Raw genomic sequence first — 56,896 nt, forward strand, 5'->3', positions numbered from 1 at the left:
AAACACTCATCCTTCCCTCTCCCCAGCGAATCAGGTAACAATGGCCTCCGGTTCCCCGACCTCGAACTTCATGCCGCTGCAACCTTGTAATGCGAAGTCCGACTTGTCGGCTTCTCGATACTCTTCGTAGTGGGCAATGAGGCGGGGGGCCTCTCTACATACAAGGTCAGGGGCAATCCCTGCCTTCAGGAGCGATCGGCCTCCCCGGAAGTGTTTCTTCAGCCAGACGAGCATAACCTCTCTCGCCAGGCCAGACACAACATACAAGGAGCGGGCTTGCCCCGCGAAGCAGGCGGCGCGGTGTATGGCACCGGCTGCGCCGGTGTTCGCGGGGCAAGCCCGCTCCTACAGGGGGATCGCGGCGAGCCCTTGGCGCTGATGCTCATTGACCTGCGCTATCATGCGGCCAGTTGTTTTCAGGTTGAATTAAGGACCGCTGGTTAATCTCGAACCTGTAGACAACTTGAACGACGCTTGCTGGAGAGCTCACATGAAAACCTTGACTGCCCTGTTCACCGCCACTGTTCTCGCCCTGGGCGCCAATGCTGCACTGGCCAAGGACGTCCAGCCTGACGAAGTGGTCAAGCTGGTGAACGCCAAAACCATCAAGTCGCTGGACGAGCTCAAGGCCACCGCCGTGGCCAAGCACCCAGGGGCTACCGTCAAAGACTCCGAACTCGAAAACGAATACGGCCGCTACATCTACAAGGTCGAGCTGCGCGACACCCAGAACGTCGAGTGGGATGTCGACCTCGATGCCAAGACCGGTGAAGTGCTCAAGGACGAACGGGACAACTGATGATCCACCTGCCCCGGCCAGCGCGCTACCTGGCGTTGTCGCTGCTGGCCGTCTGCTCCCTGGCTGCGGCCCGTGACCTGGACCAGGACGAAGCCCTGAAGCTGCGCCAGAAGGGCATCATCCTGCCGCTTGAGCAACTGCTGGAAGCCGCCCTGGGGCGTTACCCCGGGGCGCGCCTGCTGGAGGCCGAGCTGGAAGAGGACGATGACCGCTACGAATACGAGGTCGAGCTGCTGACCGCGGACGGCGTGGTGCGCGAGATCAAGCTCGATGCCAGCAGCGGTGCCCTGCTCAAAGACGAGGAAGACGACTGACATGCGCCTGTTGCTTGCCGAAGACAACGTGCCCCTGGCCGATGAACTGACCACCGGCCTGCAGCGCCAGGGGTACGCCGTGGACTGGCTGGCCGATGGCCGCGATGCCGTGTACCAAGGCCAGAGCGAGCCCTATGACCTGATTATCCTCGACCTTGGCCTGCCCGGTTTGCCGGGGCTTGAGGTGCTGGCGCAGTGGCGTGCCAGCGGGCTGGTGACGCCGGTGCTGATCCTCACCGCACGCGGGTCATGGGCTGAACGTATCGAAGGGCTGAAGGCCGGTGCCGACGATTACCTGAGCAAGCCGTTCCACCCCGAGGAGCTGCAACTGCGCATCCAGGCCCTGTTGCGCCGCGCCCGGGGCCTGGCCAACCAACCGACGCTGGAGGCAGCCGGCCTGCACCTGGATGAAAGCCGCCAGTGCGTGAACCGCGATGGCCTGGACATCCAGCTCACCGCCGCCGAATTCCGCCTGCTGCGTTACTTCATGCTGCACCCGCAACAAATCCTGTCCAAGAGCCACCTGGCCGAGCACCTGTACGACGGTGAAACCGAGCGCGATTCCAACGTGCTGGAAGTGCACGTCAATCACCTGCGCCGCAAGCTTGGCCGCAGCGTCATCGAAACACGCCGCGGCCAGGGCTACCTGTACGCCGGGAGTGCTGGGTGAAGTCGATCCAGGCTCGCCTGAGCCTGGGCCTGATCGCCGTGCTGGTGGTGGTGGGCGTGGTGCTCGCGCAGTTGACCTTGTGGCTGTTCGAGGCAGGCCTGCAGCGTTACCTGGAAAACGGCCTGCGCAAGGAAAGCGAGAACCTGTTGGTGGCCCTGGTGCGCGGCCCATCGGGCTTGCAGCTGGATGAGCGGCGCGTTTCCGCAGCCTACCAACGGCCGTTCTCGGGCTATTACTTCCGCATCGATTTCGACCAGGGCACCTGGCGTTCCCGTTCGCTGTGGGACCTGGACATGCCCAAGCCGTCGGCGCCGGGGTTGTCCGACAGCCATGAGCTGGGGCCCGAAGGCCAGCAACTGCTGGCCCTGCGTGCCGACTACCGGCGCCTGGGCCAGGACATCTCGATCAGCGTGGCGCAGGACTACTCACCGGTGCGCGAGGGCTTTCGCCGCCTGCAGCAGATTGGCCTGGGCATGGGCCTGGTGGCGCTGATCATCGTGCTGGTGCTGCAGCGCATCACCGTCACCCGCTCGCTGCGCCCGCTGGAGCGCGCTCGCCAGCAGATCGCCCAGCTGCAGCAGGGCCAGCGCTCGCAGCTCGATGCCCAGGTGCCCAGCGAGCTGGCGCCCTTGGTGGGCCAGATCAACCACCTGCTCAGCCATACCGAAGACAGCCTGCGCCGCTCGCGTAATGCCTTGGGCAACCTTGGACACGCGCTGAAGACGCCATTGGCGGTGTTGTTGAGCTTGGCCGCCAGCGAGCGCTTGAAGGGCCTGCCCGAGGTGCGCGTGCAGTTGCGCGAACAGCTGGAGCAGATTCAGCAGCGCCTGGCCCGCGAACTGAACCGTGCGCGCCTGGCCGGTGATGCCTTGCCGGGGGCGCAGTTCGACTGTGATGCCGAGCTGCCTGGGTTGTTCGAAACCCTGGGCATGATCCATGGCGAAGGCCTGTCGCTAACGCGCGAGGTGCCGCCGGGCTTGCACCTGCCGTGGGACCGTGAAGATGTCCTGGAATTGTTGGGCAACCTGCTGGACAACGCCTGCAAGTGGGCCGACAGCGAAGTGTGCCTGGGGATCGCGCCGATGGCCGACGGTTATCAGGTATGGGTTGATGACGACGGCCCGGGGATTCCTGAGGGCCAGCGTCTGCAAGTGCTTGAGCGTGGCCAACGGCTGGATGAACAGGTGGATGGGCATGGCCTGGGCCTGGGCATCGTGCGCGATATCGTCGAGGCCTGGGGCGGGCAGTTGGCGTTGCTGGAAAGCCCACTGGGCGGGCTACGTGTGAGCATCGAATTGCCGCGCAAATTTTGAAGCCTGCGCTGTACCTAAAGGCAATCACCCACCCCTGCGCTTGCCTGTAGGCGCGGGCTTGCCCCGCGAACACCGGCAAAGCCGGTGCCATGCACCGCGTCGCTTGCTTCGCGGGGCAAGCCTGCTCCTACAGGCGAATGGGGCGCCCCAGCATCTCAGCAATGCAAAAAAATTGCAGTACAGGCGCATTTTTTTGAATTAGCCCTATCCCGGAACCCCCGGCACAATCCCCCTCACGAAACCCTGCGGTTTCCATCTCTCCACGGACGGAGCCCCTTTGCGCTATTGCACTGGCAATACGAGGCCCAGGCCAACCCGGCTGGGCTTTCTTTTTAACTAGAAAAACGACAGATTCCCGATTACCCCCATGCCTGCCTCACGTTCCGAAAGCCGCCTGCAGCGTCTGCTGCCAGCGTCGCTGAATATCCCCCCCAAACAATGGCTGCGTGCCGGAATCGGCGCCTTGCTTGGCCTGTTCCTCGCCGGTTGGCTGACCAGCCTGGCCTATGGCCCCGGCATTGCCCTGCACCTGCTCGGCCCGCTGGCCGCCTCGGCGGTGCTGGTGTTCGCCGTGCATTCCGGGCCACTGGCGCAACCGTGGCCGGTACTGGGCAGCTACGCGCTGGCCGGCGCGCTTGGCCTGGCCATGCGCCAGGGCTTTGGCGCCGAGCTGTGGGTGGCAGCGGCTGCCCTGGGCCTGTCCATCCTGGTGATGTGCCTGTTGCGCTGCCTGCACCCGCCAGGCGGTGGCGTGGCGGTGAGCGTGGTACTGGCCGACCCTGGGCTGACGGCACTGGGCGATCACCTGCTGGAGCCGGTGCTGCTCAATGCGCTGATTCTGGTGGGGGTGGCCATCGCCTACAACCGCCTGACCGGCGTGCGCTACCCCAAGGGTGCCCCGCCACGCAAAGACCTGCACCACACCCACGACCCGCTGCCCAGCGAGCGCGTTGGCGTCAATGCCGCCGACCTGGACCAGGCACTGGAAGAACTGGGCGAATTCGTCGACGTCACCCGCGACGAGCTCGAACGCATCATCCTCGCCACCGAACAACACGCCCTGCAGCGCAGCCTCGGCGGCATCACCGCGGCCTCGTTGATGTCCCGCGACGTGCAGTTCGCCTCGCCTGACACCAGCCTGGAGCAGGCCTGGAAGCTGCTCGCCAACCATCACCTGAAAACCCTGCCGGTGTTGCAGGCAGGCAAGCTGGTGGGCATCGTCAGCCTCAGCGACCTGGTCGGCCCGGCCATGCAGCGCGGGCGTTTCAGCTGGCGCAACCTGTTCGGCGGCAACGCCGTGCGCATGGCCCAGGTGATGCAGCGGCAGGTGGTCAGCGTCAGCAGCCAGCACCCGCTGGAGCGGCTGCTGCCACTGCTGTGCGAGCAGGGCCTGCATTGCCTGCCGGTGCTAGACGGCGAGCAACTGGTGGGGGTAATCACCCAGACCGACCTGATTGCCGGGCTCAAGCGCCAGTTGCTGAGCGCGGCGGGCAGCGCTTCAGATCACCGGGTCCCAGCGTTGTGACCAGTCACTGGCGCCGGCTGCCACCAGCTGGCGCAACACCGTGAAGGCCTGCTGCAGGGCTTCACTGTCGCGTTTGCGCGGGTACACCAAGTAGGTGGGGTAGGTGAACTCCGGGGCCTGTGGCACCCGTTCGAACACGCCGCTGTCCAGGTAGGCCTGGACCACGCGGGTGCGGAAATAGCCGCTTCCGCCCTGGTCGAGAATGAACTGCAGCGCCAGTGGCCCCAGGTTGAAACTCAGGGCGGCCCGCGCGTGGTCGGGCAGGGCGGCATCGTGCTGGCGGCGGAAGGCCTCGCCCCAGTCGATGTAGATGTAGGGCTCGGGCCGATCGACACGGCGCACGCGGATCAGCTTCTCTTCCATCAGTTGCTCCACCTGCAGGCCTGGGCCGTAGGTGGGCTGATACACCAGCGCGGCATCCAGCAGGCCCATTTCCACCTTGCGCAGCAACGACTCCCCGTCGCTCACCTCACTGCGGATGGCATGGCTCGGCAGCGCGTGGTACAGGGCGCTGACCCAGTCGAGCAGCATCGGGTTGCCCAGGCTTACCTCTGCCCCTACATGCAACAGCTGTTGGCAGCCCTCGGGCAGCGGCAGGTCGCGGCGCGCCGCTTCCCAGGTTTGCACCAGCTGGTTGGCATAACTGACGAAGGCTTCACCGTCGCTGGTCAAGCTGGCGCCATTGCGGCTGCGCACGAACAACTGGCAACCCAGTTGCTGCTCCAGGCGCTGCACCCGCGCGGTGATCGCGGTTTGTGACACGAACAGGCGTTCGGCGGCGGCGACCAGGCTGCCGCACCGCACGATTTCCAGGAAGGTCCGGGCCTGTTCGATATCCATGGTCTGCTCTGTTTCGTAGCGGGAAGGGTTGCCTATTCTAAAGGCCTTTGCGCGGTTCTTGGCAGGGCGCGCAGGGCGGTTCTGCACAGTGTGCAAATTTGCAGGTCGGTTGTGACGTTAGTCCCATGGCGAGCCCGGTGTGGCGGGCCATACTCAGGGTTCGCCCTTCAATAACAACAAGATCGACACGAGTGAGCTCGATCTTCCGACCGACAACCGACAACCCTATAAATCAGTTACTTACACCCACCCACCAAATGTCGTTTTTTTTCATTTACGATTGACACGCGACCCGCTGCGGTTCTGCCAAACCTCTGCAACCAGCTTCCTAGAGGCCTCCGCGCCCTTCGCAACCTGCTGAGAACGGCACCCGCCTCAACTGAAAAAACCAAACGAAGCCCCGGCCAGTTTTCACATTGAGAGCTGAGGCTTTTGTGATTCCCCACTATCGATTCCACGTCTGCAAGACCAAAGCACCTCTAGAATTTCCCCTCGGCCTGGCCCATATTCACGCAGCCCATATCTGGAAAGTGCCCCGAAGCCACAACACAGCCCGAGAACGTAAGGAAACGATGCCGTGCCCAATCCCGAGAAAGTCAGGACGCTTTCCATTCGGTTATTGCGAGATGATCACTGGGTCGACGATGCACTGAAAGAGGAGTACGCGCCAGGAGGCCAGCGCAGTCGTTTGAGGCGTGTTGACTGGCCAGCCGTGGAGGGGGCCGAGCTATTCATCGGCCAGATCTACACCAGCAGGCCGAGCTGGATCTCCTTCGTTGAGGAGCAGGCGGGTGAGCAACCAGACAACCTTATCGCCAGTGGGGCGGGCGCGGTTCTGTTCCTTCCGGTTGATGACCGGTTGTTCGCTATCTGCTTTGGCCATATTCACATTGCTCTGGTAGAGGAAGCATTCGAGCACCAGTTTGGCTTGAAGGTCACGCTCAACTCAGTGCCTCGGGATGGCCTTCGCACCCTCGACCTTGCAACCCCGGATGCCGTGACCTTCCAAAAGCGCGTTCAAGCCAGCCAGGACAGTGACCTGCAGGACTTCGGCGTGGACGTGCTCCGAGATCTCGCGAGAGTGGCCGGTGGCACGCCTAGTGATGCTGATTTCGCCAAGTTCGTCGCAGGGCGTGACAGCCTTTCCATCACCTGCAAAATGACCTCCGACGACCTGCTGGACAAGTGCGACCAGGTGCTACAGGTCTACCGAAGCAACACCTACAAACAGCGCTTCCCATGGGTCGACAACATGCAGGTCGTCCGGGATAGAGCGACCCTGACAACGTTAGATCGTAAGCTTTTCACAGCCTTGAACACACTGAGAAAAGGGAAGGGGAGCGAGCTACACATGGCCCCGCCCGAGGTCGTCGATTACCAGGAGGGCAGTTTGCTGCACTACAACGGCTTCGGCAGCGCGGGCACTAATTTCCACAGCCTCTCGATCGAAGACTATGTCGCTGAACTCAATCGATGCGAGTTTGCCGGCACCATCGATGACATCCGCGACCGGCACTACATCAGAGCAAAGTCGGCTGACTCAGAGGTGTTTAAAGCTCAGTGGCGCGTTTATCAGTGCTTTACGTTCGAAGCTGAAATTCGCAAGGCGGGAGCGGTGGATAGCTACGTCTTGTTTTCCGGGCAGTGGTACCGCATCGAACGCAACTTCAAGCGCCAGGTAGAAGCGCGTTTCAAGTCGATCCCCAGGGTTCAGATCATCGGAGCGACGCATTGCCGAAATGAGCGCGAGCTCATCGCCCACCTTGAAGAGAATCGTGTGGATCTGCTGCGCCTGGATCAGGTCAAAATCAACCCTCAAGGCGTGCGTTATGCCAATATTGAACCCTGCGACTTCCTGTCCAGCAACAAGCAGTTCATTCACCTGAAGGACGGCCATTCTTCAGGCCCTATCAGCCACCTTTGGGCCCAGGGTGTGGTCAGTGCAGAAGCGCTTGTGAGTGATGCCGATTTTCGGAAAAAGCTGCGCGCCGTGGTTAACAAGCGCCGGCGCACGTTTCTGGCCTTGTTGCCTGCAATCAATGCTCGGGTTGTGCGGGCTGACTACACAGTGGTCTATGGGGTGATGCGCAAACCCTACCGCAATGGCGACCTCGACCTGCCATTCTTTAGCAAGGTCAGCTTGCAAGCCGCTGTGGATCGCATTGAGCAGCTCGACATCCCAGTGGCTCTGGAGATCATCGCCAAGCCGGCCAATGATCAGGAAGGCGCAGGTGATGAAGAGCAGGCGGAGCAAAATGAGCAACAGCAAGCCAATCACGGAGAAGAGGAGTAGCCGAAAAACAAGCCACAAAGCTAAAGCATTCAGCGATCCCGCTGGAACAGATCATCAATATCTGCAAGCTCCATGCTGGCTTGGCTTCGTTGTTGAGGTATATATTCTTCCTCATCCTCGACAGTGAAATAAGCCTCCATTCTGCCCTCCAGATCATAGCCATTCGTGATCTCGGATATCATGGCTTGGTCAGATTGCACGCCCCACTCCAATAATTTTTCGGCGATAAGGGTATTAAACGTTCGTTGGGCCAAGATGAGGTCGTGGCCATGGGTGAAAATATCGCTATCATCAATTCGGATATCGAGACTGTCCATCATCATTTCTTGGATACTTTCAACGAAACTCTCTGAGGCGTCACTATGGCCATGGAGCTCTAGGAGATTGAACGCCTCTCCAAGCAGCTGCAACTCCGTTTCGTTTGCGGCATTCAAGTTTAACTCGCTCAAAACTTCAGTCAGTCTTTCTAAACAAATGGTTTCGGCGCGGGCTGCCACAATCAATAGCTTCAAGCAGCTTGAGTAGGCCGCTGGGAGACGCTTGCTCATGATGGCAGGGATTGCTACTTTAATCCTTTCGAAATTCTCTAGGTTTGACGTTCTTCCGGAAAGCTCCAAGCACAGTCGTGCTATATATTCTGAGTTGCTTTCCTCAAAGTTTAAGGCCTCTTCGTGCGCGAATAACGATTTTAATAGTTGGGTGGCTGTGGTTTCGTTGATGTGTTTGTCATGAGTCATGTTGATTACCAGACCGACAACGGCTTCGGCCCGGATACATTTCAGAATGGTTTCGAGTGCTAGAGGCTGCTTGGCGTATCGGTGAATGAGGAAGTCATTCAGTGACGGGTTGAACGTCTCAAAGCTTACACGGTTTCGAATGATTTGACGGTTAAGCAATGAATTGCTCAGATGGCGTATCGCAACATGAAAATCACGCTTGCCTGTCATGCTTGCATGAGCCGGGAGTGCAATGGCGCGCGCGTAGATCTGAGCCAGTTCGACTTCCGATACGTTGGATTTGCCAAATGCGACCAACGCAACAAGCAGTCTCCCATAGTCATCAAGCTGAGAGTCAAACGGGTGCTCCCAGATTTTTTCTGGGTTTTCCAGCATGTCGTTAATGTACGCCCAGTATTCAAGATGGGGGACTTTATCCAAGCGTTGGGGATCGGTGATAAATTGAATGATGCGCGGGTTGAAATTGCCGTGCTCGATGATGTCACGGTAGCGCTTGTTTTCGTGCAGCTCCTCGATGTGATCGGGGCTGAGTTCCGAGTGCCAGATGTGGTTGTAGAGGATATGAGCTTTGTCGAGCCGAGACAGCGAGCTCAACTTTATTTCCATCTCGTTGCGATCAATGTGATGATTTTCGAAGGCGTCGTTGAGGATGCGGCCTTGGTTCAGGATGGTAGAGCGTGACGTAAGAATAAATTTCTTGAAGGTTTTGTGGCGTGTGATGCGCTTGATAAAGGTGACGATCTGGCTGCCCTCATGACCCGAGAGTGCCTCAAGGTAGTTTTTACCTAGAAAGTCGTCGAAGTAGAAAACCTGAGGCTGCTCAGGGTGATAAGCTTGCTCCGCTTCCCCTATATTCTCGCTGATGCAGGCCAACTGAAATCCTTTGCTCACGTAGTCCAGGATTAGCTGTTCTGCCAGGGTTGTTTTTCCAATCCCGGCTTGCCCGGTGATGATGACAGTGCCGAGCTGCTCAAGGATCGCTGCCGCTGCTTCGACGTTGGGAGTGCGCACGTAGATTTTAGACTTATCGACGATGTCATCCATCATGGCGCGGCTTCGACCGCAAATCGCGTTGTTCAAGAGGCCATACAGTACGCCTGCGCTGTTGATCCAGAGCTTGAAAAAATTGAGTTCAATATCCTTGTGGGTGGCCAGCCATTGATTGAGGTCTTCACGGCCAAAGACCTCCACCTGGCAGCTCGCGGAGCTGTTAAAAATTGCGCAGATCTTCTCTTTGTCCGCTCTGGAGAGAGGGTGTGACAGGACAAGGAGGTAGCGTTCCGGGTTGAGCTTCGCGACCTTTGCGGCCTCGACTTTTTTCAGGTGGCTGATGAGCTGAGGCAATGGGGTGGTGACCCAGTGCTTGGCCTGAATGATCCATTCTCGTCCGGACGGTGCGAAATAGCGACCATCGACCCCGTTATCCCGGCCAGGCTTGAAACGCTCAAAATGCACGCCTAACTTGGCGCTGAGGAGGCTTGTGCAAAGCGCCTCGAATTCTTTGTCGTGCAGACGCGCAAAATCGTACTCGTTCACGTGATTACCTGCTCCATGACCACCAGTAACATAGCATTTTGCCGCTACCGTGAGGACGGACAAGTGCCGGCGTGAAGCAAATTCTGCGAGCTCGTCAGGCTTTCAGCCGCCCCGTCGCGGTCGAAGTCAGCATTGTTAACTACCTTTGGTCTTGCCTTACTGTTCTGCTCTCCATCTGGATGAATGGCCAGCGTGCGCGCTGGTTGATTATGCTAGGCACCGTCTTGGGCGTGTTCGGTATCTTGTGGGTGGTGGCAGGTGACGGCCTTTCGCTTGGGCGTTTGAGAGCGAGCGTTGAGTCAAACCAGTTTTGGCATGATGCCCTTCTAGTGACCGTCGGCTCGTTGCTGTGTTGGCAAGCGACTCGGGAATCTCCTTCTCGTACTGAGCTTGAAACTGTCCAACCCTAGGCAGTAGTAGAATGCATTCTAGCGTGGTGCTTTAGGTGCGCTGCGCTAGCATCATCTTCAAAACTTTCCCGCCGCCAACTGCGCTGCCTGCGAGGTAGCGGCTCTCAAAGTAGCATGTATCCTATATAATGTCGCTTTGATATCGCGCACGGCGGGTTGGCATGGAATTCGAAGAAAGGCAAATCCACCTCGATATTTATATTGAGGAATGTCTCAGGCTAAAGAAAAGTACTGCTAATTACCTTGAGGATGAAGTTTATTTTGCCTTAGTAGCTTGCCATCTTGCAGGGGAGGCGGGGTCAATCGTACAAGGGCTGCAAGGTTCCCGTATCTTGGCAGAGGTTAATGAGTTAAGGACGGACATTGATATAGCGCGATTTGATATTTTTTCTATTCGAGACGATATCGAATCGCTGTATATTAGCCAGTCTAAGCAATGGATTGAAAGGGGGTTTCATGACCTTACGTTAGACCTGGCTTCGTTTTTCCTTGATCGCTTGCTTGAGATAAAGTATGGCTTGGATTATTTGCAGCCCAAGGCGGCTGCTGCATTTGTACATAATCTTGCTCCGGTAAATTCCGGCTACTTGATAGATAAGATACCACTGGCGGCTGAGTTGGTTTCTAAGTCCTCTCGCTATTCTGGGGTTTTGTTGTCCAGGACAAAAGATAAAATTATCGGGAGGGTGTTGAGTCTAAAAGTTTTATTGAAAGGGGAACTTCCGAAGTTTGACTATTTTAAGAAATATAGCTCGGTAGGAACTGAAGGTGGCACCTTTGTTTTTGATTCTCCGTCGACTGTTAGGCGAGAAAATGAAGTGCCATCCGCACCTCAAGTGTTTGAGAGCTTTATCGAGAAGAACGAAATTTCAGGGCGGTTCGTCGTCATAACACCTGTCTCGAAAGATCATGCTGCAGATGTTTCAAATATTGTCCTGCCGCTGATAGGGCGTAAGCTGCATTTAGAGGCGGTTGTTAGTTTTGGTACGCGTCAGCGTGACGGGAAAATAAAAACTTATCAAGCGTTAGTGCTGAGTCGTGGCCTGCCCGGTACTCGGTATCCTACGCTATATATAGACGTTTCTGGCAATAATCCATCGTTGATGGAGTTGGCCTCGGAAGAGTGCTCTTCACTTGCTGCGTGCATCATCAACTTGCAGCAAGGCAAACAAAATCATGAGGGGCTGATTACGGATAGGGTTTCTACTATCCTCAATGCACAGTTTAGTGCAGGGTATTGCGATGTTAAAATGCTCTGCGGGCAAGTGATTAATGATCCGAGTAAAAAACTCAAAATTGAGTCTGTGAAGCAGGTGCTCAGCAAGAAGAGTTCAAGCAGTAGTGATGTTAACTTTTCTGCTGATGCGCGCGAGATCCTTGAGCGAATACAGGGATCGAGCTCTGTGGCCTGCACTTATGTAATTGGTAGTAATGGTGCGGGCAAAAGTTTTATGTTGCATGACTTAACGCATCGAATGATAAAGCTAGGTATCCGGGTGGTAGGAATGTCTACCGGAGTTTATGATCGTTTTCCGGTGGGCGTGCCATCAGCACAGTTTCTTTACCAAGGAATGAAAGGGAAGAGTGGAGCTATTAATGTTTCTCGGCTTTCTCAGTTAGTTACAAAGCTAGCGGCGAAAATTTTTCAACATCAGAATATGTTAAATGTGTTTACAGAGTGTCTACGGGTTTTGGGTTATGAGGCGCGATACTATTTTATGCGCCGACCAGAGGCACATCTCTCTACGGCCCCTTCAAGGATACGTCATCGGGTGCTGGGGCCAATTGTCAAGGATAACGGAATCCCGACTGATATCAGGAACTTTGAGTTCGGCGTGGTGCGCGCTGACGATCGGGAAAAAGTGACACCGGTTTCTTCGCTGAGCTCCGGTGAGCAGAATATCAACTATCTTCTAATGGGGATGATCTGCTCGGCAAAGAAGGGAGCGGTCTTCCTGATTGACGAGCCAGAAATCAGTTTGCATCTTCAGTGGCAGCTGGCTCTGCCTAAAGTATTTGATATTGTTGCGAAGAGCTTTGGGATATCTATAGTTGTTGCGACGCATTCTCCTACGTTGATCGCTAACGCCAATGAGTCCTCGGATTTTAGTTATGTGCTTAGTAAGGGGAAGCTTCGTCTTCTGAGTGATGAAGAGCGTTACTCTGTTGAATCGATCATTCTTGAGGGGTTTGACACCTATACGCCTAATAATAGGGCGGTGCACGAGAGGTGTGCGCAGTTGGTGGCACAATCCATGGCGGATGAAGAGGAGGTGAGTGTTCAGGAAAGTATTGCACTTAAACAGCTAAGCGGGATAAAAAACAAGGTTCTTAAACGTTTTGACAAGCAGCGTATTCCCGGTGCTGAGCAGGATTTGGACTTGATCGACAAGGCCTGCGCTGCAATTGAAATGTTGCTAGCAGATCGTCAAAAGCTTAGTGATGCGAAAGAGGGTGGGCGATCTGATGGCTGATTACTATGTGACGGATGCAAGGGTAATGGCAGCTGCGTTGGAAAAATACAAATCCAAGTGCCATAAGACTATCAAGCATCGATTACGTACATTTGTTGCCCTATCTCGTTTGAACAAAAAGGCACTTCGTCAATTCGACGATATGCAAAAGGGGGTAATTACAGAAGCTCCGGATCTCTGGAAGGACTTTTCCAATGGAAAAATTGGGAAAAGCATCACAGGAACGGAGGTCAAGTCCGCATTTAGAGCTTTTATCGCTTCAGAGCAGGGCAATCTCTGTTGCTACTGTCAGCGTTGGCTGCTCAATAACGGCAACGCGAAGCCTATCGAACACATCCTTCCTAGAGAGTCATTTAAACATTTTGCATTCAATTTTTGGAATCTTGCGGTTGCCTGCGTTGACTGTAATGGCTTGAAAAGCGCTGATGTCTGGGGGGGAGGTGACAAGCTAAACGTACGTGATTATCCCGCACCGTCGTCATTCACCGAAATGTATCACCCTAGATTCCATCGTTTCAAAGATCATGTTCGATTTGTTCGTGTGCAAACGAATGAACACAATATTACGTTGTATCGCGGCATCACTAATCAGGGGAGAAAGCTATGTCGCGACTTACTGCAGGATATAGCGGCAAAAGAGGTTTTGATCAATGGTAATCCCCGCATTAAATCCTCCCTGGCTACCATAAATCAGTTCGAGCCAGAAGAGGGGAGCGCGTTGGAAAAGGCCTTTCTGGAATTGCAGGAGGCCTTTTCGGCGGCTGCGATGAAGCTTGTTAGGCCCAAGGATTAGCCGAGCCTTTCACCTTTAAACCTGAAGCTTCTTAAGAGTATTACAGCGCAGGAGCGAGTGGCTCGTAGTCCTGCTCATAGAGCTCAGGTTTTGCTTCTTCACCTTGGAGCTTTTCTGAAGCCGCTGAGCAAGCCCGTGTGTCCATGGAGCTTCCTAGTCTCTCTGTCTAGTTGATGTGAACATAGTGTACGACGATACTCACTCGATAGCAGGGGGGTAAGATACGACTGCGGATTGAGATCGGGGGAGGTAGAACGGCGGTGCTAGGATAAGGCGCAACACCGAAGCTCATGCTCAATTATCAATCTGGCAATGTCAATCAGATGGGTGGCGGACGGACTAGTCCCTAGTGACCGACATTATTTGTTGCGCGGTGCCGGCTGCCTTTCGTCACAGCATAGTGGTCTATGGACGTGGCTCCCACCAACTGGAGTCACCGACTTCAACAGCCCGGCGTGGCCGAAATGAATTCCCGGCCACCACGATCTGCCACGCTATGGTTCAGGAATTCCGCTCTTCATCTTGTGGCCCATCCGTCGAAACCTCATCGATACCTGGCACTGGCACATCATTACCGGCGAGGCTAGGGCCCATGCTCTCGTAAATTAGCATTCCTACAAAGATGAGGAAAATGCACCCCAAACACGTGGCTACAAACAAATGACCCGACGACTTAGAGATGGAACTGAACATGAAACTGATGCCGGCCAGGCCTCCAATCATTCCACCCAAAGTTGCACAACCCAATGCCAAATAGGCTGTTTTCACCTTGAGGGGGGAGGAAGGTTCATTGTCCAGATTGAAGATCGAGAGCAGCATGTTGGAGGCAATCAGTACTGGAATACTGAAAGCGAAGCACTCAGTTGCACTCAGCGTCTCCGGCGTCTGATGAGTACCAAGTGTGAATATGCCTAGAAAGCAGGCAAAGCAGACTGCAGTGAAGCCGAGATCATAGTTTTTAATCCCTTTCCTACTTGCTGACATCTTGAGTCCTTTCTTAAAAAAATTGCCCGCCGGCAGCCCAACACCGAGGTAAGGCATTAGTCAATGTGCTTCAAGTCGAGGCTTGACGCCTGGTTACTTTTGCCTGAGGTAGCCCCTGCCCATAAGTCGAATGAAGCCCTCCCAGTGTACTGTGAGCCTCGATGGGGTGGGTAAAGGTAGAGGTCTATCATTGGATCAGAGCAACGAGCCTTCGGCACAGAGGTATCGAGCAGGCCGGTGAAGGCGGTGGTGATCTCAAATGCAGTCAATTCTACCTCGACTAGGATAGGTTGAGCAGTGAGGGCATAGATACCTGAGTGGTTTTCTTCTGGGCTCAACGCAGCCGAAGACTCCGAGCCAGGCCTTCCTCGGTCACCTGATCAAACCTAGTGGCAGTGACAGTCGTTACTCTGCTTGATCGTTCATTTTCCACATGTCATGCACCGTAGAGGTGCTGATCCCGAGCCTGACTGCAGTTTCTTTCTGGGTGAAACCAGCGGCTTTGTGACGAAGCACGTCAGCAAGCCTATCAGCGTCCATTGGTACCCCGGTTGCTCTGGGGACGAGTTGGCCATCGGCGACCTGTCGCTGTAGCAGCTGGGGGCCACCGGCTTTTTCAAACTGGGTCAAATCCTGCTTCAGGCGCGCGATTACAGCTGAGGTCGGCTGGTCTTCTTGCACGCTGAGCATAAGGGCGAGGAGGGTGAGCGGGCTGATGCCCAAGGCTTCACTGAGTGCCTGCAGTTTCTCGACGCTAGGCGTTGACTCACCTTTCTCCAGGCGCCCCACATATGGGCGGCTGGTGGCGCGAGCGAGCATTTCCTGGGTCATCCCTTTTGAAGCGCGCATAGCCCTTAGCGCGGCAGCAAACGCCAGCTTGTTATCCATCAGTGTTCGCCGTCCAAAGGCGAGTATGTAGCCATGTTGCATGATCCGGCTCTACACCGTATAGTTTTCATTGCCGGATCTTCGGGGAGATTACGACCTCGAAGCTGGCTTGCTGCGGTCAAGCCGGGGCTCCAAATTCTCACGAGTTTCAGTATTTCAATTTATGCCTTAACCGATTTAAAGGCCATTCGGGTGGGCCAGCCAAGCGCTTGGCCAAGTGATGTCGGGGCTTCCAAGCGCGAGCAAGCGGCTCCAGCGCTGAGATTCAAAAAGGCGAACGTCATAAGCATGAAGCTTCAGATCTATTCCGATTTGCATAACGAGTTTTCACCTTTTGTACCGCCGGCTCACGATGCGGACGTGGTGATCCTGGCCGGTGATATCTCCACCAAAGCAAAGGGTGTCTTGTGGGCGAACGAAGCGTTTGATCGTCCGTGCATCTATGTGGCCGGAAATCATGAGTACTACGGTGGTCACCTTGAAGGTACCTTGCAGAAGATGAAGTCGGCAGCCGCAGCTCACGTCCATGTGCTGGAAAACGAGGAGATTGTTCTGGGCGGTGTCCGTTTCTTGGGTACAACGTCCTGGACGGATTTCAGTAGCACCGGTAACCAAGGGCTCGCCGCGATCACCGCACGTGATGCTATGAATGACTTTCGGCATATCCGGACTGAAAATTATCGCCGTATCAGACCTGACGATTTGATCATGCGGAACCGTGCTGCGCGTTCCTGGTTGAGCGACCGACTCAGTACGCCGTTTGACGGCAAGACAGTGGTAATTACTCATCACGCACCCATGGTAGAAATCGCATCCCCTAGAGACTACGGCCATTTGACGGCGGCCTATGCCAACAACTGGCATGACTTGGTCGTGAAGACTGATCTCTGGATCTACGGTCATACGCACTACTCCGTCGACATGCATATCGAGCGCACGCGCGTGGTCTCAAATCCGCGCGGGTACCCTGGCGAGAACACGGGATTTGATCCAGCGTTGGCCATAGAGATTGGCAATGGATGACATCCATGATCAGCATGGCGTGCGCGGGAGCTATCTGATCAAGACCTTTGGCAGCAGCCGAGATAAATGTCGGTTTCATCGGCTTCCCACCGTGATCCAGCGAGCCAAAGATGCGTTACCTCAAGAAGAGATCATCGGCTTTCTGGCCTGTGCATTGGAGAGGGATGGGCGGATGACCGGGCTCATGTTCTGCGATCGTCGACATACCTATCCTGAAGGACTTCCGGCGCATACCCCACCTATTGCGCGAAGGTTTTATCGCTCCGGGTACCTCATGGTGGAGGCCGCCACCGGCGGCTTGTTTGTGGTTGCGCACTGGTACTACGAAAACGGTGAGATAGGCCCCTTCTATGCGCTTCAGTAGAGGAGCTGTTTTATGCCGCCTGCACAGGTGGCTGGTGCGGCTTCTGGTGGGGGAGGAGCTGAGTCCTGCGGAGCGTGAGGTTACTGAATCGCTCAAGGCGTTGAAGACGCTGAAGGTCTGCGGCGGCAGGGTGTCGATCGAGCCCAGCGAGGTGCTGGAATACCCTGGATATGAGGAGGCCAGACAGAGGGCCGCGGCGTTGCTGAAAGCCTCGATGGGTCATAAGTGACTCAAGACGACTTCCTTTTCCGTCAGCCAGCTGACACCCATCAATTGCAGAGGTACGCGTGAAGCAGCATCTGATCTCAGACATTTTGTACGGGCCGGCTGTGGTTCTAGGTGGATCGGGCTTGAGCGATACACAGGCCATCAAAGCGGCAACTGAAGAATTTGCCGGCGTTCGATTTTATGTAGTTCGGCAGTGGATGCTGCTGGAGGTACTCGTTCCGGCTGATTGGGAATGCCATCTCACAGGCCATGGCCATCAGCGCACGGTGCTCTACGCGCATACCGTGGTCTACGACAGCGCAGGTCAGCTTGAGGTCGGCGTGAGCGTTTTGACTGGCCCACAGCTTGAATTCAAAGATTGTTTCTTCGCGTGTGAGAGCGGCCTTTTTGTCCTGGTCGGCCCCGGTTCACGGAAGATAATCAGCCTGCCCGCATTGCTTGCTCTTAGCCATGAGTTACGGAATTCCAGCGCGTCAGATGATGTGAAGAGAGCGTAAGGGAGGCTGTAATTGCGGCTCTCGCAGAGCTCAAACGTGCAGTTTAAAACCAGCCCGGCGCATCTCGTTGCTGGACGCGGTCACTAACGGGAGATGACTGATTTATCTCAAAGGATGGTTTTTCTGTTTCTATGGCTGAAAGTATGTTTGGAGTACATTTGTACTCCTGCGATTGGATCGATCTCTTTCTGTAGCGCGGGACAGGTGAGATGGGAAGAACGCGCTACGAGAGCTCTCGGGGCTTCTCGCTAGAATCAGTCGAACATCGCTTAAGGTCATTGCTTGTGATGAACACTGTCTCCGACGTTGATGTCGAACCTTGGGAGCCGATATCGGGATGGCGTTCAACGTTGACCCTGGGAGCCCTGGATGATGGCGATACAGCTCTCGCGATGACGATGATTTCAAGGTAGGCGAGGTAGGGGCACGGCCTGGCCGATTATGGGTGGTGCACTGACCCTGCGGCGGTGATTCCTGGATCAGTAACTATTCCTCGGGGAGGTGCCATAGCCTTCCAACTGTGGACTTGGGGATACCTAGGCGTGCGCTCACTGCAGCCTGAGATTCTCCCACTGCTTTGGCTTGACGGATCGCTGCGAGCTTTTGGGGATCGATCTGGCGACCGGGCTGCACCCGGATCACCTTTCCGTTCCGGTAGTGCTCACTGATGCTATCCCGGGCGCCCAGGGCGTCGACTTTCTGAAACTCCGCCTTGAGCAACTCAAGCATTTGCTGATCGGTAAGCCCTTTTTCGAGGGCCGATGCAAGCACCACCAAGGCCGCTGGATCAATATCCAGCTTGGCAGCGACAGCTTCTAATTTGGTGATTGTGACGCTGGAGCGCGCGTTCTCAATGTTGTGCAAATGACGAGCCTCCACGGAGCCGGACATCTCTTCCTGCGAGAGTGCTCGGGCATTCCGGATAACGCGCAACAAGGCCGCAATGGCCGGCATCAGGGGCATCAATATTCCTCAAATACGAGGATAAGGCCACGTTGCGCGATCCCGAACCATGCAATATAGTGCCTATATCGGGATGTCGTTTTGCCATCGCGACCCGCTAGCGGGTTGCCAAGCGCTCTCGGTAAAGCACGAAGAAGGGCTGTGCCTTATAGGCAGGGCTGTTTGCTGTCCGCATGGACGAATGATGTGCACCGGCGAGCTGAAGTCGTGTGCTGATATGGAGCTTTTGAAATGTCGGATGCGAGCGTGATCAAGGGCGCGGTAGAAGTGGTAGGGCCCCACAACAACCTGGCCGAGGGTAGTGAATATGCGTATCTGCGCTTCAAGGAGTCTGGTGGGGCCGCGAGGATGATCAAGAAGGTAGGAGTAGGGCACTACATCGCTTCATACCTGAAGCCTGGAATTGAGGGGGAGTTTCACTTTATGAAGCTTGGCCGGCTCGGCTTCATCCTGTACGCGATCAAAACGGCCTCTGGCGAGAAGATCTATGAGGCTGATGGATTCAGCTCTTGGATCAAGAAAATGCGCGTTATGGGCGCGCTCATGTGTCTACTGTTTATCCCCTTGAGTCTCGTTGGGCTGCTTTTCGGTGGCTATTTTGGGGTGGTGGTGCCGGCGGTGTTTGTGTACGTGATTTGGAAATTGCTGGTGAGCTTTCCCAAGGTACTTAAAGACAGCTATCTACGTGCACAACTTGCGGGACACGGTTTTACGGTGTAGCCAAGCAGTGGTATGACCAGGAGCAGCTTTAAATGGCGTGACCCGACCATTTGGATCTGCTCATTTTTCGTGCCATCGGACGACGTGACGATCGAGCGCCTGAGGAGGCGTAAGCTGTTTATGGAGTATATTGCTGGCCTTTTGCCTTGAAATTCTGGGCGCAAGGGCGAGAGAGATGGAGCGCACGATTGTCAGTGATGTCTGGAGGTCTGCTTCGACCTGCTATGGCGATGGCTTCACAGCGGCGCTGGATGAGCTGCTGAACGGTTACGTACGCAAGTCTGGAAAAGATGAACCTGTCCGCATCACCACCGATTGCATTGGCCCAGAGGCCTATGCGGCACTTCTCGCTGCCTTGCAGATCAAGCCGCGACGGCATGTCAGTCACTACGACTATGGTTGGCACATCGAGCTTCGCACATGGCTTTTCGAGTACCTGAGCCGGAGCCTACAGCGGGTTTTGGTGCAATGCGGGAGGGGCACAGAGGTTATGAGTGAAGATCTTTTCGCTCACGATATCGGTGTCTGAGACATCTCCCCGACAGCGGTGAAATCGGCGGGTAGAGAGAACCAGATGTTGTCCGACACTGACCGGAAATTCTTACTCACGCGAAGTAGACTCCCCCTGTTGCGCTTCGCGCCGTGTATTTGATCCCAAAGTCAAAAGCAGCCGGCCTAAAGGCCGAAGGGCGGCGACCTGCCTAAGCTAAAGGTGTGTGAGCAGTTCGACCGGGGATACGTTCAGAGTCGTCAGCATGCAGAAACGCAAGGAAAAGCGAGAGGCAAATACCGAGGATAAAATGAGAAATGGGAGCGGTGCAGATCTCCGCTTTTCTTTGGGTCTCAAATATAAGAACTCCGTCTCCGAAAAATTTTTTATAGGGCAAAATCTCAAAATTCGCGCAAATTTGTGATGTGCGTCACAGAGGTCTGGCTTTTTTTGGGGGGGAGCGTCGCTAAGCAGCCTTTCACGGGGCGCTTGGTCGTTTGACGCGATCTTGCGATTTTTCCTTGCACGGCGTCAAAACGCGATCGTTTTTTTTTCTACAGGTAATGCACCTATGCAATGTTCTGTTTCCGATTTTTATAGCGTAGACGAGGGTTAGGTTTTGAGCGATGCAGGGATGATCGAGCGTGTGCTCTATGTAGTGGATAAGTGCCTGAGAAGCCATTTCCATGACGACTACCACAAGCGGTGCATGTATGCGTCCTTTGGTATTCACCGACTCCTTGAGGGAATGGGGCACAGTCCTGAGATTGTCGGAGGGGATTTTCTGGCATTTGTCATCTCGAAGGACGGACTCAACGCTACGCTTCAAAGCTACGGATCGCCAACTGAGCCCGTATCTCACTTCTGGGTAGAGCTTGGTGGGACGATCATTGACCTCGGAACATACTACTTACCTACCGAGTCGAGTTACCCAGCCAGCGAGATGCCAGCAATGTGCTGGGGGAGGGAGCATGCACTGCCCAGGGGCATCAGTTACTGCGAAACTACGCGTTGTGTATCGTCTGAGACGCCATGCCTGGAACCACACATCAAGCAGAAGATGGAGCCCTTCCTGGAGGCCTGCTTGGCCCGTATGGCCAAGCCGCTGGTGAAGCCCAAACTTGGCAAGTGGTTAGCCACCAGTCCGTCAGTTGTGCATTAAGGCAGCTGTTAAAGGAGATCTCTGGGCCAGGTCGTTAATTCGCTACCAGTCCGTGCAGGGCTGAAATCAAGATTAGTGCCCGGTCTGTGAGTTAGCTAACTCACGTTCTGAAAGGCCTGAAAGGCGGTTTGTTACTGCATCCTGGAAAACCGGGAGTGATCCGATGGCGTGATCAAGTCCCTGAACGCTTCTGGCGTGAACGCGCCCCTTTGGCCGATAGTTGTTGTGTCTGAGATCTTCATCCAATGTGAGCGCTGTTTGAGGTATATGACGTAGGACACGCACGGGCAGCAGGTTGCCGAGGCTAACAAAGGGTCATGCTGCCCTTTGGGCAAGACGCTCCTGCTACCCCCTAGCCGCCTGCTGCAACCCCTCTAGCATTTGCTGAAGGTAGGATTCAGATCCTCGTGCGAACCATGCTGCCAATAGGGGCGCCTTGTATTCCTTGGTCGCATACTCGCGGATGAAACGATTGATCGTTTCTGAGTGCCAGGAAATTCGGCCCAGCGCAATGCTCCTGAAATTCCGTTTGTTGATCACATCGGTGAGCGAGCTTTCGTTGAGACCTCGCTTTTCGCAGAAGTAGAGGAGGTTCAGGAACTCAAACCGTTCGTAAAGCAGCCCCGGATTCTGCAGGCCTGCGATGTCAAGCGCCCAGCGAGGCATCACAGTGTCATGCAGTCGGTTGCAGAGCGGGCTAATAGCTCGATCCTGCCCTTCGAGGCTTCTCCATGATTCATGAAGACCATTGCTAGCCTCCATGTGGAACGGAGATAAGTTCATCCCCAGAAGCCCGGTATTTTCGTGACGGTTGATTACCGTCGTATCAAACAGTTTGTAAAGCTCATCTAAGCGATCTGCACGTACCAATCCTATGCCGTACGCATAGGCAACAAGTGCTGCAGGGTAAGACTTCAGCGCTGTTAAATGCGCCCATCCAGAGTTGTCAGCCTGAGACGCGGTGTATAAGCCTTTAATTGTCTCCAGCACGAGATTGAATTCTTGCCCAGTCCCCCAGCGCCCTAGGACTGCACAAAGACGAGCCAATGGCTCGGTGGTTGACTCGTAGATCGCGACACGCTCAGCGAAATGCTCAGGGCTGTTTCCAGACTGGCAATCAAAATGAGGCTTGAGGTTTTCAATAGCTTGGTGAGCTTGAGAGGTGACCAGGTCGTCTAGCTGGATTCTGTGCACTGGCCTGGTCATGAATCGCTTTGCCATGGCCAAGGTCAGTTCGATGCCAGCGGGGTTTGGCAATCGGGATTGCTGAATTGTGTCCAGCTTAACGTGCAAGCTGTCGAAGAACGTGTCTGCATCCAAACCTGAGACAATGCGCGCGTGGCGCTGATTAATGAGCTCTGTTCCACGTTCGGTTAGTTGACCCCGTGAGAGCCAGTAGGTTGGGTAGCGGCGAGACGGGGCTCTGAGGAAGGCTGCTCTCAGCGCATGATCCCATTCGCCTGACCAGCCTGCAACGATCAACCCGAACTCATCAATGATGCGATCTAGGAGTGTGTTGATGGCTGCTGGGTATTCGCCCAGCTCTACATCTGTGTTGAGGATCCGGGCGTCCTTGTAGTCGCCATGAATCTTCAACATGTAGCAGGAGGAGTGTGTGAGTGGTTCAGCACCTGCCAGCGTATCTGCAGAGCTGACAATGGTAGGTTCAACGCCGACATCACGTAGAGCGTTTTCCATCAGTCGGTCGAAGTTTGTGGTGGCAATCACCCGGACGTGACCAGCTTTGACCATAGCTGCGATTGCGCGATGCGCACGAGTGGGCAGTTTGAGGCCGTCTTCAAGCTCCTGTTCGCTTGGCTCCAGAAAACCCTGGATGATGGCTCGGCGCTCAGTTTGAGTCGTTGCTAGCTGTTCCAGCAACGCTGAATAATTGGGCTGCTTGCCCGTTTGGTCGACGTACCAGGAGTGCCAGTTGTCTTGCTCGCCAGCCCCGGTCGCTATACCCCAGCGCTTCACCAATTCCATGGTGATTTCCCAGCCCGTGGGTATACCCGCAGACCGGGAAACGCCTGATCCTAGGAGCACCGCATAGACACCTTTGTTCTCAAACATGGAAAACGCGATTTGAGCTGTGAGTTCACTACCTGTGACGAGCATGCAAAATCCTCTATTCCTTGATGTGGTATCGATGCAGCGATTCTTTGTATGGAGGCATGCCTACGTGTTAAACCATCACCCAACCGCTCATTGCGAGTATTGGGGCAAAGCTAGCCCGTCTCACGTATCAAAGAAAGCTTCAGAGGGCTAAGGTGCCAGTGATGCGGCCAACAAGTACCTCACCGGCACCGATTTATCTAGTCGCGTTTGAGTTGGATAGGCTCCCTGATTCGGAACCATCGAAGCTCTGCTTGCCTGGAGTGTGCAGTGGATTCACTCAGATTGAGACTCAATGCAAGGCTTGACCGACTTGTGGAGCACAGGTGTTCTCCTCCGAGTGAAAACGGATGGATGATGGCCCCTGCTAATGTCGTGATCGCTCGACCCGCATGTGGTAGTCAAGATGCTCTCCGTGCAGATAAAGCTGCTCATACAACACGGGCGAGCTATCTGAACCCATCACCGTACGGTGTATGCGAAGCAACGGCTCGTGGACGGGAATTTCCAGCATGTTGGCGACCTCTGTACTGGCACCGATCGCCTTCAGCTGGATGTCTGCATGGCTGATCAGCAAATCAAAGTCCTCCTCCAGTATGACCAAGATGTCTCGCGACTTGAGCTCTGCGCTCAACAGGCGCTCTCCAATCTCCTGGGCACAAAACGTTACTTCATACGAAACAGGTTTTCCCTTCATCAGCCTCACACGAGCGAGCTCGGCCAGCACAGTACCTTCCTGCACCTTCATCTGAAGAGCCAAGTGTGTGTCAGCGCTAACGAGCCTGAAGCTCTGCAGCCGGTTTGAGACGGAGTGTCCTTGGGCACTCAAAGCCTCTGACAGTCCTTCAAGAGCAGATACATCTCTGAACGGACGGCGGTCAGAGACAAATGTCCCGCGGCCATGCGCTTTGTAAACGACTCCCTCACGAAGCATCTCGTTCAGTGCCTGGCGCACAGTGGAACGGCTGACCTGATAGTGAGCGCACAGCTCATGTTCAGAGGGTAGCCGTGAGCCTGGCGCGTACTCGCCTCTCTCGATCGCCCCTTGCAAATCGGCCTGAATCTGCCCGTAGAGAGGGGATAGGTTGGGGTCGGCAATTGAGGATGAAATGAGAGCTCTCCTTGGAAACCTGATACAGCATCAAGCTGATATTCCTCGACGGCATAACCATCGAATGAATGTGTATTTAATGGAATCAAAAAAGCCCTATATAGTAGCGACGAATCGCCAGCTTGTACGAACAAGTTGGCAAGTTGTACCTACCAGGTGTTGGTGCTTTCGTGACATACACATTCATTCTACCGATTTGCAGTGGTGTCGAGCATGGCTAAACAGCAAGCGCATGACCCCATCCAAGCCCAAGTCCTTGTGCTCGGAGGAGGGCCAGCTGGGGTTTGGGCGGCACTGGAGGCAGCACGTGCCGGCGCCAGTGTTGTATTGGCAGATAAGGGCTATTGCGGCGTGTCGGGTGCTGCGGCTGCATCTAACAACAACATCTGGTACGTCCCAGATAGGACTCAATACCCCCTCTACTTTGAGGAAGGCTATCTACCAGGTGGTTCGCTCAGCGAGCAGAGCTGGGTTGAGGCAGTTTTGAAAACAGCAGTCAGGCAGCTTCATTTCATGAGTGAGCGTGGCTATCGGTTTCCCGTTACCGAATCGGGAGCCCGGAATTACGGAACCCTTCGTGGGCCAGACTACATGCGCTTCATGCGTTCACAGCTGCGGAAAGCCAAAGTCCGCATTCTTGACCATAGTCCTGTTCAGCAGTTGTTGGTGGCAGATGGGCAGGTGGCCGGGGCGCGTGGTGAGCGACTCAACGGTGAGCCATGGCAGGTGTCAGCATCAGCCACCGTGATCGCCACAGGAGGGTGCGCTTTTCTGAGTGGCGTATTAGGCACCAATGTTTGTACGGGGGATGGTCACCTGGCTGCTGGAGAGGCTGGTGTCACGTTCTCTGGGATGGAGTTCAGCAACCAGTACGGTATGGCTGCTTCCTTCTCCACGGTCACCAAAGGCTTGCCGTTCCACTGGGCCAGCTATTACGACGAAGAGGGGCATGAGATTGATCTCGGGGCAGAAGAGCCATTCGTTGCAATAGCGAGAGCCAGTCGTCGTGGACGCATTTTTGCTTGCTATGACAAAGCAAGTGCTGACGTTCAACGCTGGCTACGTAGCGGCCAAGCCATTGCGTTTATGCCTTTCGACCGCATGGGAATTGATCCTTTCAGACAACGCTTCGAGTTGTCTCTGCGGCTTGAAGGGACTGTTCGCGGCACTGGGGGAATTGAGCTGCGGGGGCGAGATTGTTCGACCAATCTCCCTGGTCTTTACGCCGCCGGTGACGCTGCGTCTCGTGAGCCAATTGTGGGTGGCCGTAGTGGCGGAGGCTCTCCAAATGCTGCCTGGGCTATGGCTACAGGAAGCTGGGCTGGGCAAGCGGCGGCTTACTTTGCCAAGGCGCAAGGTGAAGCGTTGCCTGCTGGACGAACTGTGTCAGAACTGACTTCCAATGGCGCCGATCTGGCTTCTGTAATGCAGGTGATTCAGGAAGAGCTTTGGTCAGTTGAAAGGAATGTCTTTCGCTCAGAAGCCGGACTGAAAAAAGCACTGGAGCGGCTAGATGAATCGTGGCGCTTTCAGAAAACCAATCACGTACAACGTTCTGCACGCGAAGCACACGCAATGCTCTATGTCGGTCGGCTTGCGTATACCAGTGCGTTGAGTCGTCGGGAGTCAACCGCACTTCATCAAAGAATCGACTATCCCCAGGGCACGGCAGGAACCCCTTACCGTCAGCGGGCATGGGGTGTCGACAAGGTTGAGATCGAGCGTGTTGTTGCATCTGGAGGGCGGTTTCATGATTGAGCTGATAAGCACCAGCTTATGTATCGCGTGCGATCGCTGCGTAGAAGTATGTCCTACCCAGGTATTCGATGCAGTGGATGGCGGCATTCCCTTGATTGCGAGGCCTGACAACTGCCAGACCTGTTTCATGTGCGAGCTCTATTGCCCAGTTGATGCGATGTATGTGCATCCCTTCGCAGATCAGCATGTAGTGGTCATTGAGGGGCAAACAACCCTGGGGGGATATGCCAAAGAGCTTGGCTGGAAATGCTCTAAGCCAGGTGGTACCGAAAACGATCAGACGCATCATTTATTTGAAATGGGCATTCGCTGAACGCCCGATTACACAAGCGGCTTCAGCCGCAGCCTTGGAGTGTGCATCAATGTTGAAAAAGATTGTTGGCGCTGCAGCAGCTGTATCACTGCTGGTCAGTTCACTTTCCTGGGCGGAGCCGACAACGGTACGCATTGCTTATCAAACTGGCGACATCAACGTCCTGCTTAGCTACGCCAATGGCGCTGGCCTGTTCGAGAAACAAGGAATCAAAGCTGAGCTGATACCGTTTCCAGCCGGCCCAGCAATCCTGCCTGCTCTGGCGGGTGGGAAGGTGGATCTTGCCTGGATGGGAGAGATGCCTGCTGTCACCGGATTCAGTAACGGCATCCCTCTTGAGGTGCTGATGATGGAGCGCCAGGATGACACTAACATTCGTCTTTCGGCGAACTCCAAAGCAGGCATCAGCAGCATCGAGCAATTGAAGGGCAAGCGAGTGGCTGCAAGTGTTGGCTCCAGCAGCCACCATCATCTGCTCGAAGCACTCAAGACTGCAGGGCTCACGCAGAGTGATGTCATCCTGGTGAACCTCCCCCCTGCCAACATGCCACCAGCCTATGCAGCAGGTCAGATTGATGCGGCGGTGACGTGGGAGCCTGCAATCGGTCTGATTGAAGAGCAGGGTGCTAAAACCCTTGCGACTACCCGCAGCCTTGGAACAATTACAGGTGGATACTGGATTGGCCAGCAATCCTTCAGCCGTCAGAGGCCTGAGGTTCTACAGGCTTTCTTAGCTGTATGGGATCAAGCGCTGAAAGATTACGCGAAGGATGTGAGTGGGGTGCGTCGGTATGAAGCCGAACGTATTGGTCAGACTCCCGAACAATTCGATGCTTTGATCAAACGACAGAGTGCCAGTCACCCGGCGCTAGCAGAACAGTTGACCAGCAAGTTCTTTGGGCAGCCAGGTCAAGAGAAAGACTCTCGTCTGAGGAAGCACTTCGAAGGGATTGCCCAGTTTCTTGTAGAGCAAAAACGCATTGACGCTGTGCCTGCAGACTGGGGTGGTTTTTTCAACACGAAGCCGCTTGAAACCTACTTGAAGGCACATAACCCATGAGCCTTGCATTGGCGGCACCTCCCATCCAGAAAGCAGCAGCGGCCCGCCCGCTGCTGTCTCTGAACGGCGTTAGTTACGATTACGAGGGACATGAGGTTCTTAAAAATTTCGATCTCCAGGTTCATGAGGGTGAGAGCTTGGCTCTGTTAGGGCCTTCAGGTTGCGGCAAAACCACCGTGATGAACTTGCTGGCCGGATTCCTGGAGCCATCCTCTGGTGTTGCCCACTATGCCGGGAAGAGCATCGCGGGGCCTGGCCCTGAAAGGGGAGTGGTATTCCAGTCCTATGCACTTTTCAACTGGCTATCGGTACGAGACAACATCGCTTTCAGCTTGAAGTGTGCTGGGAGGCCAAGGTCAGAGCAGTACGAAGTAGCGTCTGAGATGATCGAGCTAGTGGGCCTCGCCGGCTTTGAGAAAACCTACCCCTACCAGCTTTCAGGTGGCATGCGGCAACGTTGCAGCCTGGCGCGAGTACTTGCTTCGCGACCCCAAGTGATGTTGATGGACGAGCCGTTCGCTGCGGTGGATGTCCAGACTCGCGAGAAGCTCCAGCAGGAGATCCTGAAGATACGGGCCACGACGGGCACCACGATTGTATTTGTTACCCATAGTATTGATGAGGCAGTGTTTCTCGGCGATCGCGTGTTGCTGCTGTCTGCTGAAAAGGGCGTTCCTCCGAGCTCTTTCGACATCCATTTGCCACTTCCACGCTGGAACGCTGCCAATCGAGTGGACGATCAATTCCTTGCTACTCGGAATGAGATCTACCGAGCTATGCATGCCACGCCAGCCGGTGCCACTTACTAGAGCGAGCCTGCTATGCGTCCTAAAAAACATGACACCCGCTACCTGTCGCTCATGATTCTAAGCCCGGCCATTTTGTTAGCCGGCTGGGTGCTAGTTGCTCAAAAAAACTGGGTTAGTGCAACGCTTTTGTCGCCGCCATGGGATGTTGTTCAATCGGCATTCGATCTGTTTGTTCATGGTTACTCGGGGGTGCCATTCTCAGAGCATTTCGCTGCCAGCCTTTCTCGTGTCGGCATCGCTTTTGTGGTGGGAGGAGCCCTCGGTGTCAGCGTTGGGCTGCTCCGTGCAACCTATCGAGACGTTGATGCCTTGTGGTTGATACCCTCAGAAATTCTGAGGCCGATTCCTCAGTTGGGTTTGGTACCCATATTCATTCTCTGGTTCGGTATCGGTGAATTGTCGAAAGTCTTGCTAATCCTCCTTTCCGTATTCCTGGTGACGATGGTGAGTGCGCAAGCTGGTGCAGCTGCTACGCCTGGAGATGTGATTCGAGCTGCTCGCAGCTTAGGGGCCAAGCGATGGCAAACCTTCTTGTACGTGATATTCCCAAGCGCATTGCCTCAAATCATGACCGGTTTGCGGGTGGCGATGGGGCTCGCCTTATCCATCCTGGTTGCTGCAGAGCTGCTTGGAGGAGACCGGGGATTAGGATTTGTAGTGCTTGATGCCACGAATTTCTTCAGGACAAGCTATGTGTTTGCTGGTGTGTTGATCATTGGCATGATCGGTCTGATCACGGATCGAGCTTTCGTATGGGTTAGCCGCCGTTGGGTGCATTGGCAATAAAGGTTTTGAGGCCCCTGCGCGGATCCCAAGCTCAATAGAGATCGTGCTGGTGTGTACTGCCATCTAGCGAATCACTCACAGGGTTTAGGCAAATCTAGTCATGCACGCACTGAGCGGTGTAGCTTGTAGATGCTGGAAACTGGCACAACGCAGATACGGACAGTGTAGTGAGCGAAGACCTAGATAAGCGGATACGCAATTTCCTGTGCATTTCACTGCATGGGTCAATCTCAAAAGCTTCCGAGCAGTTGGATGTCTCTCAGCCAGGGTTGAGCAGACAATTAGCTACCTTGGAGGCTCATCTGGGCCATCCTCTCTTCAAGCGGACAGGCAGGGGGCTTGTGCTGACGGACGCCGGCAGTGCTCTTGCGGCAGCTGCAGGGCCTGCATACATCGCCGTTGACACTGCCGTTTCCGATCTCAGAGAAGCTTATGGGGTTACTCAGGGCAATCTGCGCCTAGCAACTGTGCACACCTTGACTTACTACTTTCTCGGTGAGGTTGTATCTCGTTTTGTACACCTGCACGAGGATGTGAATGTCTCATTCATGGCGCGAAGCTCAACCGAGGTGGTCAAGCTTGTTGAGAGCGGTGCAGCGCAGCTTGGCTTTGTGTACGACAGCGAAGTCGCATCCGCCGATTTGCACTCCACGTACCTGCTGGATGAGCGGATGGCGATTGTGGCCAGAAAGTCTGATCCGCTGCTTGAACCTGGCATGGATTTGGACAAAGCAACTATGAAGCTGGTTGTCTTTCCCGCTGGCTACGCACTGCGCCGGATGCTTGATGTGAGCGGTTTATCCTACTCAGCCGCAGCGGAAGTAGAAACAGTAGATGCCATGCTTGAGCTGGTTTCTTCGGGGGTTGGTGCATGTGTCCTTCCGTCGCTTATTCCTGAGCGGGTGCTTGATCAATATGGACTCAAGCGAAGCACTCAATTCAGACCAACACTCTCGCGTAAAGTTGTAGCCATCCACCGTGTCGATAAGGCACCACAGCCCATGACGCAAGCCATGCTTACATTGGCGGTAAAAGTCGCCAACTCGCTTGCTTGAAAAGACAGGCTTGATCTGGCGAGCTGCCCGGTTGAAAGCCAGGCAGCTTGCAAGCTAGGGTTCAAGGGCAGGACAGCTTTCCGTCAGTCCCAAGCGAGAGCTCCTCCGGTCTGATATTCAATGACTCGAGTTTCGAAGAAATTCTTCTCTTTCTTCAAGTCCATGATTTCACTCATCCATGGGAATGGATTGGTTGTACCTGGATACTCTGCCTTCAGTCCAATCTGGGTCAGCCGCCGATTGGCAATGAACTTGAGGTAGTCCTCCATCATCGCGGCGTTCATGCCCAGCACGCCGCGTGGCATGGTGTCGCGGGCGTATTCGATCTCCAACTGGGTACCCTGCAGGATCATCTGCGAGGCTTCATCCTTCATTGCAGCGTCCCACAGATGTGGGTTCTCAATCTTGATCTGGTTGATCACGTCGATACCGAAGTTCAGGTGCATCGACTCGTCACGCAGGATGTACTGGAACTGCTCGGCTACGCCAGTCATCTTGTTGCGGCGGCCCATCGACAGGATCTGGGTGAAGCCGCAGTAGAAAAAGATGCCTTCCAGCACGCAGTAGTAGGCGATCAGGTTGCGCAGCAGCTCTTTGTCGGTTGCGACAGTACCGGTGTTGAATTCCGGGTCGGAGATGGCGCGGGTGTACTTCAGGCCCCAGGCGGCCTTTTTGGCGACCGACGGGATCTCGTGGTACATGTTGAAGATCTCGCCTTCATCCATGCCCAGCGACTCGATGCAGTACTGGTAGGCGTGGGTGTGAATCGCCTCTTCGAAGGCTTGGCGCAGAATGTACTGACGGCACTCTGGGTTGGTGATCAGGCGGTACACGGCCAGTGCCAAGTTATTGGCCACCAGCGAGTCGGCGGTGGCGAAGAATCCGAGGTTTCGCAGCACTATTCGTCGTTCATCATCAGTCAGGCCATTACTGCTTTTCCAAAGGATGATATCCGCTGTCATATTGATTTCCTGCGGCATCCAATGGTTAGCGCAGCCGTCCTGGTATTTCTGCCAAGCCCAGTCATACCTCAATGGCACTAGCTGGTTCAGATCAGCACGGCAGTTGATCATACGCTTTTCATCAACGGCTACTCGGCCTGCTGATTTACTCGTAAGAGCAAGATCATATGCGGTATCTAATGCACTCAGATCACGCTTGGCTTGCAAAACAGCCGACGAATCGGAGGCAGTTGCCGATCTTGCCAACTCTGCTGCAGCGGCGCCATCAAGATCGAGCTGTTTAGATGTCTCGAGACTACTTGCTTCCAGATGATTGGTCTGTGTTGTGTCGTTCTTGTCGCTGGATTCCCTGTCATTCCAAATAACCATAATAACTCCGTTCAAATCAATGGAGAAAAACTGGTTCGCACTGATGTGGAACATATAGAAAAAGGGAGGATAATCGACATTTATCCCAGCCCCTGAAAGTTGTTGGATCTGTCCTGCGCCACATAACGAAAGCACACCCTATGGGGGTTCTTTCTCGATTTCAATACCATATGTTGTGCTCGTAACATTTTTGGGCGAAATGTAACTGGGTGGCAGGCAATCGGATCACTTTGTTGGCCAGAATGCTCGAGGTGCGAGCATTATGCTCGCGCAAATCCTGTATGATGTGTCTAGGAGTTCCAGAAGGCACAATATCTAGTGTTTTTGAATGTCGGGAGGAGTCATGTCACCAAGGATTGTCAAAACCCCCTGCGTAGGCCTTTGTTCAACGGTTTACGGTGATTCTGTTTGTCGAGGCTGTAAGCGGTTTGACTATGAAATCATCGCTTGGAATGGATACAGCACAGATGAGAAATTATTAATACTGCGTCGCCTCGATACTCTACTGTTTGAGGTTATGGAGAGAATGCTGGAAATTTTTGATGTTGAACTTTTGCAAAAACAGCTGGACTTTAGAGGGGTCAGGTACATTTCGGATCAATCGCCATATGCTTGGTGTTATCAATTGCTTCGTCTTGGTGCAAGCGTCATAAAGGATCCATCGCGATACGGGTTTTGTCTTAAACAAGAATATGAATTCTACTCTCTTGTAGAGGTGCGTGATGTGATTGATCGTGAGTTCTTTCTGCTCGCTGAGAAGTGTCGTAAATTAAATGATAACGGACTATTAGTGGTTTTACAGATGTGAAACGAATTTTTGATTTAAGGTCTTGCGGTAGAAAGTCACGAAAGACAATCTTTAGGTGAGGCTAGGGGAAAGCTCGGCCTAACCTGAAATTCAGCTATAACCTGCGCATCATCGCGCCCTGCAGTGCTGATTCCTATCATCGGCTCAGTGATAAGCCAAAAATAGGAAGCACTGCATGAACCAAGACCTACGTAGCAAAGAGTATTTCGACCTGCGGGCCACAGAGGAAATGGGCAGGCATCTCAAGATCAAGGAAATGCCTCTGAAGGAGAAGCTGGCTTATGCCGCTCGTATCCTGGCCATGACTGGGCAGGAGGCTGGTCTTGCGGGTCAGCTATCTGCCCGCTCTGAGAGAGAGGGCACCTACTGGACACTCCGCTTCGGGCTCGGTTTTGAGGAGGCCACTCCCGATGATTTCATCGAAGTTGATCAGGATCTGAATACCGTAACCGGTGAGGGGATGGCAAACCCCGCTACCCGTTTCCATCTTTGGGTCTACCGCAACCGTGCTGACGTCATGTCTATCATTCACACACATTCTCCTTGGGCTTCTGCTTTAGCTGCCGCACGTCAACCGCTGATTATTTCACAGATGGATATGACGCCGTTGTTCAACGACTGTGCTTTCCTGGGGGAGTGGCCAGGCGTTCCTATTGCAGACCATGAAGGGACGTTGATCTCGGAAGCATTGGGTGGGATGAAGTCGATCATCCTGGCGCACCACGGCTACCTCACCGCGGGCGTCTCCGTAGAAGAATCTACCTACCTATCCGTGTACCTGGAGCGTGCTGCCAGGATGCAGATTCGGGCACAAGCATTTGGCGCCTTAACACCGGTCGACCCGGTGCTTGCTCAGGAAGCCCATGACTACCTCCTGAAACCCTCCATTGTTCGTGCAACCTTCGAGTACTGGTGCCGCCAGACCCAACGCACGCCGGGCATGCCGCCACTGAGCTGACCCTTTGCGCTCGCCCACGTCATCCATGTGGGCAGCCGCCCCAGACCCATAAGAGAACCCCAAATCCTTTAAAACTGCCAATAGGACTGAAAAATGTCGAAAACAATGAGAAAGGCAGAGTGTGCAACTAAACCTGTTAAATCACAGGCCGCCTTGGCAGGCATGGCCAGCCTGATGGGTACCACTATCGAGTGGTACGACTATTTCCTATACGGAACTGCTGCAGCACTGATCTTCAACAAGATTTTCAGCCCCGATATCGATCCGGTCACAGGTACGCTTGCGGCATTTGCCACCTATGCGGTGGGTTTCTTTGCTCGGCCATTTGGTGGGATTGTGTTCGGTCACTTTGGTGATCGCCTGGGTCGAAAATCCATGCTGCTCATTACCCTGTTCTTGATGGGCATTCCCACGATCATCATTGGCTTGATCCCCTCCTATGACTCTATTGGCTACTGGGCTGCAGTCTTGTTGGTCGCAATGCGATTGCTGCAGGGGGTAGCTGTTGGAGGGGAGTGGGGCGGTGCAGTGTTGCTTGCGGTTGAGCATGCCCCGGAAGGGAAGAAAGGCTTGTTTGGAAGCCTTCCGCAGACAGGGGTAGCCCCAGGGCTAATCCTTTCATCACTCGCCATGGGGGCTGTGGCCCAACTTCCACAGGAAGACATGCTGACCTGGGGGTGGCGTATCCCGTTTCTAGCCAGCGCGGTGCTGCTCCTTGTGGGCTGGTACATTCGAGAAAAGGTTGCAGAGTCTCCTGATTTTGTTGCAGTCAAACACCAGCCACAGTCTGCACCACCGCTGAAGGCTGTATTCAGAGATCACCCTGTTCAACTGCTTGCTGTTGCTGGTGCACGTCTTGCAGAGGTGACCTGGTTCTATACGATCGCCACGTTCTCACTAGCATACGCGACAAGCACCTTAGATATACCAAAACAGACTGTGCTTGGTGCGGTGGTGTGGGGCGCAGGGGTAGCGATGTTCACAATGCCCATCTGTGGATGGCTCGGAGATAAGATTGGGCAGAGGAGGATGTTTGCCCTTGGGACAATTGGCCTGGTGACCTTTGCGCCTGTGTTTTTCCACCTGCTTCAAACGCGTGACTCAGTCTGGATCACCTTGGCGATGGTGATTTCTATCGGCATCGTTTACTCGATGCTTTATGGGCCAGAGGGAGCCCTGTTTTCTGCTCAATTCAAACCTGAGGTGCGCTACACGGGGATTTCGATTGGTGTGCAGGTATCGGGAGCAATCGGAGGAGGCTTGGCACCCATGATCGCGACATCCCTGCTGGCGGTAGGCGGTGGTGATCCCTTCTACATCAACTGCTATTTGATGATGTTGGGAGGGATTGCTCTCGTTTCCCTGTGGGCCATGCGCAGTGTCTCAGGGAATGAGCCGGAATCTCAGCTAACAACTCCGAAAGAATCCCTCACCGTGAAGTGAGTGTCCCCAGTAATGAGTGGCCCCAGTTTTAGCTTGGGGTCATTCATCAGTTATCCAATTCGTGAGCGTATGGATAGACAGGGCTACACCACAGGGAGATCTGTAGGTTTGTCAAAATAGCCGACTTCCAGATTTGCGATGGTACACCACTTAACGCCCAGCTGAGGTTGATAATATTGCGTCCCCAGTCGAGGCGCACACCGGTATGGTGCCCATCATCTACCGATTCGAGCATATTGCTCGAAAAAGAAAGCATTTTGCTCGCAATAACAAGCCGGTTGACAGGTTCCCAGCTTTGAGTGTTGGCGTAGCATCGTTTGTGAGAATTTGGAATTCTCGATCCAAACGGTGCGCGAGGCAGTTTATCCGCTTCGCCGGGACGGAGCCCAAACGCGCCACTGGCCTGAGCCTCAGGCAAAAAAATCATCAAAAGCCCTGAATAAATTACAAAAGCTAGGGAGCAAACATGATTTCACTTCGTAAGCTGTCAATTCTTGCAATCCTTCCATTATTTACCAGCATGGTCTCAGCTAAAGACTATTCAGAGATTCGCTTCGGTGTGGATGCTAACTACGCTCCTTTCGAATCCAAATCTCCAGACGGCAACCTTGTGGGCTTTGATATCGAATTGGGCAACGCCATCTGTGCTGAGCTCAAAGCTGAATGCAAATGGGTAGAGAGCGATTTTGATGGATTGATTCCAGGACTGCGTGCTAACAAATTTGATGGTGTCCTGTCCTCCATGACAGTCACGCCAGCACGTGAGAAAGCGGTAGATTTTACTAATGAATTGTTCTCCGGCCCAACATCGTACGTTTATAAGAAGGATTCCGGCCTCAGTGCCGATGTGACTGCTCTAAAAGGCAAGCGTGTTGGGTATTTCCAGGGAAGTATTCAGGAAGGTTACGCTAAGGCTGTTCTGAAGAAAGCGGGGGTAAAAGTTCAGTCGTATCAAAATCAGAACCAGGTTTACTATGATCTCGTGTCGGGCCGCCTTGATGCCTCCATTCAAGACACGCTTCAAGCCAAAGCAGGATTCTTGAGTTCTCCTCAAGGCGCAGGTTACGAGATGAGTGAGCAGGTTGAAAGTGAGCTGCTACCATCCAAAACGGCTATTGCTGTTGTCAAAGGTAACAATGACCTGAAAGAGCAGCTGAACAAGGCCATTAAGGCAATCCATGAAAATGGGACTTATGCCAAGCTCCAGTCAAAATATTTTGGTGATTTGAATCTTTACAGCGGTAAATGATTGTATGCGCCTATGTCGCATAGGCGCTTCATTTCACCAAGAGTTTTAGATCATGATTGATAATTTATTAGAAGCTGTAGGCCTGCCAGGGCTTAGCATGCATGGCTTTGGGCCACTGCTACTGGTAGGCACCTGGATGACCGTCAAGCTATCAGTACTGTCCCTTGTGGTGAGCGTCATCTTGGGGCTAATTGGCGCGAGTGCCAAGCTTTCATCTGCATATGTACTCAGGCTGCCGGCGCAGCTGTACACCACTCTAATTCGTGGGGTGCCTGATCTTGTGCTGATGCTGTTGATCTTCTACAGCCTTCAGACCTGGCTAACCGAACTGACACAGTACCTTGGGTGGAGTTATGTTGAGATCGACCCATTTGCAGCGGGCGTAATAACGCTGGGCTTTATTTATGGCGCCTACTTCACTGAAACTTTTCGGGGAGCAATGCTGGCAGTTCCAAAAGGGCAGCGCGAAGCCGCGGTTGCTTATGGGCTGAATCGCTCTCAGCGTTTCTTTTTGATCACCTTTCCCCAAATGATGCGGTTTGCGCTTCCTGGTATCGGCAATAATTGGTTGGTTTTGCTGAAGGCGACTGCTTTGGTTTCCATTATTGGCCTTGCAGATTTGGTAAAAGCAGCCCAGGATGCCGGCAAAAGCACCTTTCAGTTGTTCTATTTCCTTGTGCTTGCGGCTCTTGTCTATCTGCTTATTACAACACTCTCAAACTACATATTGCGGCGACTAGCACGTAAATATTCTGCCGGCTCGCGTGAGGCTTTGCAATGATTGAATTACTGCAGGAATATTGGAAGGCTTTCCTGTACACGGATGGAACAGAAATCACTGGTCTGGCCATGACACTATGGTTGCTGACGGCATCCATTGTCCTCGGCTTTTTAGGGGCCATTCCCCTGGCAATTGCAAGAGTTTCAGAACGAGCCTATATCCGCTGGCCCGTACAGTTCTATACATATTTGTTTAGAGGGACGCCACTTTATATCCAGCTACTGATTTGCTATACCGGCATTTACAGCATTGCTGCAGTCCGATCCCAGCCTATGTTGGATGCGTTTTTTAGAGACGCGATGAACTGCACCATCTTGGCCTTTGCACTCAATACGTGTGCCTACACGACTGAAATTTTTGCAGGTGCAATCAGAAATATTCCCTACGGTGAGCTCGAAGCGGCTAAAGCTTATGGGCTGAATGGTTGGAGGCTGAATGCGTTCGTGGTAGTGCCGTCTGCATTGAGGCGAGCGCTTCCGTACTACAGCAATGAAGTGATACTGATGCTGCACTCTACTTCTGTAGCCTTCACCGCCACGATTCCTGATATTTTAAAAATTGCCCGTGATGCCAACTCAGAAACGTTCCTGACATTTCAGTCCTTTGGGATCGGAGCGCTGATTTACTTAGCTCTTTCATTTGCGTTAGTAGGGTTGTTCCGTTTGGCTGAGCGACGCTGGTTGTCGTTTCTAGGCCCTGTACATTGACTTTAGGATTGCCGCCGATGACCAGTTTAATAACACCAAATAGCATTGAGCAGAGCCAGCGTATGCGCAAAAATCTTGAGTCAGGGTACAAGCTGACGGTTGAAAATCTGCACAAGAGCTACGGCGATCATCAGGTTCTCAAGGGCGTTTCGCTGAGGGCCAATAAAGGCGATGTCATTAGCCTCATTGGAGCCAGTGGCTCTGGGAAAAGTACATTTCTGCGCTGTATCAATTTCCTTGAAACTCCTACAGACGGTGCTATGACGCTTGATGGAAGAGAAATTCCGATGGTCAAGGACAAGCATGGACTTCGTGTAGCCCACGCTGCAGACCTCCAACGACTGCGCACACGTTTAGCGATGGTTTTCCAGCATTTCAATTTGTGGAGTCATTTAAGTGTTCTGGACAACATCACCTTGGCTCCCCAGCGAGTTCTCGGTGTAAAGAGGGCGGATGCGGAACAGGCAGCGCGTGAGTACCTGGATAAGGTGGGCCTACCCTCTCGAGTGGCATCGCAGTACCCGGGCTTCTTGTCTGGTGGTCAGCAGCAGCGCGTTGCAATCGCTCGGGCCTTGGCCATGGAGCCTGAGATATTGCTCTTTGATGAACCAACGTCAGCTTTGGATCCAGAGCTGGTGGGGGAGGTGCTGAAGGTTCTCCAGGCGCTGGCAGAGGAAGGTCGAACCATGTTGATGGTGACGCACGAGATGGCTTTTGCTAAGCAAGTATCCAGTCAGATTATCTTTTTGCACCAAGGGCTAGTCGAAGAGCAAGGTGGTGCAGATATCCTGACAAACCCTCGAAGTGAGCGATTGCAGCAGTTCTTATCCAACGGTCTTAAATGAAAGCCAATGCTATACCTACAGGCCAATCGAATTAGATTGGCCTTTGTATTTCGGCGATAAGGTGGTCGTCAATGAAACTCATGTTCTCGCATAAGATTATAATCTCCGCTGCGTTAGTAGTAGCTACTTCTTTTACGATCTTCGCGGTGTATAACGACACGCTTCAACGTGATGCGTTGTACCGGGGGATTGAAGCTAAGCTTTCGGGGCTGAGTCAATCAACTGCCAGTGGCATTTCACAATGGATGTCTGGCAGGTTGCTTTTGCTCGATAGTTTGCAGGAATTATTGGCTTCATCTGAGGGGGCAGGCAAGCAGTTGGCCGTTCTTGATCAGTCGGTCTTGAAATCAGTATTCGCATTTACGTACTTTGGAAAGTCTGATGGTGGCTTTTTGATACGTCCTCAAGATGAGATGCCTGCAGACTATGACCCGCGTACGCGCCCCTGGTACAAGTCAGCAGCAATAGAGAGCAGGACTGTGTTAACCGAGCCTTATCGGGATGATACGAACGGAAAGCTTATGCTTACTGTAGCATCTCCTGTGAACGAAGGAGGCACTCTGCAGGGTGTTGTAGCGGGAGATCTACCACTTGATGCAGTTGAAAGGATCATAAATTCGGTAGAGCTCAAAGGCATGGGGTACGCATTTCTGGTTGATGCCGATGGAAAAATCCTCGTTCACCCTGATCGCGAATTGCTAATGAAGCATTTTACCTCAGCCTATGCAGGGGGAAAGGAAGGATTCAGTAATGAACTCATGGAGGTTGAGCTGGCGGGTAAAAGTGAGTTGGTGATGTTTGCTGCAATTGAGGGGCTTCCTGCAGTGAAATGGTATGTGGGTCTTGCCTTAGATAAAGAAAAAGCTTTTCAGGAGCTATCAGGCTTTAGATTTGCAGCTGCCATAGCCACATCAGTTACCGTGGTCGCAACCATATTGCTGTTAGGATTGATGATTTATTTGCTCATGCATCCTCTGCGACGAATGAGTGATGCAATGAAAGATGTTGCCAAAGGCGAGGGGGACTTAACAAAGCGCCTTGAAGTTAAGACTAGGGACGAGTTTGGCATTCTAGCTCAGGACTTCAACTTTTTTGTAAAGCGAATTCATGACTCAATTCGTGATGTTTCATCAGCAACTGAGTTGGTATTTGCTGAAGTAAAGCAGGTCACCACTTCATCTGCGGGCTCCCTTTCAATGTCAGGTGAGCAAGCGCAGCGGACGGACAGCGTGGCCGCAGCGATTCATGAACTGGGGGCGGCAGCACAAGAAATCGCTCGCAACGCTGGCCATGCCTCGTTGCAAGCAGCAAAAGCACGGGGACAGTCACATGAGGGTCGGCAGGTGGTTGCAGGCACAATCGCCAAAATGAGCGACCTCTCTGACAACCTCCGACAAGCTTCAGGCAGCATCGAATCATTAAGCGATAGAACAGTAAGCATTGGGCGCATCCTGGAAGTGATCAGGGGGATCTCTGAGCAGACAAATCTGCTTGCACTCAATGCGGCTATCGAAGCTGCCAGAGCCGGGGAAGCAGGGCGGGGTTTTGCGGTGGTTGCGGATGAAGTTCGTAGCCTGGCATATCGAACTCAGGCTTCGACCCAGGAGATTCATGGGATGATCGATGAGCTCCAGGCAGGAGCACGCGAGGCGGTGAGTCGGATGGAGGTAAGTGAGCAGCTCAGTGAGCAGGGTATGAGCGTGGCGAATGAAGCGGGTGCATGCCTTCATGTCATCAATGATCATGTTGGTGATATTGATGGTATGAACCAAGCCGTAGCTACTGCTACGGAGGAGCAATCCTGTGTCATCGAGTCCCTCAACGTGGACGTAGCCCAAATCAATAGCCTCAATGCTGAAAGCGTCAAAAATCTTCAGTCAACATTGAGTGCTTGCGAGAATCTGCAGTCCCAGGTCGAGCGTCTTAGGGGATTGGTCGGCTCATTCCGCACGTGAACCAAAGGCATTCGACGTGCTAGATACTGGATCAGAAGCTCAGTCGTCGCAGCTCATCGCTCACGAACGAGATGAATTCGCGGACTCTTGCTGTATGCCGCAAGTCACGGTGCGTGAGAATCCATAGCCCGGTGGTGAACTGATCAAGGGCGTCTGAGCTAAGGCGGGTGAGCCCTGGAGTGTTGTCACCCAGGTAGCGGGGGAGAGGAACGATTCCCATCCCTGCTATCGCGGCTTGGCGCAGTGAGATCAATGAGTTTGCTTTTAAGATGATTGAACTGGCAGGGATCGTTGATTGAATCCATTTCGTGACTGCCATTTGGCTAAAGGTTAGGTCGGGTGAGATCCACTTATTGAAGGTAAGGGGATTGTTTCCATCAATCAGTCGGGAAATTTCGTCACATGCGTACAGGGCAAAACGAACATCCGCCAGGTGCCTACCAATCAGTGACTCCATTGGGTTATCACCCGTCCTGATAGCGACATCAGCTTGTCGTTGAGATAGGTCGGTAACGTAATTTCCGGTTGATAGCTCAACAACAATCTTGGCATGCAAGGTGCTGAATTTTTCGAGAATTTCTGGAAGTATCGAGCCCATGATCGTATCGCATGTGGTGATACGGAGAGTGCCCTCTAACTTAAGATCCCGTCCTTCAAGCCTAAGTGACAGATCACTCACGGCTCCTCTCATTATCTCAGCGGTGCGCAATAATTCTGCCCCTGCATCCGTCAATGTGTAACCCGTTGCGAGTCTGTTGAAAATTCGCAAACCATGAGAATGCTCAAATGTATTCACGCGCCGCAAGACGGTGGTGTGGTTGACATTAAGATGTCTTGCTGCTGCAGCAAACGATTCATGCTCGGCGACGGCAAGAATTAGCCGTAAATCATCCCAGTCCCAGTTGTGCATTCTTGCAGTCCCGTTTAGTGAAAAAGCACATTGTTCCAAGCTTGGTTAGTCATCAAAATTAGAAGCAGGCAGGGCAATCAGCACTGCGTACATAGAGGAAGAATTATGACTGACTTCAGCCCTGCTTATATTGGTGGTGTTTGTCTTCGGCTCACTGCTGGTGTGGCACTGATTACCCATTCGCTTTATCTTAAGGTGTTTGTCTTTACGATGAGCGGAACCGTGACTTTCTTTGAGTCCATCGGGCTCCCAGGGTTTCTGGCTTGGGTAACACTCCTGGTGGAGATCATCACAGGCGTTATGCTTATCTTTAAGATTAAGCCACATATTGCTGCCGTTTCGGCGGTTCCAGTATTGCTTGGTGCAACCTGGGCGCATTCGGGCAATGGCTGGTTGTTTAGTAACACCGGTGGAGGATGGGAATACCCATTGTTCTGGACAATGACGTTGATTTCCATTGCGCTGACTGAGTGGCAGGCCAGTAAGGCACTAGTTACGGGTCAGTCAGAATCTTGTGTGCTGCCAAAAGTTTAAACCGATCTGTTGCCGTAAGTGATAAACTGATCTCGGACAACGTTAGGTGAAAGTTACACGTAAAGTCAATATGCCGACTGTCGTTCAGACAAGTATCAGACGATTGACCATGTTGTATAAGAGCCATTAATCAAAAATCCCCGAGCTGCTGCAAACTGCAGGAGCTCGGGGATCTTGTTTTTGTGTTATGAGTGGTCTTATTTTTCTACCAAGACCTTGGGGTTTGAGTTCCCCCAAACGGTGTACAAATCAGCTAGCAGTGCGCCGTTTATATCTTCCATTTCAATTTGTGTGATTTCTGCCTGACCCTGTTTGCCAAATAGCACTACTTCGTCCCCCTCTTTGATATCAGGGAAATCTGTGACATCTATCATCAGGGTATTCATTGATACCTTGCCGACTACGGGAACGCGATGCCCATCTATAAGCACGAACCCTTTATTGGTAAAGGCTCGGCGATAGCCGTCGGAGTACCCGACTGGCAAGTTGGCCAGCTTCGAGTCGCGCTTTAACGTCAGTGTTCGATCGTAGCCAACCGTGTTTCCTGCAGGGTAAGGGTTAACTGACGCTACACGAGATTTGAATTCCATAACTCGTTTATATTCGGTATGGGACGGGACGGTGTCACCAAAAAGTGCGCCGCCGGGTCTTACCATATCCAGGCGAGCCTCAGGCACTTCAAGGGTGGCAAATGAGTTAGCAGTGTGCAGTGTGATCTTGCTTCTGTTGAGTTGCCCATTTTCAATGAGCCAAGCGGACTGCTGTTTGAAATCCTCTAAGCCCTTCATCACGTCTGCTCGATCCTCGACAGCATAATGAGTCATAATTGCCACAATTTCGAGGTTCTTATCATGTGTAAGGCTCAAAGCATCTTGACGTCCTTGTTCGCTTTTGAGCTCGAACCCATTACGGCTCATTCCGCCTGCGTTAAGTGCGACGTGTATTTTAAGTTTTTTCCCCGTCTGTGCAGCAATGGCCCCAGCCTCTTTTGCTAATTGGGCATTCCCGATGAGCTCTTCAATATCGTACTTCAGTGCATCCTGAATTTCCCCGATTGATGCGGTTCGGACACGCACCAGCTCACCGGTGAACCCACTTTCACGCACCACTCGCGCCTCCTCGTTGCTCGCAACAGCAACGCAGGGTACGTGCATTGCAATAATTGAGGGCATCACCAGTCCGATACCGTGTCCGTAGGCGTCAGCCTTAAGAACCGCGCAAATTCTGGATTTCCCTTCCAAGGTAGACTGTAGGGTTCTTATGTTGTGCTCGAATGCAGATTTGTTAATTTCTACCCAGGCGTTGCTAGCTTGTATGGTTAGGTTGGTGCTGCCATTGTGAAGGCTGAGTGGCGGCGCTGCCCAGACAGGGGCTTGGCAAAAGGCAAAGCCTAAAGAAATAGCGAGAAGTGAACGACGGAATGGCATGTGAAGCTCTCCATGGGCGAACTGCTTGGTCTTTCTTGTTGTTGTGCTGCCAGGTGCTGATCACGTTCAAGTACTACCTCCCTGTGAACCTCCTACTGCAGATTCAGTAGGAAAAATAGAAAGGCAGTTGATGAAGCTGCTCGTGCTTTCCTCGTTTTATCATTAATTAAAGGAGAAAGTGTAAAGGGATAGGTTATATTTTCTAATGAAGCTCTAATTTTACTTACTCGAGTGGCACGGTGTGGGGCGTCCGCAGGCTCATGGTGTGTGGTGATAGCTTTCATTGTTCACGGTGGCTCGTGAGACTGATCGGATAGAAGATGACTATTAATTTTTGAGATTTTTAGCTGATGCCAGCATGGCGACACCGATTTTTTGCTCGCCCAGCGCTATCAATGCAGACCCTGCCCCAATCATGTCACTTGCTCCATCGTCTTGGTTAAGTTTGGATTTACCTACCAAGCTGGTGATTTCTATTTCGATCGAGACGATGTGGGATAACAGCTCACTTATATAGTCTTTCGGTGCATCTGACATCTTCCAGGGTCTATCCATTGACGCTTCATGGCGCTTTGTTAGTCGGGCTACCATTTTTCGCACATGGACTTCATCATCGTGAAATTTTATACGGCCTTTTGCGTGGACAACCAAATAGTTCCATGTCGGCACTTGGCGCTCAGAGTCTTTTTACTCGGTAGCCAAGAGGGAGAGATGTAAGCGTTTCCCGCTTGGAATACAACTAGTATCTGATCCAGAGCGTTTATATCGTTTAGGAGAGGATTGTTCTTCGATATGTGAGCCATCAGCGTTCCCAGGTCACCCATGTTTGGCTCCAGCTCGAATGGTAGATGGTTAGCGTCGAGTCCTGATTGTCCGTTGGAAACTAATGTTCCAAATGGATTTTCAATAATTAGTTTGTGCAGAATTTCCTTTCGACTTTCAATGAAATGACGTGGTAAGTACATGTCTACAATCTCTCATAAGAAATGTGTTGTTGGGGTGATCTGAGTTGGCATGCAGGGTGAGGCTCCGGGGCTCTGTAGACTTTCATGAGCCTGCGAATGATACTCACCAAAAGTCCTAATGCGGAAGCAAGCTTTTCATGGTGTATTTGCGAACGGCTGCAGTCAAGAGCTCCAGGTTCTTTGAGCTACAGCGCCATCGGTGCCAGTAGAGTGGAACATCCAGATAGTGATTTGGAGCAATATTAACTAGCGTTTTACAGTCATTAAGTGTCGTGGCCAAAACCGCTGGTACCATCCCCCAACCTAATCCCCGTTCCAACGCTTCAAAATAACTGTGAAAGGTCGGAAGGTAGTTGACGGGTGGGGCGAGATTTATGTTGAGAATTAATCTTATGAAAGAATGTTGAATTTCGTCTTTGTGGTTGAATGCTAGCATAGGCGCTTTAGAGAAAGTCTCTGTACTCAAGCCGTCAGTGAAATGCTTATTTTGAAAGCATCTTGACGCCAGTGCGATATAGCGCATTGTTCCGAGAGATTCAACCTGACAACCGGGTGCAGCAGTGGGGCTTCCACTCACAGCAGCGACTACATTGCCGTCTCGAAGTAAAGCCTGTGAGTGATCTTGGTCTTCGATGCGGATGTCAAAAGTTAGATTTGACTGATTCTGAACCCATTCCACAACGTCTATGAACCAGGTATCAAGGGAGTCGGCGTTCACCGCGATGGGAATCGTGGTATGGTTCTGATACCCATTATCGAGAACGCCCAGGTCTTGGTTTAATTCCCTTTCAAGAAAATCGATCTGTTCGGTAAACTTCAACAGCCTAATTCCTGCTGGAGTAGCTTTGCAGGGCGAGGCTCGCATGATCAGTACCTGTCCGAGCCTGTCTTCTAACTGCTTGATTCTCTGGCTGATCGCAGAGGGAGTTATGTGCAGTTTTCTAGCCGCGCCCTCAAAGCTGCCCTCCCGAATCACTGATGAAAAAGCGGTAAGCTGCAAATTATCGATCTTCATAATCAGTATTCCGCTTTGCTTGTTGTTAGGGGCCGTACGTAATTTGTCTTTATCTCAGCTTATACGTAGTGGGACATATAGTGGAGGTGCTGCGGTATGGCGCAGCACCGGAGCCTCATTCAGCTCTTCAAGAATGTAGAGAAGTGATCGTGCCAGCCCTCTGCAGCGGCAAAGGGTAGTAGGCCGCTAACCATTCCACGGTGCAATAGGCCGTGGGATAAAACATGGCTCAACATTTCTGATTTGTTCATGTTTCCAGGCTTACCATCTGCAAACACAAAAACTAGCCTTTCTTCCAGCTCGTCTTCAGTGGCCGCTTTGGTGTAGTTGACAAACCAATTGTTTGCTTCTGTGAATTTCACAGATAAGTCAGATAAGTGCTGTGGCTCCTCTGTAGTGGTTGAGTTACACGGCATGGCATTGCCGAGCAACCGCCCAATGAAAAGGTTGTCCACGATGTTGATGTGAGCGAGATGCCAGAGGGCTTCTGACAGGTTGGGTGCAGTGAATGTATTAGGCGACTCTGCCAAAATTTTGAACAACTCGGATTCAGACCAAGCTTTGTATTGGAACAACGAGTGGAAAGCGCCTGCAGCAGTCATTTTTTCTCCTCCGCTCTCACGGGACTGGGGTGCCTTTGCCGTCCTGGCAAAGGCCGAAATGTGAGGCGACGGTCAGTATATTGACTTTTTTGGTCGATGGCACGAAGCTGTACTGGCGCTTGGTGAAAAAACCGCGCTTTGGGTTCCGGCTGCATCCACGCTCACGGGGCAGGCCAGTCCTTAGCTTGTGAGCAAGCTTGCCTCGGTCGGGTCTGACGGTGGGTAGGTGCTAGGCCTTAATAACAATTTACGTGTGTGTGATTGCTTTGCGCGATCCGGAGGTGGCGATGAAACGCACTTTGGACAAAATCGATGAGAGGATCATCGAGGAACTTACTAGGAATTCGCGTTTAGCTCACAATGATATTGCGATGAAAGTTAATCTTTCTAGGAACGCTGTCAGGCTTCGGATCGAACGCTTGGAGCGAGATGGATATATCAAAGGGTATACGATAGTAAAGGGGGCAGCCTCTTCAGAGCACCCACCAATACGGGCGCTGGTTTTTGTTTACAGGCAGGATCGTATGAGAGGGGCGGAGGTGGTGCGCTCTGTGGCAGCTATCCCAGAAGTTGTCGCCTGCAATGTTATGAGTGGTGATCTTGATATTGTTTTGACTGTTGAAGCGTCCTCTCCGGATAGAATAAACAAGGTCTGGACTGATATATCAAGTTTGCCTGGTGTCGTGAATACGGTAACTTCTTTTGTATTGTCACACACGAAATAACTAACAGGCAATTTGGCATGCAAGGCGAGCGTTTTGCTAGCAAAATCAGTCTGTTTGGCATATTCGGTAAAGCAGGGTTGCGGCTTACGATTTCCTCCAGTGATGAACAACAAAATGAGGCCGTTGCTGTGACTGAATATAAAATTGCTTTGCTGGGTTTCGGCGGTGTAAACCGTGCTCTGGCTCAGCTGGTTGCTGAAAAGAATGAGCTGTGGGCTGAAGAGCTCGGCTTCACGTTGAAAATCGTCGGCGTCAGCGACATCTTCTTGGGCTCTGTAATTGGTAAGGACGGCCTGGATCCCAAAAAACTAGTAGCTGTGCCTGCGGCCAAGGGGGCCTTCGCGGCGCTGGTAAATGGCAGCGCAGACCCGGCCAACGAGACGGTCATTCGTTTTTCTGGTGCAGATATTGTCGCTGAGGCCACCTTCACCAATCCGGTTGATGGTGAGCCAGCAACCACCTTCTGTCGCTGGGCTCTGGAAAAGGGCATTAGCGTTGTGACTACAAACAAAGGCCCAGTGGCTCTCCACTCGGCTGCGCTGAAGAAGCTGGCTGCGACGAATGGTGCAGCCTTCGAGTTTGAAGGTGCCGTGATGAGCGGTACTCCAGTGATCCGTCTGGCGCAAGAAACATTGGCTGGTTCGGAAATCACTGGTTTCAAGGGCATTCTGAACGGCACTTCCAATTTCATTCTCAGCAGCATGCAAGCCGGTCTCGACTTTGGTGACGCGTTGTCCGAGGCTCAGGAGCTGGGCTATGCCGAAGCAGATCCAACTGCTGACGTTGAAGGTCATGACGTCCGTCTGAAGGTTGTCATTCTGGCCAATGAGCTGCTGGGCGCGAAGCTGACCCCGGGCGATGTGTGCTGTGAGGGGATCTCGAATATCACTGCTCAAGATATTCAAAACGCTGCCCGCAATGACTCCCGCTGGAAGCTCATCGGCAGTGCCCAGCGCACCTCGGCAGGTACTGTAATTGCTTCGGTCAGCCCGCAACTCCTCCCCAACACTGATGCTTTGGCTGGGGTAAGTGGCGCCACGAATGCTGTCAGCTTCGAAACGAACCTCCTGGGCCCGGTCACTGTTGTTGGTGCTGGTGCTGGCCGTATTGAAACTGCCTATGCACTGCTGTCCGACATCATCAGCATCCACAAGAACAAAACCAAGCAGGCGATCTGAATATGAATAGCTTGAGTCTGGCTCTGTCCACAGATTACGAAGAGATCACAGTATTCAACCCGTTTGATGGTTCTGTGATTGGCGAGGTGGCCAAGGTTCCTGCAACCTCTGCTCACTTGGTGATTGATGCTGCCAAGCACGGTGCTGTGACCGCTCGCAACCTTTCTCGCGCTGAGCGTTCTCGTATTCTGGAGCACGCAGCTGCTCTGGTGGAGAAGGACAAAGATGATTTCGCGAAACTCATTTCAGCGGAATCTGGCAAGACAATTCGCCAAGCGCGCAAAGAAGTCCTTCGCTGTGTAAACACGCTCAAGCTTTCGGCTGAAGAGGCCAAGCGTAACGCAGGAGAGGTGATCCCATTCGACTCCTATGTGGGTTCTGAATCTCGCCAAGGGTGGTTCACTCGCGAGCCTCTGGGCGTGATCTTGGCAATTACCCCTTATAACGACCCGCTAAACCTGGTTGCTCATAAGCTGGGCCCGGCCATCGCCGGCGGCAACTCAGTAGTGCTGAAGCCTTCAGAGCTGGCTCCACTGTCCGCTGTCAAGCTGGTGAGTTACCTGAACAAGGCTGGGTTGCCTACTGAGGTTGTTTCGGTGGCTACCGGTGATGCTGAGCTGGGTAAGGCGCTGGTTGCCCACCGCGCTGTGCGGATGATTTCCTTCACCGGTGGCTTTGCTACCGGCGAGCAGATTACCAAGACTGCCGGCCTTAAGAAGATGGCAATGGATCTTGGCGGTAATGCGCCAGTGATTGTCATGGCCGACTGCGAGCTTGAGTCGACCGTCGAGTCGTGCGTTTCTGGTGCGTACTGGGCGGCAGGGCAGAATTGCATCGGTACTCAACGAATCCTGATCGACAGCAAGATTTATCAGATCTTCAAGGAGAAGTTTGTCGAGCAGTCCCGCGCTTTGGTAGTGGGTAATCAGTCAAACGAGGCGACGGACGTCGGCCCGATGATCTCTGAGGCAGCGGCCAAACGTGCAGAGGACTCTGTACAGGAAGCTGTCAGCAAGGGTGCCAAGGTACTGCTTGGTAACAAGCGGGAGGGCACGCTGTTCTATCCAACCGTCCTGGAAGACGTGAGCTTTGAGTGCAAGGTCTGGCAGGAAGAGGTGTTCAGCCCCATCGTTATCCTGCAGGAGATCAGCACGCTTGAAGATGCTCTGGCGCTCGCCAACGAGCCAGAATACAGCCTGCACGCTGGCATCTTCACCAGCAATCTGAACACCGCTATGAAGGCAGCAAAGCTGCTTGAAGCGGGTGGTGTGATGATCAACGACTCGTCTGACTACCGTTTCGATGCGATGCCGTTCGGTGGCTTCAAGTACGGAAGCATGGGGCGTGAGGGTGTGCGCTTCGCCTACGAAGATATGACCCAGCCTAAGGTCATTTGCCTCAACGGGCCCAGCGAGTAACGTCTGAAGACACTTCGGGGCCAGTTTCGTTAGGTAGTAAAGGAGGGGCATCCGTGCCCCTTTATTAAAGATCAGGGGAGCGATAATGAGCAACCTTATTCAACGATACCCTAGCCAGGCACCACTCCCTCTTTCCAGAGCTGTGAAGGCGGGTGGTTTTCTATTCCTTTCAGGGCAGATCCCCTTGAGCGCATCTGGTGAACTCATCAAGGGTGACATCAAGGCTCAGACCAAAGCAGTCTGCCTGCGTATTGGTGAAACTTTGGCTGCAGCTGGGGGGAGTTTTGATCAGGTCGTCAAGGCAACAGTATGGCTATCAGATTTAAGTCATTTTGATGGTTTGAATGAAGTCTTCAAGGAATTCTTCGGCACAAATCTGCCTGCGCGCTCGACGGTTGTTTCTGAACTGGTGTTGGGTGTGGATGTTGAGATAGAAGTTCAGGCCTTTATCGGCGATTCTTGCTAGCTGTCGTTAGTTATATATTTCTGCTCGCCGCATCCTGGCCTAACTGGCTGGGGGCGGTGTGATATTTTTTGATGTGAATATGCTGCGTATGTAAGGTGCGTATTGTTTGTACCTTGCCGTAATACAATAACAAGGTGTTGGCGTATGAGCTTTAAAGAGAGTGTATCTACTGGCCCAGCTACAGAGCGTGCAAGCAGGGTTAAGTATGTTGGTGCAGAAGACGTCGGTTACAAAAAGACGTTGCGGGCTCGTCAAATACAGATGATTGCCATTGGCGGTGCAGTTGGCAGCGGCTTATTCCTGGGTGCAGGTGCTCGACTTTCTGAAGCTGGCCCTTCGCTTGTTTTTGCATTTGCTGTGTGCGGTGTTTTTGCATGGTTCATCATCCGCGCTCTCGGTGAGTTGGTTCTTCACAGACCGTCCACTGGGTCGTTCGTGTCTTATGCCCGAGAGTTCTATGGTGAAAAACTGGCTTATGCAGCGGGTTGGATGTATTGGACAAACTGGGTAACGGTTGCAATTGCTGAGCTCACTGCGACAGCGCTTTATCTTAATTTCTTCAAAGCGTATGTTCCATTCCTCGGAGACGTCCCGCAATGGGCTTCTGCTCTGGGTGTTCTAGCGATTATTACTGGTATTAACCTGGTATCTGTAAAGATTTTTGGTGAACTGGAATTCTGGTTTGCCTTTTTTAAAGTAGCAGCCCTCGTTACATTCCTCTGCGTGGGTGTGTACATGGTTATTTTCGGTACACCCATCGATGGCCATGTTCCCGGGTTTCAGTTGATTTCAGATCATGGGGGATGGTTCCCTTATGGTGTGATGCCGGCTGTAATTTTGATACAGGGTGTAGTGTTCGCTTACGGTAGTATTGAACTTGTTGGCACAGCAGCAGGGGAGGCCAAAGATGTTGAAAAGGTCATGCCTAAAGCCATTCGCGCAGTTGTCTTCCGTATTGTTGTTTTCTATGTTGGCACTATATTGTTGCTTTCGTTGCTTATGCCGAGCTCCTCTTACGTCCCAGGAGTGAGTCCGCTGGTTACCTTCTTTGGTGCCATTGGAGTGCGCGGTGCTGATGCAATCATGAACATGGTTTTGTTCACTGCTGCCATTTCATCCCTCAATGCTGGGATTTACACCACGGGACGTATTCTTCGCTCGCTTGCTGTAACAGGATCTGCGCCGCCATTCCTTGTGAAAATGAACAGCAATGGGGTTCCATTTGCAGGAATCATGTTCACGACAATTGCCTCCCTGGTTGGCGTTGCAATGAATGCATTTCTACCCGGTCAGGCTTTCGAAATTGCCATGTCATTGACAGCTATTTTGATGCTTGGTGCCTGGGGCGTGATCATTCTCTGCCAGCTCAAGCTCTTCAAGCTTTCTCAGCAAGGCCTTATTGAACGGCCTAAATTCAGGATGATGTTCGCGCCTTATAGCGGGTACGCAACGCTGGCTTTCTTCGTTCTGGTATTTATTCTGATTGCTTGTGACTATCCAGTGGGTACGTATTCCGCAGCATCTATTCCCTTCTACGCTGCGGTTCTTGTGATTGGTTGGTATGTGGTTCGTGGTCGAGTGTACGGAATCGCTAACGGTAAATTGAAGTTTGATGAGAATCAGGAGTTGGTTTCATCTACTGCTGCTGAATCAAATGATGAGTTGGCTATTAAGCCCACATTAAAAGAAGCTCAATAAGCAAGAGGGTATTAAGATGCGTCCTGATAAAGAAAACCTAGCCACGTTGGGCGTTAGCAGCCAGGCAGTTCATGGTGGCAACGTAATGGATGTCACCACCGGCGCTGTGCGCACCCCGCTGGTCATGGCAAACTCTTATCGTCTTCCTGATGATCCGGAAGACATGGACTGGTCGAGCCCTGATGGCTTGGTTTACACCCGTAATGCAGGCCACAATCAGGTGTGCCTGGAGAAGAAGCTCGCAGGTATCGAGGGTGGGGAGGCTGCAGCCGCGTTTGCAACCGGTGTGGCTGCCCTGCACTCGGTGTTCTTCACTTTCCTGAAAAGCGGCGATCACATCGTTGTCGGTGATGTTACCTACGAAGCTGTATGGCGGCTGTTTGCTGAGTTACTGCCTGAGCGCTACGGCATTCAGGCGACCTTCGTGAACATGGGGGACTTGGACGCAGTGCGTAAGGCGATCAAGCCTAACACCAAGCTGATCCACACTGAGTCCATCGGGAACCCGACTACCAAGGTCGCTGATATCGAAGGCTTGGCAGAAATTGCCAAAGCGCACAGTGCTCTGCTTTCGGTTGACGCAACCTTCACGCCGCCGCCGTTCTTCCACGCCTTGAGCAAAGGGGCAGATCTGGTCGTTCACTCCCTGACCAAGTACATCAATGGCCATGGTGACGCCATGGGTGGTGTAGTGATCGGCAGCAATGAACTGATCGGTAAGATCAAGCATGATGCCTTGGTCGATCTGGGGGCTGTAATTTCGCCGTTCAATGCCTGGCTGATTATGCGCGGCTCGGTAACCTTGCCCCTGCGGATCCGCCAGCATCTTGTCACGGCTGAGAAGGTGGCTGCGTTCCTGGATTCCGACGATCGGATTGCGTATGTCTATTACCCAGGCCTGCCGTCTCACCCTCAGCATGAACTGGCCTGTCGTCAGTTTGAAGGCAAAGGGTTCGGCGGTGTGATGGCATTTGCTGTCAAAGGCAGTTCTGACAAGCAGAATCGCTTCGTTGCGAAGCTGAAGGTCATTACCTCAGCCGTTTCCATTGGCCATGACGAATCGCTCATCGTTCATGTGGGCCCTGAAGCCCGTGGTGGCTCCGAGCACTATCCAAAAGAGTTTCTTGAGTATGGCCACCTGCGTCTATCGATTGGCCTCGAAGATGCTGACGACCTGATCAAGGACATTTCGGCGGCACTGGACGAGACCTTCAGTAACTGAAATTCATTCGGGAGACCTCATGCAACCTCCCGAATCACTGATCTTCGTAGGTAACCCTCTTTGCCTCCCTACCCGGGAGGCTTTTTTTCTTAGAAGATTTACTGATGAAGCTCAGCTACGGTCATGGCGAAAATGACGGCCTTTTTTCCATCGTTGATGTACCGATGGGGGACATCCGTTTTCGCAACTGCTGAACACCCCTGCTCAATGATGAGCTTTGTCTCACTGATCTCCAGGGTCAATGTACCTTGTTCAACATGAAACAGCTCGAAGGTGCCCGTGGGATGGCCGCTGGACTCGAAAACTTCGCCAGGTTTGATTTCCCACTTCCACAGCTCAATCATGTTAGGCCCGCTTGTGCCTGCGAGTAAGCGGGCTGTGCCACCTTTAGGCCCATTCCAGAGTGTCGGGATCTCCTGCGCCTCAATTAGGCGGGCCGTGGGGGTACTCGCGACATTCACGACGTCAGCGACGGACAACCCAAGTGCTGCTGAGATCTTGCACAGGATGCCGATGCTTGGGTTCGCTTTGCAGTTTTCAATCTCAACTACCATTCCCTTGCTGACGCCTGAGCGCCGGGCAAGCTCATCAAGAGAGATTTTTTGCTGCTTGCGAACCTCCTTTAGCCGCTTGGCGACTGCCTCGCTCACCTGCTGAACATGGGTATCCGGATCGGTCGATATATTGACTTTTTTGGTCATCGGTCAGTAAAATATTCTAAATTGGTCAGTTTTAGGAGATTCTCTGATGCTTTCTGTACATCCGTCAATTGACCCCAGGGTTGCCGGGCTGGCTCCTGGTTTTCGAGCAGTCAGTGTCGTCGTTGAGGCTGCTCCTATCGTCAATCCTGATGTCGCAGCGCAAGCGATGGAGCGCGCTTACCAAGTGGTTGAAGCCGGCACTTCAGTTTGGGCTGAGGCTCATCTAGCTGCTTGGGGTGATGCTTTCCGGAAATTCGGCGTTAAGCCACAGCGTACGCCATGCTCTGCAGAGGCTCTCCTCAAGCGAGTCAAAAAAGACGGTAAGCTACCAACGATTGACCCTGTTGTAGATCTGTACAACGCAATCAGCATTCAATATGCAATTCCAGTGGGTGGTGAGAATTTTGCTGCTTATGTTGGAATGCCGCGGTTGACCATTGCTGATGGTAGTGAAGAATTTGACACCATGAAAAGCGGGGAGCCAGCGAATGAGCCGCCAGAGGCTGGTGAAGTCATCTGGCGTGATGATCGGGGCGTGACTTGCCGTCGTTGGAACTGGCGCCAAGGTGTTCGAACCAGGCTGGATGCTGAAGCCAAGCAGATGTGGTTCATTCTTGAAAGTCTGCCTGAAATGCCAATTGAAGCACTAAATGCAGCTGCAGATGACCTCGTCACTGGCCTATCGAAAATGATGCCAGGTGCCGTCATTAAAACTGAACTCGTAGAAGCTTGATCCTGGGTCTAGCTTTCTAACGCCCAGGGGACGACCCCTTTTAATCGGGCTTATCTTGCCGGGACGACCCGGCTTCTTTATGGAGCCGTCGATGGCTTGGTTGAGTTTGATTATCGCAGGAATTCTGGAGGTCATATGGGCCTTCTCGATGAAGCAATCTGAAGGCTTCACGAAAATTGGCGCCTCGATCATAACTATTGTCACAGTGGTAGCCAGCTTCATTCTTCTTTCTTACTCCATGAAGAGCTTGCCGTTGGGCACTGCATACACCATCTGGACAGGAATTGGAGCTGTTGGGGCGTTCGTGGTAGGCATTGTATTTCTTGGCGAGCCCGCTGGCATACTCAGGATTCTCGCGGCCATTATGATTATCGGTGGTCTTTTGCTCATGAAGTTTTCGTCGGCGGCGTAAGCTAGCTGGATGTTGAAAAAAGGCCGCCGTTGTGCGGCCTTTTTTTATTGACATCGCGTATCCTGGAATTTGCCTAGGTGAGCAAAATGCTCGAAATAGAGCATTTTGCCCATGAAATAGTGCTGTTTAACCTATTCAACTGCTCTCGTGGTGTGCATAAAGTACTTCTAAAGCTGCTACAGATTCACCCGTGTAGCATCTGATGATCGCTTAATTATTTTTTGGAGTAAATATGGACTACGTTAGCACTCGTGGTTCTGCACAACCTGCCAGTTTCCGTAATGTTGTCCTGTCAGGCATTGCATCTGATGGTGGGCTCTATGTACCTGAGAGCCTTCCCCGCTTTGATAGTGAGTCGATTGCCAGCTGGTCGTGGCTCCCTTTTGATGAGCTTGCTTTTCGTGTGATATCACCCTTCGTAGGTGATGGAGTTGAAAGCTTCGTCTTGAGGAGAATGCTTAAGGACTGCTATCAGGGGTTCCACCATCGTGCGGTAGCTCCTCTACAGCAAATTGGCCCAAATGAATGGGTTCTGCAGCTGCACCATGGGCCTACTCAAGCGTCCAAGGATTTTGCAGCTCAGCTTCAATCTCGACTTGTAGCTCATTTCCTTGCATCTCCCGGGCAAGCCATTGTAATCGGCGCCACCAATGGTGACACCGGGCTTGCAGCAATTGAGGCCTTCAAAGATGTAGACAATGTGAAGGTGGTGGCTCTCTATCCGCGAGACGGAGTGCCTGCTGATCGTCTGGCTGGTTTGTTGGCTTCCAGCTCAGATCACGTCCAGTTGATCGAGATTGATGGCAGCTTCGATGACTGCCAGACGCTCGTTTCCAAGGTGCTACGCGCCTGGCCGCTTGAAGGTGTTCTTCCTATCAGTTTCAACTCTACGAATTGGGTAGGTGTGCTGGCACAGATCGTCTTCTTTTTCCACAGTGCCCTCCAGCTTGGGGGCGGTGCGCGCCCGGTTGGTTTCAGTATTCCAGGTGCGAGCTTTGCGGAAATTTACGCATGCTTCATCGCTCAAAAAATGGGGCTGGCAATCAATCAGGTTATCGTGTCGACGAACACCAATGACTCCTTGCATCGCTTCATCAACCAGAACAACTACTCAACCCGTGAGGTGAGTCATTCGCTGTCTCCCTCGATGGATTTCTCACTCTTTTCCAACCTCGAACGGTTCATCTGGGAGCTCTATGATCATGATGGCTGCACGGTGCAGCACCTCATGGCCATTTTCGAGGACTCAGGTAAGCTGAGCATCGGGAACAAGCAGTGGCTACAGGCTCGGATGCTGTTTGACTCCTACGCGGTTGCAGACGAGCAGGTAAGGGAGGAGCTGCTTACGCTGTTTAAGGAAGCAGGCACAGCGGTTGATCCGCAGACCGCGACTGGTGCCCTGGCGGCACGGCTTCACCGTCGCAGCATTGCAAGCCCCATGGTGACTTTGGCACAACTTGCGCCCAGCAAGTCTTCGCAGCTTTTGGCTGAGTTGAACATGTGGAGTGGGGAAGTACCCGAATCGCCGACCCTGTCCGTGGATCATGTCGTGCTCAGCAAAGGTGATGTTGAAGGTCTCTCCCGATTTCTTCGAGGCATATAGGAAGAACGTATGAAACGTCTGCTCGATCCTCAAGATGAGCGGATCCTGGCTGAGCTGACTGCTAACGCCAAGATTTCCCATGCTGAGCTGGGCTCCAAGGTTAACCTTTCGCGGAATGCAGTCCGTCAGCGCATTGAGCGCATGGAGCGGGATGGGGCAATTCAGGGCTATACGATTCGCGTAGGAGCGGGTCGTAAGCCGTCTGCACCGATCAGTGCAATCATTTTCGTGTATCGCCATGACCGAATGCGCGGTGAGGATGTAGTGAGGGGGGTAAAGGCTATTCCAGAGGTGACCATGTGCGAGGTCATGAGTGGTGAGTTCGATCTAATGGTAAGGATCGAAGCCGCTCACCCAGAGCGCGTCCATATGGTGTGGAAGCTGATTGCAGCCATGCCAGGTGTTGAGAACACGGTTACCACATTTGTCTTGAGCAAGCTCATCTAGTCCCAGTATGGGATAAAAGGGCTATCAGGGTATGACCCTGGTAGCCCTTTTTCATTAGGAGACGGAGGTCTCGCTAGCCAGTTGCACGGCCTTGCCTTTTCGACGATAGGCCAGAGCCAGAATGGCAAACCAGATTGGCATGCAGAGCATTGCGTGCAGTGTGTCTGGCTCCAGGGCCAGCAGCACAATCACGAAGGCAAAGAAGGCCAAGACAAGCCAAGGCATCAGCAAGCCACCAGGCATTTTGAAGCGTGATGCGATGTGCAGTTGAGGATCAATCTTGCGGTAGCGGATATAGGCAACCACGATCATTGCCCAAGCGAAAATAAACAGGATTGCGGAGATGGTGGTAAGCACTGTGAACGCTTTCATCACCTCTGGGATGATGAACAAGATCACCAGGCCAGCGCCCATACACAGGCAGGAGAAGACCAGGCCTCGCATAGGGATGGACGAATTGGAGAGGACGCGGAAGAGCTTTGGCGCTTGGCCTTTCCCCGAGAGGCTGTACAACATCCTGCTTGTTGCGAATACACCGGAATTCGCAGCAGACATGGCCGAAGTCAGCACAACCAGGTTGATCATGCCAGCTGCAGCAGGGAGACCAGCGATCAGAAAGACCTGCACAAATGGGCTTTGATCAATGTTGATTTTCGCCCAGGAAGATACGGAGATGATGCAACCCAATGCCAGGACGTAAAAAATGATGACTCGTACCGGTACCGAGTTGATG

53 protein-coding genes and 1 pseudogene (1 of these 54 cut by a window edge) are annotated in these 56,896 nt (G+C 53.0%); 39 read left to right on the forward strand and 15 right to left on the reverse strand.

The genetic code is table 11. From position 1 onward, the window contains the following. The first annotated feature begins 490 nt into the window (after positions 1 to 490). The 5 genes from F3J45_RS21640 to F3J45_RS21660 all read left to right on the forward strand — a co-directional run bounded on the left by F3J45_RS21640 (position 491) and on the right by F3J45_RS21660 (position 4,621). Positions 491 to 799 (forward strand): PepSY domain-containing protein, encoded by a 309-nt coding sequence (locus F3J45_RS21640; protein ID WP_167067632.1) that lies wholly within the window; start codon positions 491 to 493, stop codon positions 797 to 799. Continuing rightward, positions 799 to 1,113, forward strand: coding sequence for a PepSY domain-containing protein (locus F3J45_RS21645; protein WP_167067635.1), 315 nt, complete (start codon positions 799 to 801; stop codon positions 1,111 to 1,113). The genes F3J45_RS21640 and F3J45_RS21645 overlap by 1 nt, the downstream gene beginning before the upstream one ends. Before the next feature lies 1 nt (position 1,114). Then, complete coding sequence (locus tag F3J45_RS21650; protein ID WP_167067638.1) at positions 1,115 to 1,783, forward strand: response regulator transcription factor; 669 nt, start codon at positions 1,115 to 1,117, stop codon at positions 1,781 to 1,783. Continuing rightward, positions 1,780 to 3,096 (forward strand): ATP-binding protein, encoded by a 1,317-nt coding sequence (locus F3J45_RS30575; protein WP_167067640.1) that lies wholly within the window; start codon positions 1,780 to 1,782, stop codon positions 3,094 to 3,096. Before F3J45_RS21650 ends, F3J45_RS30575 begins: the two co-directional genes overlap by 4 nt. A gap of 367 nt (positions 3,097 to 3,463) precedes the next feature. Continuing rightward, positions 3,464 to 4,621: an HPP family protein gene (locus F3J45_RS21660; protein WP_167067642.1), complete on the forward strand. Its 1,158-nt coding sequence runs from the start codon at positions 3,464 to 3,466 to the stop codon at positions 4,619 to 4,621. Here F3J45_RS21660 and F3J45_RS21665 read toward each other — a convergent pair. Continuing rightward, entirely contained in the window at positions 4,595 to 5,461 is an 867-nt protein-coding gene (locus F3J45_RS21665) for a LysR family transcriptional regulator (protein ID WP_167067644.1), read from the reverse strand. The genes F3J45_RS21660 and F3J45_RS21665 overlap by 27 nt on opposite strands. A 577-nt stretch (positions 5,462 to 6,038) precedes the next feature. Between F3J45_RS21665 and F3J45_RS21670 the strand changes: the two genes are divergently transcribed. Beyond that, entirely contained in the window at positions 6,039 to 7,754 is a 1,716-nt protein-coding gene (locus tag F3J45_RS21670) for a TIGR04141 family sporadically distributed protein (protein ID WP_167067646.1), read from the forward strand. Positions 7,755 to 7,783: 29 nt separating this feature from the next. Here F3J45_RS21670 and F3J45_RS21675 read toward each other — a convergent pair whose 3' ends face one another. Further along, on the reverse strand, positions 7,784 to 10,027 hold the full coding sequence (locus tag F3J45_RS21675) for a restriction endonuclease (RefSeq protein WP_167067648.1): 2,244 nt from the start codon (positions 10,025 to 10,027) through the stop codon (positions 7,784 to 7,786). A 571-nt stretch (positions 10,028 to 10,598) separates the two neighbouring features. Between F3J45_RS21675 and F3J45_RS21680 the strand changes: the two genes are divergently transcribed. Beyond that, on the forward strand, positions 10,599 to 12,911 hold the full coding sequence (locus tag F3J45_RS21680; protein ID WP_167067650.1) for an AAA family ATPase: 2,313 nt from the start codon (positions 10,599 to 10,601) through the stop codon (positions 12,909 to 12,911). Beyond that, positions 12,904 to 13,704: an HNH endonuclease gene (locus F3J45_RS21685; protein WP_167067653.1), complete on the forward strand. Its 801-nt coding sequence runs from the start codon at positions 12,904 to 12,906 to the stop codon at positions 13,702 to 13,704. The genes F3J45_RS21680 and F3J45_RS21685 overlap by 8 nt, the downstream gene beginning before the upstream one ends. A 501-nt stretch (positions 13,705 to 14,205) precedes the next feature. Here F3J45_RS21685 and F3J45_RS21690 read toward each other — a convergent pair. Beyond that, the gene (locus F3J45_RS21690; protein WP_167067656.1) at positions 14,206 to 14,745 is read right to left on the reverse strand and encodes a hypothetical protein; all 540 of its coding nucleotides are present in this window, start codon (positions 14,743 to 14,745) and stop codon (positions 14,206 to 14,208) included. 348 nt (positions 14,746 to 15,093) lie between these two features. Continuing rightward, positions 15,094 to 15,576 carry a helix-turn-helix domain-containing protein gene (locus F3J45_RS21695; protein ID WP_167067661.1) on the reverse strand — a complete coding sequence of 161 codons (483 nt, stop codon included), beginning with the start codon at positions 15,574 to 15,576 and terminating at the stop codon, positions 15,094 to 15,096. 33 nt (positions 15,577 to 15,609) lie between these two features. Here F3J45_RS21695 and F3J45_RS21700 point away from each other — a divergent pair, with 33 nt between their 5' ends. From F3J45_RS21700 to F3J45_RS21715, 4 genes are read left to right on the forward strand one after another with little or no spacing between them, the layout of a single operon-like run. After that, positions 15,610 to 16,599, forward strand: a complete 990-nt coding sequence (locus tag F3J45_RS21700) for a metallophosphoesterase (protein WP_240164671.1) — start codon at positions 15,610 to 15,612, stop codon at positions 16,597 to 16,599. Next, positions 16,592 to 16,963, forward strand: a complete 372-nt coding sequence (locus F3J45_RS21705) for a hypothetical protein (protein ID WP_167067664.1) — start codon at positions 16,592 to 16,594, stop codon at positions 16,961 to 16,963. Before F3J45_RS21700 ends, F3J45_RS21705 begins: the two co-directional genes overlap by 8 nt. A gap of 34 nt (positions 16,964 to 16,997) precedes the next feature. After that, the gene (locus F3J45_RS21710; protein ID WP_167067667.1) at positions 16,998 to 17,192 is read left to right on the forward strand and encodes a hypothetical protein; all 195 of its coding nucleotides are present in this window, start codon (positions 16,998 to 17,000) and stop codon (positions 17,190 to 17,192) included. Positions 17,193 to 17,250: 58 nt separating this feature from the next. Then, positions 17,251 to 17,688: a hypothetical protein gene (locus tag F3J45_RS21715; RefSeq protein ID WP_167067670.1), complete on the forward strand. Its 438-nt coding sequence runs from the start codon at positions 17,251 to 17,253 to the stop codon at positions 17,686 to 17,688. Between the two features lie 486 nt (positions 17,689 to 18,174). Here F3J45_RS21715 and F3J45_RS21720 read toward each other — a convergent pair whose 3' ends face one another. Beyond that, positions 18,175 to 18,651: a helix-turn-helix domain-containing protein gene (locus F3J45_RS21720; protein ID WP_167067673.1), complete on the reverse strand. Its 477-nt coding sequence runs from the start codon at positions 18,649 to 18,651 to the stop codon at positions 18,175 to 18,177. A gap of 231 nt (positions 18,652 to 18,882) precedes the next feature. On the opposite strand from F3J45_RS21720, the gene F3J45_RS21725 reads away from it, so the two are divergent. Continuing rightward, positions 18,883 to 19,371, forward strand: coding sequence for a hypothetical protein (locus F3J45_RS21725; RefSeq protein WP_167067676.1), 489 nt, complete (start codon positions 18,883 to 18,885; stop codon positions 19,369 to 19,371). Between the two features lie 175 nt (positions 19,372 to 19,546). After that, positions 19,547 to 19,900 (forward strand): hypothetical protein, encoded by a 354-nt coding sequence (locus F3J45_RS21730; protein WP_167067679.1) that lies wholly within the window; start codon positions 19,547 to 19,549, stop codon positions 19,898 to 19,900. 1,468 nt (positions 19,901 to 21,368) lie between these two features. On the opposite strand, the gene F3J45_RS21735 is transcribed toward F3J45_RS21730, so the two are convergent. Beyond that, the gene (locus F3J45_RS21735; protein WP_167067682.1) at positions 21,369 to 23,141 is read right to left on the reverse strand and encodes an SIR2 family protein; all 1,773 of its coding nucleotides are present in this window, start codon (positions 23,139 to 23,141) and stop codon (positions 21,369 to 21,371) included. Positions 23,142 to 23,505: 364 nt separating this feature from the next. Next, entirely contained in the window at positions 23,506 to 24,273 is a 768-nt protein-coding gene (locus F3J45_RS21740; RefSeq protein WP_370526446.1) for a GntR family transcriptional regulator, read from the reverse strand. A gap of 189 nt (positions 24,274 to 24,462) precedes the next feature. On the opposite strand from F3J45_RS21740, the gene F3J45_RS21745 reads away from it, so the two are divergent. From F3J45_RS21745 to F3J45_RS21770, 6 genes are all read left to right on the forward strand, one after another. Then, positions 24,463 to 26,007 (forward strand): FAD-binding protein, encoded by a 1,545-nt coding sequence (locus tag F3J45_RS21745; RefSeq protein WP_167067688.1) that lies wholly within the window; start codon positions 24,463 to 24,465, stop codon positions 26,005 to 26,007. Beyond that, entirely contained in the window at positions 26,000 to 26,320 is a 321-nt protein-coding gene (locus tag F3J45_RS21750) for a ferredoxin family protein (protein ID WP_167067691.1), read from the forward strand. Before F3J45_RS21745 ends, F3J45_RS21750 begins: the two co-directional genes overlap by 8 nt. A gap of 49 nt (positions 26,321 to 26,369) precedes the next feature. Further along, positions 26,370 to 27,380 (forward strand): NrtA/SsuA/CpmA family ABC transporter substrate-binding protein, encoded by a 1,011-nt coding sequence (locus tag F3J45_RS21755; protein ID WP_167067694.1) that lies wholly within the window; start codon positions 26,370 to 26,372, stop codon positions 27,378 to 27,380. After that, the gene (locus tag F3J45_RS21760) at positions 27,377 to 28,189 is read left to right on the forward strand and encodes an ABC transporter ATP-binding protein (RefSeq protein WP_167067697.1); all 813 of its coding nucleotides are present in this window, start codon (positions 27,377 to 27,379) and stop codon (positions 28,187 to 28,189) included. The genes F3J45_RS21755 and F3J45_RS21760 overlap by 4 nt, the downstream gene beginning before the upstream one ends. A gap of 12 nt (positions 28,190 to 28,201) precedes the next feature. Then, positions 28,202 to 28,975, forward strand: coding sequence for an ABC transporter permease (locus F3J45_RS21765; RefSeq protein ID WP_167067700.1), 774 nt, complete (start codon positions 28,202 to 28,204; stop codon positions 28,973 to 28,975). A 167-nt stretch (positions 28,976 to 29,142) separates the two neighbouring features. Then, on the forward strand, positions 29,143 to 30,030 hold the full coding sequence (locus F3J45_RS21770; RefSeq protein WP_167067703.1) for a LysR family transcriptional regulator: 888 nt from the start codon (positions 29,143 to 29,145) through the stop codon (positions 30,028 to 30,030). An 83-nt stretch (positions 30,031 to 30,113) separates the two neighbouring features. Here the strand turns inward: F3J45_RS21770 and F3J45_RS21775 are convergent, their stop codons facing one another. Then, the gene (locus tag F3J45_RS21775; RefSeq protein WP_167067706.1) at positions 30,114 to 31,361 is read right to left on the reverse strand and encodes a ribonucleotide-diphosphate reductase subunit beta; all 1,248 of its coding nucleotides are present in this window, start codon (positions 31,359 to 31,361) and stop codon (positions 30,114 to 30,116) included. A 343-nt stretch (positions 31,362 to 31,704) separates the two neighbouring features. Here F3J45_RS21775 and F3J45_RS21780 point away from each other — a divergent pair, with 343 nt between their 5' ends. From F3J45_RS21780 to F3J45_RS21815, 8 genes are all read left to right on the forward strand, one after another. Beyond that, entirely contained in the window at positions 31,705 to 32,169 is a 465-nt protein-coding gene (locus tag F3J45_RS21780; RefSeq protein ID WP_167067709.1) for a DUF1289 domain-containing protein, read from the forward strand. Positions 32,170 to 32,344: 175 nt separating this feature from the next. Continuing rightward, on the forward strand, positions 32,345 to 33,127 hold the full coding sequence (locus tag F3J45_RS21785) for an aldolase (protein ID WP_167067712.1): 783 nt from the start codon (positions 32,345 to 32,347) through the stop codon (positions 33,125 to 33,127). A 93-nt stretch (positions 33,128 to 33,220) separates the two neighbouring features. Further along, positions 33,221 to 34,570 (forward strand): MFS transporter, encoded by a 1,350-nt coding sequence (locus F3J45_RS21790; protein WP_167067715.1) that lies wholly within the window; start codon positions 33,221 to 33,223, stop codon positions 34,568 to 34,570. A gap of 466 nt (positions 34,571 to 35,036) precedes the next feature. After that, positions 35,037 to 35,819: a transporter substrate-binding domain-containing protein gene (locus F3J45_RS21795; RefSeq protein ID WP_167067718.1), complete on the forward strand. Its 783-nt coding sequence runs from the start codon at positions 35,037 to 35,039 to the stop codon at positions 35,817 to 35,819. 97 nt (positions 35,820 to 35,916) lie between these two features. Beyond that, positions 35,917 to 36,600, forward strand: a complete 684-nt coding sequence (locus F3J45_RS21800; protein ID WP_205300636.1) for an ABC transporter permease — start codon at positions 35,917 to 35,919, stop codon at positions 36,598 to 36,600. Continuing rightward, positions 36,597 to 37,307 (forward strand): ABC transporter permease, encoded by a 711-nt coding sequence (locus F3J45_RS21805; RefSeq protein WP_167067724.1) that lies wholly within the window; start codon positions 36,597 to 36,599, stop codon positions 37,305 to 37,307. The genes F3J45_RS21800 and F3J45_RS21805 overlap by 4 nt, the downstream gene beginning before the upstream one ends. Before the next feature lie 62 nt (positions 37,308 to 37,369). Then, the gene (locus F3J45_RS21810; protein WP_167067859.1) at positions 37,370 to 38,152 is read left to right on the forward strand and encodes an ABC transporter ATP-binding protein; all 783 of its coding nucleotides are present in this window, start codon (positions 37,370 to 37,372) and stop codon (positions 38,150 to 38,152) included. A gap of 71 nt (positions 38,153 to 38,223) precedes the next feature. Then, complete coding sequence (locus F3J45_RS21815; RefSeq protein WP_167067727.1) at positions 38,224 to 40,107, forward strand: methyl-accepting chemotaxis protein; 1,884 nt, start codon at positions 38,224 to 38,226, stop codon at positions 40,105 to 40,107. Between the two features lie 31 nt (positions 40,108 to 40,138). Here the strand turns inward: F3J45_RS21815 and F3J45_RS21820 are convergent, their stop codons facing one another. After that, on the reverse strand, positions 40,139 to 41,017 hold the full coding sequence (locus F3J45_RS21820; RefSeq protein WP_167067730.1) for a LysR family transcriptional regulator: 879 nt from the start codon (positions 41,015 to 41,017) through the stop codon (positions 40,139 to 40,141). 105 nt (positions 41,018 to 41,122) lie between these two features. Here F3J45_RS21820 and F3J45_RS21825 point away from each other — a divergent pair, with 105 nt between their 5' ends. Then, the gene (locus tag F3J45_RS21825) at positions 41,123 to 41,551 is read left to right on the forward strand and encodes a DoxX family protein (protein ID WP_167067733.1); all 429 of its coding nucleotides are present in this window, start codon (positions 41,123 to 41,125) and stop codon (positions 41,549 to 41,551) included. Positions 41,552 to 41,748: 197 nt separating this feature from the next. Here the strand turns inward: F3J45_RS21825 and alr are convergent, their stop codons facing one another. The 4 genes and pseudogenes from alr to F3J45_RS21845 form a co-directional block, all read right to left on the reverse strand. After that, the gene (gene alr / locus F3J45_RS21830) at positions 41,749 to 42,978 is read right to left on the reverse strand and encodes an alanine racemase (protein WP_167067735.1); all 1,230 of its coding nucleotides are present in this window, start codon (positions 42,976 to 42,978) and stop codon (positions 41,749 to 41,751) included. 327 nt (positions 42,979 to 43,305) lie between these two features. After that, positions 43,306 to 43,943: pseudogene (locus F3J45_RS30400) on the reverse strand (FMN-binding negative transcriptional regulator). Positions 43,944 to 44,058: 115 nt separating this feature from the next. Beyond that, positions 44,059 to 44,958, reverse strand: coding sequence for a LysR family transcriptional regulator ArgP (locus F3J45_RS21840; protein ID WP_167067738.1), 900 nt, complete (start codon positions 44,956 to 44,958; stop codon positions 44,059 to 44,061). 119 nt (positions 44,959 to 45,077) lie between these two features. Next, on the reverse strand, positions 45,078 to 45,560 hold the full coding sequence (locus F3J45_RS21845; RefSeq protein ID WP_167067741.1) for a DinB family protein: 483 nt from the start codon (positions 45,558 to 45,560) through the stop codon (positions 45,078 to 45,080). A gap of 287 nt (positions 45,561 to 45,847) precedes the next feature. Here F3J45_RS21845 and F3J45_RS21850 point away from each other — a divergent pair, with 287 nt between their 5' ends. From F3J45_RS21850 to F3J45_RS21875, 6 genes are all read left to right on the forward strand, one after another. After that, positions 45,848 to 46,285 carry an Lrp/AsnC family transcriptional regulator gene (locus F3J45_RS21850; RefSeq protein ID WP_167067744.1) on the forward strand — a complete coding sequence of 146 codons (438 nt, stop codon included), beginning with the start codon at positions 45,848 to 45,850 and terminating at the stop codon, positions 46,283 to 46,285. A 17-nt stretch (positions 46,286 to 46,302) separates the two neighbouring features. Continuing rightward, positions 46,303 to 47,463 carry a homoserine dehydrogenase gene (locus F3J45_RS21855; protein WP_205300633.1) on the forward strand — a complete coding sequence of 387 codons (1,161 nt, stop codon included), beginning with the start codon at positions 46,303 to 46,305 and terminating at the stop codon, positions 47,461 to 47,463. A 2-nt stretch (positions 47,464 to 47,465) separates the two neighbouring features. Beyond that, complete coding sequence (locus F3J45_RS21860; protein WP_047583101.1) at positions 47,466 to 48,881, forward strand: aldehyde dehydrogenase family protein; 1,416 nt, start codon at positions 47,466 to 47,468, stop codon at positions 48,879 to 48,881. 85 nt (positions 48,882 to 48,966) lie between these two features. Beyond that, positions 48,967 to 49,347 (forward strand): RidA family protein, encoded by a 381-nt coding sequence (locus F3J45_RS21865; RefSeq protein ID WP_167067747.1) that lies wholly within the window; start codon positions 48,967 to 48,969, stop codon positions 49,345 to 49,347. A 144-nt stretch (positions 49,348 to 49,491) separates the two neighbouring features. After that, entirely contained in the window at positions 49,492 to 51,045 is a 1,554-nt protein-coding gene (locus F3J45_RS21870; protein ID WP_167067750.1) for an amino acid permease, read from the forward strand. Between the two features lie 16 nt (positions 51,046 to 51,061). Then, the gene (locus F3J45_RS21875) at positions 51,062 to 52,267 is read left to right on the forward strand and encodes a PLP-dependent aspartate aminotransferase family protein (protein WP_167067753.1); all 1,206 of its coding nucleotides are present in this window, start codon (positions 51,062 to 51,064) and stop codon (positions 52,265 to 52,267) included. 98 nt (positions 52,268 to 52,365) lie between these two features. On the opposite strand, the gene F3J45_RS21880 is transcribed toward F3J45_RS21875, so the two are convergent. Next, a complete protein-coding gene (locus tag F3J45_RS21880) occupies positions 52,366 to 52,968 on the reverse strand; it encodes a helix-turn-helix domain-containing protein (protein ID WP_167067756.1) in 603 nt (200 codons plus the stop codon). Between the two features lie 46 nt (positions 52,969 to 53,014). Here F3J45_RS21880 and F3J45_RS21885 point away from each other — a divergent pair, with 46 nt between their 5' ends. The 4 genes from F3J45_RS21885 (at position 53,015) to F3J45_RS21900 (ending at position 56,163) form a co-directional block, all read left to right on the forward strand. Further along, the gene (locus tag F3J45_RS21885) at positions 53,015 to 53,701 is read left to right on the forward strand and encodes a B3/4 domain-containing protein (RefSeq protein ID WP_167067758.1); all 687 of its coding nucleotides are present in this window, start codon (positions 53,015 to 53,017) and stop codon (positions 53,699 to 53,701) included. A 91-nt stretch (positions 53,702 to 53,792) separates the two neighbouring features. Then, complete coding sequence (locus F3J45_RS21890) at positions 53,793 to 54,113, forward strand: multidrug efflux SMR transporter (protein ID WP_167067760.1); 321 nt, start codon at positions 53,793 to 53,795, stop codon at positions 54,111 to 54,113. A 232-nt stretch (positions 54,114 to 54,345) separates the two neighbouring features. Then, positions 54,346 to 55,716, forward strand: coding sequence for a pyridoxal-phosphate dependent enzyme (locus tag F3J45_RS21895; protein ID WP_167067763.1), 1,371 nt, complete (start codon positions 54,346 to 54,348; stop codon positions 55,714 to 55,716). Positions 55,717 to 55,725: 9 nt separating this feature from the next. After that, entirely contained in the window at positions 55,726 to 56,163 is a 438-nt protein-coding gene (locus tag F3J45_RS21900; RefSeq protein ID WP_167067766.1) for an Lrp/AsnC family transcriptional regulator, read from the forward strand. A 54-nt stretch (positions 56,164 to 56,217) separates the two neighbouring features. On the opposite strand, the gene F3J45_RS21905 is transcribed toward F3J45_RS21900, so the two are convergent. Beyond that, positions 56,218 to 56,896, reverse strand: the 3' portion of a protein-coding gene (locus tag F3J45_RS21905; protein WP_167067769.1) for an amino acid permease. 752 nt of this gene lie beyond the right edge of the window; 679 of the gene's 1,431 nt are visible here — the last part of the coding sequence; its start codon lies off the right edge, out of view; the stop codon is at positions 56,218 to 56,220.

It is taken from the genome of Pantoea sp. Ap-967 (assembly GCF_011752565.1).
Lineage (GTDB): Bacteria > Pseudomonadota > Gammaproteobacteria > Pseudomonadales > Pseudomonadaceae > Aquipseudomonas.

What these genes read in the sequence shown, in the direction of transcription:
- F3J45_RS21640 (WP_167067632.1), top strand. Translation starts at nt 491, where the DNA reads ATGAAAACCTTGACTGCCCTGTTCACCGCCACTGTTCTCGCCCTGGGC.
- F3J45_RS21645 (WP_167067635.1), top strand. Translation starts at nt 799, where the DNA reads ATGATCCACCTGCCCCGGCCAGCGCGCTACCTGGCGTTGTCGCTGCTG.
- F3J45_RS21650 (WP_167067638.1), top strand. Translation starts at nt 1,115, where the DNA reads ATGCGCCTGTTGCTTGCCGAAGACAACGTGCCCCTGGCCGATGAACTG.
- F3J45_RS21660 (WP_167067642.1), top strand. Translation starts at nt 3,464, where the DNA reads ATGCCTGCCTCACGTTCCGAAAGCCGCCTGCAGCGTCTGCTGCCAGCG.
- F3J45_RS21665 (WP_167067644.1), bottom strand. Translation starts at nt 5,461, where the DNA reads ATGGATATCGAACAGGCCCGGACCTTCCTGGAAATCGTGCGGTGCGGC.
- F3J45_RS21680 (WP_167067650.1), top strand. Translation starts at nt 10,599, where the DNA reads ATGGAATTCGAAGAAAGGCAAATCCACCTCGATATTTATATTGAGGAA.
- F3J45_RS21685 (WP_167067653.1), top strand. Translation starts at nt 12,904, where the DNA reads ATGGCTGATTACTATGTGACGGATGCAAGGGTAATGGCAGCTGCGTTG.
- F3J45_RS21690 (WP_167067656.1), bottom strand. Translation starts at nt 14,745, where the DNA reads ATGCCTTACCTCGGTGTTGGGCTGCCGGCGGGCAATTTTTTTAAGAAA.
- F3J45_RS21695 (WP_167067661.1), bottom strand. Translation starts at nt 15,576, where the DNA reads ATGGATAACAAGCTGGCGTTTGCTGCCGCGCTAAGGGCTATGCGCGCT.
- F3J45_RS21700 (WP_240164671.1), top strand. Translation starts at nt 15,610, where the DNA reads ATGTTGCATGATCCGGCTCTACACCGTATAGTTTTCATTGCCGGATCT.
- F3J45_RS21705 (WP_167067664.1), top strand. Translation starts at nt 16,592, where the DNA reads ATGGATGACATCCATGATCAGCATGGCGTGCGCGGGAGCTATCTGATC.
- F3J45_RS21720 (WP_167067673.1), bottom strand. Translation starts at nt 18,651, where the DNA reads ATGCCCCTGATGCCGGCCATTGCGGCCTTGTTGCGCGTTATCCGGAAT.
- F3J45_RS21725 (WP_167067676.1), top strand. Translation starts at nt 18,883, where the DNA reads ATGTCGGATGCGAGCGTGATCAAGGGCGCGGTAGAAGTGGTAGGGCCC.
- F3J45_RS21730 (WP_167067679.1), top strand. Translation starts at nt 19,547, where the DNA reads ATGGAGCGCACGATTGTCAGTGATGTCTGGAGGTCTGCTTCGACCTGC.
- F3J45_RS21735 (WP_167067682.1), bottom strand. Translation starts at nt 23,141, where the DNA reads ATGCTCGTCACAGGTAGTGAACTCACAGCTCAAATCGCGTTTTCCATG.
- F3J45_RS21745 (WP_167067688.1), top strand. Translation starts at nt 24,463, where the DNA reads ATGGCTAAACAGCAAGCGCATGACCCCATCCAAGCCCAAGTCCTTGTG.
- F3J45_RS21750 (WP_167067691.1), top strand. Translation starts at nt 26,000, where the DNA reads ATGATTGAGCTGATAAGCACCAGCTTATGTATCGCGTGCGATCGCTGC.
- F3J45_RS21755 (WP_167067694.1), top strand. Translation starts at nt 26,370, where the DNA reads ATGTTGAAAAAGATTGTTGGCGCTGCAGCAGCTGTATCACTGCTGGTC.
- F3J45_RS21760 (WP_167067697.1), top strand. Translation starts at nt 27,377, where the DNA reads ATGAGCCTTGCATTGGCGGCACCTCCCATCCAGAAAGCAGCAGCGGCC.
- F3J45_RS21765 (WP_167067700.1), top strand. Translation starts at nt 28,202, where the DNA reads ATGCGTCCTAAAAAACATGACACCCGCTACCTGTCGCTCATGATTCTA.
- F3J45_RS21775 (WP_167067706.1), bottom strand. Translation starts at nt 31,361, where the DNA reads ATGGTTATTTGGAATGACAGGGAATCCAGCGACAAGAACGACACAACA.
- F3J45_RS21780 (WP_167067709.1), top strand. Translation starts at nt 31,705, where the DNA reads ATGTCACCAAGGATTGTCAAAACCCCCTGCGTAGGCCTTTGTTCAACG.
- F3J45_RS21785 (WP_167067712.1), top strand. Translation starts at nt 32,345, where the DNA reads ATGAACCAAGACCTACGTAGCAAAGAGTATTTCGACCTGCGGGCCACA.
- F3J45_RS21790 (WP_167067715.1), top strand. Translation starts at nt 33,221, where the DNA reads ATGTCGAAAACAATGAGAAAGGCAGAGTGTGCAACTAAACCTGTTAAA.
- F3J45_RS21795 (WP_167067718.1), top strand. Translation starts at nt 35,037, where the DNA reads ATGATTTCACTTCGTAAGCTGTCAATTCTTGCAATCCTTCCATTATTT.
- F3J45_RS21800 (WP_205300636.1), top strand. Translation starts at nt 35,917, where the DNA reads ATGCATGGCTTTGGGCCACTGCTACTGGTAGGCACCTGGATGACCGTC.
- F3J45_RS21805 (WP_167067724.1), top strand. Translation starts at nt 36,597, where the DNA reads ATGATTGAATTACTGCAGGAATATTGGAAGGCTTTCCTGTACACGGAT.
- F3J45_RS21810 (WP_167067859.1), top strand. Translation starts at nt 37,370, where the DNA reads ATGCGCAAAAATCTTGAGTCAGGGTACAAGCTGACGGTTGAAAATCTG.
- F3J45_RS21815 (WP_167067727.1), top strand. Translation starts at nt 38,224, where the DNA reads ATGAAACTCATGTTCTCGCATAAGATTATAATCTCCGCTGCGTTAGTA.
- F3J45_RS21820 (WP_167067730.1), bottom strand. Translation starts at nt 41,017, where the DNA reads ATGCACAACTGGGACTGGGATGATTTACGGCTAATTCTTGCCGTCGCC.
- F3J45_RS21825 (WP_167067733.1), top strand. Translation starts at nt 41,123, where the DNA reads ATGACTGACTTCAGCCCTGCTTATATTGGTGGTGTTTGTCTTCGGCTC.
- alr (WP_167067735.1), bottom strand. Translation starts at nt 42,978, where the DNA reads ATGCCATTCCGTCGTTCACTTCTCGCTATTTCTTTAGGCTTTGCCTTT.
- F3J45_RS21840 (WP_167067738.1), bottom strand. Translation starts at nt 44,958, where the DNA reads ATGAAGATCGATAATTTGCAGCTTACCGCTTTTTCATCAGTGATTCGG.
- F3J45_RS21845 (WP_167067741.1), bottom strand. Translation starts at nt 45,560, where the DNA reads ATGACTGCTGCAGGCGCTTTCCACTCGTTGTTCCAATACAAAGCTTGG.
- F3J45_RS21850 (WP_167067744.1), top strand. Translation starts at nt 45,848, where the DNA reads ATGAAACGCACTTTGGACAAAATCGATGAGAGGATCATCGAGGAACTT.
- F3J45_RS21855 (WP_205300633.1), top strand. Translation starts at nt 46,303, where the DNA reads ATGCAAGGCGAGCGTTTTGCTAGCAAAATCAGTCTGTTTGGCATATTC.
- F3J45_RS21860 (WP_047583101.1), top strand. Translation starts at nt 47,466, where the DNA reads ATGAATAGCTTGAGTCTGGCTCTGTCCACAGATTACGAAGAGATCACA.
- F3J45_RS21865 (WP_167067747.1), top strand. Translation starts at nt 48,967, where the DNA reads ATGAGCAACCTTATTCAACGATACCCTAGCCAGGCACCACTCCCTCTT.
- F3J45_RS21870 (WP_167067750.1), top strand. Translation starts at nt 49,492, where the DNA reads ATGAGCTTTAAAGAGAGTGTATCTACTGGCCCAGCTACAGAGCGTGCA.
- F3J45_RS21875 (WP_167067753.1), top strand. Translation starts at nt 51,062, where the DNA reads ATGCGTCCTGATAAAGAAAACCTAGCCACGTTGGGCGTTAGCAGCCAG.
- F3J45_RS21880 (WP_167067756.1), bottom strand. Translation starts at nt 52,968, where the DNA reads ATGACCAAAAAAGTCAATATATCGACCGATCCGGATACCCATGTTCAG.
- F3J45_RS21885 (WP_167067758.1), top strand. Translation starts at nt 53,015, where the DNA reads ATGCTTTCTGTACATCCGTCAATTGACCCCAGGGTTGCCGGGCTGGCT.
- F3J45_RS21890 (WP_167067760.1), top strand. Translation starts at nt 53,793, where the DNA reads ATGGCTTGGTTGAGTTTGATTATCGCAGGAATTCTGGAGGTCATATGG.
- F3J45_RS21895 (WP_167067763.1), top strand. Translation starts at nt 54,346, where the DNA reads ATGGACTACGTTAGCACTCGTGGTTCTGCACAACCTGCCAGTTTCCGT.
- F3J45_RS21900 (WP_167067766.1), top strand. Translation starts at nt 55,726, where the DNA reads ATGAAACGTCTGCTCGATCCTCAAGATGAGCGGATCCTGGCTGAGCTG.